The organism is Desulfobotulus sp. (assembly GCF_034006065.1).
Taxonomy (GTDB): Bacteria; Desulfobacterota; Desulfobacteria; order Desulfobacterales; family ASO4-4; genus Desulfobotulus.
Genome location: NZ_JAVETM010000024.1, coordinates 1 through 55,520, shown reverse-complemented (window position 1 = coordinate 55,520; position 55,520 = coordinate 1). Strand labels below are relative to the sequence as shown.

52 protein-coding genes are annotated in these 55,520 nt (G+C 53.7%); 17 read left to right on the top strand and 35 right to left on the bottom strand.

The features are described 5' to 3' along the window. Together RBR60_RS10180 and RBR60_RS10175 are read left to right on the top strand one after the other, a co-directional pair. Positions 1–319, top strand: a 319-nt coding sequence (locus RBR60_RS10180; RefSeq protein ID WP_320356371.1) for a hypothetical protein, incomplete at its 5' end; no start/stop codon positions are given. 9 nt (positions 320–328) lie between these two features. Continuing rightward, positions 329–697 (top strand): S24 family peptidase, encoded by a 369-nt coding sequence (locus RBR60_RS10175; RefSeq protein ID WP_320356369.1) that lies wholly within the window; start codon positions 329–331, stop codon positions 695–697. 36 nt (positions 698–733) lie between these two features. On the opposite strand, the gene mgtE is transcribed toward RBR60_RS10175, so the two are convergent. From mgtE to RBR60_RS10095, 16 genes are all read right to left on the bottom strand, one after another. Continuing rightward, entirely contained in the window at positions 734–2,113 is a 1,380-nt protein-coding gene (gene mgtE, locus RBR60_RS10170) for a magnesium transporter (protein WP_320356368.1), read from the bottom strand. A gap of 321 nt (positions 2,114–2,434) precedes the next feature. After that, a complete protein-coding gene (locus RBR60_RS10165) occupies positions 2,435–2,590 on the bottom strand; it encodes a hypothetical protein (RefSeq protein WP_320356365.1) in 156 nt (51 codons plus the stop codon). Between the two features lie 83 nt (positions 2,591–2,673). Then, positions 2,674–3,015: a DUF190 domain-containing protein gene (locus tag RBR60_RS10160; protein ID WP_320356363.1), complete on the bottom strand. Its 342-nt coding sequence runs from the start codon at positions 3,013–3,015 to the stop codon at positions 2,674–2,676. A 5-nt stretch (positions 3,016–3,020) separates the two neighbouring features. Further along, entirely contained in the window at positions 3,021–3,401 is a 381-nt protein-coding gene (crcB, locus tag RBR60_RS10155; RefSeq protein WP_320356361.1) for a fluoride efflux transporter CrcB, read from the bottom strand. A 284-nt stretch (positions 3,402–3,685) separates the two neighbouring features. Next, positions 3,686–4,402: a cytochrome c biogenesis CcdA family protein gene (locus RBR60_RS10150; protein WP_320356359.1), complete on the bottom strand. Its 717-nt coding sequence runs from the start codon at positions 4,400–4,402 to the stop codon at positions 3,686–3,688. A 29-nt stretch (positions 4,403–4,431) separates the two neighbouring features. Then, the gene (locus RBR60_RS10145; protein WP_320356356.1) at positions 4,432–4,800 is read right to left on the bottom strand and encodes a thioredoxin family protein; all 369 of its coding nucleotides are present in this window, start codon (positions 4,798–4,800) and stop codon (positions 4,432–4,434) included. Next, positions 4,797–5,252, bottom strand: coding sequence for a MauE/DoxX family redox-associated membrane protein (locus RBR60_RS10140; RefSeq protein WP_320356354.1), 456 nt, complete (start codon positions 5,250–5,252; stop codon positions 4,797–4,799). The genes RBR60_RS10145 and RBR60_RS10140 overlap by 4 nt, the downstream gene beginning before the upstream one ends. Next, complete coding sequence (locus RBR60_RS10135; protein ID WP_320356352.1) at positions 5,249–5,734, bottom strand: rhodanese-like domain-containing protein; 486 nt, start codon at positions 5,732–5,734, stop codon at positions 5,249–5,251. Before RBR60_RS10135 ends, RBR60_RS10140 begins: the two co-directional genes overlap by 4 nt. Before the next feature lie 566 nt (positions 5,735–6,300). Continuing rightward, positions 6,301–6,531 carry a thioredoxin family protein gene (locus tag RBR60_RS10130; RefSeq protein ID WP_320356350.1) on the bottom strand — a complete coding sequence of 77 codons (231 nt, stop codon included), beginning with the start codon at positions 6,529–6,531 and terminating at the stop codon, positions 6,301–6,303. Positions 6,532–6,604: 73 nt separating this feature from the next. Beyond that, positions 6,605–7,777: a permease gene (locus RBR60_RS10125; protein WP_320356348.1), complete on the bottom strand. Its 1,173-nt coding sequence runs from the start codon at positions 7,775–7,777 to the stop codon at positions 6,605–6,607. A 68-nt stretch (positions 7,778–7,845) separates the two neighbouring features. Further along, positions 7,846–8,190, bottom strand: a complete 345-nt coding sequence (locus tag RBR60_RS10120) for a metalloregulator ArsR/SmtB family transcription factor (protein WP_320356346.1) — start codon at positions 8,188–8,190, stop codon at positions 7,846–7,848. Between the two features lie 197 nt (positions 8,191–8,387). Continuing rightward, positions 8,388–9,719: a sigma-54 dependent transcriptional regulator gene (locus RBR60_RS10115; RefSeq protein WP_320356344.1), complete on the bottom strand. Its 1,332-nt coding sequence runs from the start codon at positions 9,717–9,719 to the stop codon at positions 8,388–8,390. 5 nt (positions 9,720–9,724) lie between these two features. Beyond that, positions 9,725–10,696, bottom strand: coding sequence for a cation diffusion facilitator family transporter (locus tag RBR60_RS10110; protein WP_320356342.1), 972 nt, complete (start codon positions 10,694–10,696; stop codon positions 9,725–9,727). A gap of 294 nt (positions 10,697–10,990) precedes the next feature. Then, positions 10,991–11,557, bottom strand: a complete 567-nt coding sequence (locus tag RBR60_RS10105) for a hypothetical protein (protein WP_320356341.1) — start codon at positions 11,555–11,557, stop codon at positions 10,991–10,993. A gap of 226 nt (positions 11,558–11,783) precedes the next feature. Next, positions 11,784–13,379: a sensor histidine kinase gene (locus tag RBR60_RS10100; RefSeq protein ID WP_320356339.1), complete on the bottom strand. Its 1,596-nt coding sequence runs from the start codon at positions 13,377–13,379 to the stop codon at positions 11,784–11,786. Then, the gene (locus tag RBR60_RS10095) at positions 13,376–13,789 is read right to left on the bottom strand and encodes a hypothetical protein (RefSeq protein ID WP_320356337.1); all 414 of its coding nucleotides are present in this window, start codon (positions 13,787–13,789) and stop codon (positions 13,376–13,378) included. The genes RBR60_RS10100 and RBR60_RS10095 overlap by 4 nt, the downstream gene beginning before the upstream one ends. Between RBR60_RS10095 and RBR60_RS10090 the strand changes: the two genes are divergently transcribed. The 5 genes from RBR60_RS10090 (at position 13,788) to RBR60_RS10070 (ending at position 17,489) form a co-directional block, all read left to right on the top strand. After that, positions 13,788–14,459: a hypothetical protein gene (locus RBR60_RS10090; protein ID WP_320356336.1), complete on the top strand. Its 672-nt coding sequence runs from the start codon at positions 13,788–13,790 to the stop codon at positions 14,457–14,459. The genes RBR60_RS10095 and RBR60_RS10090 overlap by 2 nt on opposite strands. Positions 14,460–14,698: 239 nt before the next feature. Continuing rightward, positions 14,699–15,061 carry a metalloregulator ArsR/SmtB family transcription factor gene (locus tag RBR60_RS10085; protein WP_320356334.1) on the top strand — a complete coding sequence of 121 codons (363 nt, stop codon included), beginning with the start codon at positions 14,699–14,701 and terminating at the stop codon, positions 15,059–15,061. Between the two features lie 93 nt (positions 15,062–15,154). Next, on the top strand, positions 15,155–15,589 hold the full coding sequence (locus RBR60_RS10080; protein WP_320356332.1) for an arsenate reductase ArsC: 435 nt from the start codon (positions 15,155–15,157) through the stop codon (positions 15,587–15,589). A gap of 60 nt (positions 15,590–15,649) precedes the next feature. Then, positions 15,650–16,840: an ACR3 family arsenite efflux transporter gene (gene arsB, locus RBR60_RS10075; protein ID WP_320356330.1), complete on the top strand. Its 1,191-nt coding sequence runs from the start codon at positions 15,650–15,652 to the stop codon at positions 16,838–16,840. A gap of 223 nt (positions 16,841–17,063) precedes the next feature. Then, positions 17,064–17,489: a thioredoxin family protein gene (locus RBR60_RS10070; protein ID WP_320356328.1), complete on the top strand. Its 426-nt coding sequence runs from the start codon at positions 17,064–17,066 to the stop codon at positions 17,487–17,489. 38 nt (positions 17,490–17,527) lie between these two features. Here RBR60_RS10070 and RBR60_RS10065 read toward each other — a convergent pair whose 3' ends face one another. From RBR60_RS10065 to hemC, 7 genes are all read right to left on the bottom strand, one after another. Then, positions 17,528–20,557, bottom strand: a complete 3,030-nt coding sequence (locus RBR60_RS10065) for a hypothetical protein (RefSeq protein ID WP_320356326.1) — start codon at positions 20,555–20,557, stop codon at positions 17,528–17,530. 369 nt (positions 20,558–20,926) lie between these two features. After that, complete coding sequence (locus RBR60_RS10060) at positions 20,927–21,334, bottom strand: ectoine synthase (protein WP_320356324.1); 408 nt, start codon at positions 21,332–21,334, stop codon at positions 20,927–20,929. 212 nt (positions 21,335–21,546) lie between these two features. After that, the gene (ectB, locus tag RBR60_RS10055; protein WP_320356322.1) at positions 21,547–22,806 is read right to left on the bottom strand and encodes a diaminobutyrate--2-oxoglutarate transaminase; all 1,260 of its coding nucleotides are present in this window, start codon (positions 22,804–22,806) and stop codon (positions 21,547–21,549) included. 142 nt (positions 22,807–22,948) lie between these two features. Continuing rightward, complete coding sequence (ectA, locus tag RBR60_RS10050; protein ID WP_320356321.1) at positions 22,949–23,446, bottom strand: diaminobutyrate acetyltransferase; 498 nt, start codon at positions 23,444–23,446, stop codon at positions 22,949–22,951. A 194-nt stretch (positions 23,447–23,640) separates the two neighbouring features. After that, entirely contained in the window at positions 23,641–24,498 is an 858-nt protein-coding gene (locus tag RBR60_RS10045; protein ID WP_320356319.1) for a YitT family protein, read from the bottom strand. A gap of 11 nt (positions 24,499–24,509) precedes the next feature. Beyond that, positions 24,510–25,967, bottom strand: coding sequence for an aspartate kinase (locus RBR60_RS10040; RefSeq protein WP_320356317.1), 1,458 nt, complete (start codon positions 25,965–25,967; stop codon positions 24,510–24,512). A gap of 329 nt (positions 25,968–26,296) precedes the next feature. Next, positions 26,297–27,262, bottom strand: a complete 966-nt coding sequence (gene hemC / locus RBR60_RS10035) for a hydroxymethylbilane synthase (RefSeq protein WP_320356315.1) — start codon at positions 27,260–27,262, stop codon at positions 26,297–26,299. Between the two features lie 278 nt (positions 27,263–27,540). Between hemC and RBR60_RS10030 the strand changes: the two genes are divergently transcribed. Beyond that, positions 27,541–29,529, top strand: a complete 1,989-nt coding sequence (locus tag RBR60_RS10030) for a cation:proton antiporter (RefSeq protein WP_320356313.1) — start codon at positions 27,541–27,543, stop codon at positions 29,527–29,529. Between the two features lie 38 nt (positions 29,530–29,567). Here RBR60_RS10030 and RBR60_RS10025 read toward each other — a convergent pair whose 3' ends face one another. After that, the gene (locus RBR60_RS10025; protein WP_320356311.1) at positions 29,568–30,419 is read right to left on the bottom strand and encodes an amidohydrolase family protein; all 852 of its coding nucleotides are present in this window, start codon (positions 30,417–30,419) and stop codon (positions 29,568–29,570) included. Between the two features lie 164 nt (positions 30,420–30,583). Here RBR60_RS10025 and RBR60_RS10020 point away from each other — a divergent pair, with 164 nt between their 5' ends. The 7 genes from RBR60_RS10020 (at position 30,584) to RBR60_RS09990 (ending at position 35,973) form a co-directional block, all read left to right on the top strand. Then, positions 30,584–31,069: a tRNA (cytidine(34)-2'-O)-methyltransferase gene (locus RBR60_RS10020; RefSeq protein ID WP_320356309.1), complete on the top strand. Its 486-nt coding sequence runs from the start codon at positions 30,584–30,586 to the stop codon at positions 31,067–31,069. Then, positions 31,066–31,554 carry a Cys-tRNA(Pro) deacylase gene (gene ybaK / locus RBR60_RS10015; protein ID WP_320356307.1) on the top strand — a complete coding sequence of 163 codons (489 nt, stop codon included), beginning with the start codon at positions 31,066–31,068 and terminating at the stop codon, positions 31,552–31,554. Before RBR60_RS10020 ends, ybaK begins: the two co-directional genes overlap by 4 nt. 219 nt (positions 31,555–31,773) lie before the next feature. Continuing rightward, a complete protein-coding gene (locus tag RBR60_RS10010; RefSeq protein ID WP_320356305.1) occupies positions 31,774–32,436 on the top strand; it encodes a transcriptional regulator in 663 nt (220 codons plus the stop codon). Positions 32,437–32,468: 32 nt separating this feature from the next. Continuing rightward, positions 32,469–32,861 carry a RidA family protein gene (locus RBR60_RS10005; protein ID WP_320356303.1) on the top strand — a complete coding sequence of 131 codons (393 nt, stop codon included), beginning with the start codon at positions 32,469–32,471 and terminating at the stop codon, positions 32,859–32,861. Positions 32,862–32,883: 22 nt separating this feature from the next. Continuing rightward, entirely contained in the window at positions 32,884–33,900 is a 1,017-nt protein-coding gene (locus RBR60_RS10000; protein ID WP_320356301.1) for a D-cysteine desulfhydrase, read from the top strand. Positions 33,901–33,971: 71 nt separating this feature from the next. Continuing rightward, on the top strand, positions 33,972–34,673 hold the full coding sequence (locus tag RBR60_RS09995; RefSeq protein ID WP_320356299.1) for an aspartate/glutamate racemase family protein: 702 nt from the start codon (positions 33,972–33,974) through the stop codon (positions 34,671–34,673). A 58-nt stretch (positions 34,674–34,731) separates the two neighbouring features. Then, positions 34,732–35,973, top strand: coding sequence for a dicarboxylate/amino acid:cation symporter (locus tag RBR60_RS09990; protein WP_320356297.1), 1,242 nt, complete (start codon positions 34,732–34,734; stop codon positions 35,971–35,973). Positions 35,974–36,134: 161 nt separating this feature from the next. Here the strand turns inward: RBR60_RS09990 and RBR60_RS09985 are convergent, their stop codons facing one another. After that, the gene (locus RBR60_RS09985; protein ID WP_320356295.1) at positions 36,135–37,421 is read right to left on the bottom strand and encodes a CBS domain-containing protein; all 1,287 of its coding nucleotides are present in this window, start codon (positions 37,419–37,421) and stop codon (positions 36,135–36,137) included. 59 nt (positions 37,422–37,480) lie between these two features. Continuing rightward, positions 37,481–38,710, bottom strand: a complete 1,230-nt coding sequence (locus RBR60_RS09980) for an AAA family ATPase (RefSeq protein ID WP_320356293.1) — start codon at positions 38,708–38,710, stop codon at positions 37,481–37,483. Positions 38,711–39,004: 294 nt separating this feature from the next. Here RBR60_RS09980 and RBR60_RS09975 point away from each other — a divergent pair, with 294 nt between their 5' ends. Next, positions 39,005–40,204: an ATP-binding protein gene (locus RBR60_RS09975; protein WP_320356291.1), complete on the top strand. Its 1,200-nt coding sequence runs from the start codon at positions 39,005–39,007 to the stop codon at positions 40,202–40,204. 37 nt (positions 40,205–40,241) lie between these two features. Here the strand turns inward: RBR60_RS09975 and RBR60_RS09970 are convergent, their stop codons facing one another. Both RBR60_RS09970 and mtnP read right to left on the bottom strand, forming a co-directional pair. After that, positions 40,242–40,817 carry a radical SAM protein gene (locus tag RBR60_RS09970; protein WP_320356290.1) on the bottom strand — a complete coding sequence of 192 codons (576 nt, stop codon included), beginning with the start codon at positions 40,815–40,817 and terminating at the stop codon, positions 40,242–40,244. A gap of 26 nt (positions 40,818–40,843) precedes the next feature. Then, positions 40,844–41,605, bottom strand: coding sequence for an S-methyl-5'-thioadenosine phosphorylase (gene mtnP / locus RBR60_RS09965; RefSeq protein WP_320356288.1), 762 nt, complete (start codon positions 41,603–41,605; stop codon positions 40,844–40,846). 260 nt (positions 41,606–41,865) lie between these two features. Here mtnP and RBR60_RS09960 point away from each other — a divergent pair, with 260 nt between their 5' ends. Further along, positions 41,866–42,267, top strand: coding sequence for a VOC family protein (locus RBR60_RS09960; RefSeq protein ID WP_144683503.1), 402 nt, complete (start codon positions 41,866–41,868; stop codon positions 42,265–42,267). On the opposite strand, the gene RBR60_RS09955 is transcribed toward RBR60_RS09960, so the two are convergent. The 7 genes from RBR60_RS09955 to nifJ form a co-directional block, all read right to left on the bottom strand. After that, positions 42,246–42,959 (bottom strand): helix-turn-helix domain-containing protein, encoded by a 714-nt coding sequence (locus tag RBR60_RS09955; protein WP_320356281.1) that lies wholly within the window; start codon positions 42,957–42,959, stop codon positions 42,246–42,248. The two genes, RBR60_RS09960 and RBR60_RS09955, sit on opposite strands and share 22 nt — an antisense overlap. A 126-nt stretch (positions 42,960–43,085) precedes the next feature. Next, positions 43,086–44,837, bottom strand: coding sequence for an AAA family ATPase (locus RBR60_RS09950; RefSeq protein ID WP_320356279.1), 1,752 nt, complete (start codon positions 44,835–44,837; stop codon positions 43,086–43,088). A 105-nt stretch (positions 44,838–44,942) separates the two neighbouring features. After that, positions 44,943–49,352, bottom strand: coding sequence for a hypothetical protein (locus tag RBR60_RS09945; protein WP_320356277.1), 4,410 nt, complete (start codon positions 49,350–49,352; stop codon positions 44,943–44,945). Next, positions 49,345–50,139, bottom strand: coding sequence for a hypothetical protein (locus tag RBR60_RS09940; RefSeq protein ID WP_320356276.1), 795 nt, complete (start codon positions 50,137–50,139; stop codon positions 49,345–49,347). The genes RBR60_RS09945 and RBR60_RS09940 overlap by 8 nt, the downstream gene beginning before the upstream one ends. Positions 50,140–50,167: 28 nt before the next feature. Beyond that, positions 50,168–51,748, bottom strand: coding sequence for a hypothetical protein (locus RBR60_RS09935; protein ID WP_320356274.1), 1,581 nt, complete (start codon positions 51,746–51,748; stop codon positions 50,168–50,170). 167 nt (positions 51,749–51,915) lie between these two features. Then, complete coding sequence (locus RBR60_RS09930) at positions 51,916–52,842, bottom strand: acyltransferase (protein WP_320356272.1); 927 nt, start codon at positions 52,840–52,842, stop codon at positions 51,916–51,918. Positions 52,843–53,269: 427 nt separating this feature from the next. After that, a partial coding sequence (gene nifJ, locus RBR60_RS09925) for a pyruvate:ferredoxin (flavodoxin) oxidoreductase (RefSeq protein WP_320356270.1) occupies positions 53,270–55,520 on the bottom strand: 2,251 nt, incomplete at its 5' end.

Here is a 55,520-nt window from a genome sequence, read left to right as displayed (position 1 = left end):
TTGGCTGTGGGATGTGTTGCGGCTGAAGCTGAATAATAAAACCCAGATCTTCCCGGTGAGCATCCAGCATGGGCGAGCGCTGGATTTTTTGGGATACAGAATGTGGACCACCCACAGGAGGCTCCGCAGGGATTCCGTCAAGCGTATGCGGTCTCGGTTGAAGATGATGCAAAAACAATATGCACGTGGGGAGGTAGGCATGTCTGGTGTTCGGCAGCGCCTGAACAGTTGGCTGGGACACGCCAGCCATGCAGACAGCTACAGAATCAGGAAGAAGCTCATCGAACAAGCGGTTTTCCGACGGAATCCAAGCGTTTGATTTGGGGTTTTGGCGGCAGGATGGGGTAATGCCGAGGGGGGGGCATATCAAATCTCAAATAATTGGAGCGAGTCTCAAATAATTCGAACCAGAGTCTCAAATAAAGTTTTCCGGCCTACCGGGGATTCCATGGAGCCTGATATTCAGGATGGCGGCATGGTCATGATTGATCTGGGCAGGCGCAGCCCGAAGGACGGTTGTGTTTTTGTGCTTCGTTTTGATGAGAACCTGGTGATCAAGGAGCTGGAGCTTCTACCCGGCGGGATGTGCCGTGTGATCAGTCGGAATCAGAACCGGTATGCACCGTATACCAGTCCTCTCAAAGATCTTTGCATCGTAGGTCAGGTGATCTGGGGAGACCGCACCTTTCCCCGTTAGGCAAGGGAGGGGTGCGGTCTTTTTTGTTCCGTGGGGTCAGGCCGTGCCTGCGGCTGCAATGATGTCCTTCAGATACCAGCTTGCAATGCTGAAATAGATCAGTACCCCGCCGATATCCGCAATGGATGTGATGAGCGGCGCGCTGGCCGTTGCCGGATCCATCCGGAAGCGGGTGAGGAGGAAGGGGAGGCTCATGCCCACAAGGCTTCCGAAGAGAACGGTGAGCACCATGGTCATGGCCACCACCACAGCCACTTCCGGACCTGCGCGGAAAATGCCGATCAGGGATACGGCAAGTCCCATGACAAGACCGATACCAAGGGCGACGAGGATTTCCTTTTTCAGCAGCCCCAGCCAGTCTTTCAGTTTTACATCGCCGATGGCCAGAGCGCGCACCATGAGGGTGGCGGACTGGGAACCGGCGTTGCCGCCGCTGTCGATGAGAAGGGGCAGAAAAAAGACCAGGGCAACAACCGCAGCGATGGTGTCTTCAAAGGCGGCGATCCCCGCACCCGAGAAGATATTCATGAAGACCAGCACGAGAAGCCAGGGAAGGCGCTTGCGGATCATGGTGAAAAAGCGGGCGTCGCGGATGTTGATGTTCAGATCCGGCACCTTATGGCTCATGGCCGCCAAACGGTGAAAGTCTTCCGTGGTTTCTTCTTCCAGAACATCCGCCACATCGTCATGGGTAATGATGCCCACAAGAACCTCGTTGCCGTTGGTAACGGGAATGGCGAGAAGGTCGTATTTCTGGATTTTTCTTGCAACCTCTTCCTGATCTTCCTCCACCTTGGCCCGTACAGGCTCCGGGGTCATGAGGGTCTGGATGGGGGTATCGGGCCTGGCCATGATAAGCTGGCGCAGGGATACGGAACCGATGAGGCTGCGGTTACTGTTGATCACATAGGCATAATAGATGGTTTCCTTGTCGGGTGCTTCCAGGCGCAGTTTTTCCAGGGCATCCCTTACGGTGATATGGGCGGGCAGGACCGCATAATCCGATGTCATGATGGCGCCCGCCGTGCCTTCGGCATAGGATTCCAGTTTAAGGATATCCTGTCTTTCCGCTTTGGCCAGCATGTGCAGCAGTCTGTCTTTGCGGATATCGGGAATATTGCGGATGAGATCCACCCGGTCATCGGCATACATTTCCTGGATGATGGCGCTCAGCTCCTCATCGGACAGCACAATCAGCACTTTGGACTGCAGTCCCGGTGTCAGGTGGGAAAGAATTTCTGATGCTGTTCCCGGATCCAGCCGGGTCATGACAAAGTAAATGTCCTGGGTCAGGGCTTCTTCGAGGGCCCCAGCCAGATCGGCAGGATGCTGTCTCGCGCAGAACTGGACGAGTTCCCTGTCATTGTTGCTGCTGATGAAGGTCTGAAGGGTGGAATAGATGGAATGCGTTTTCATGGTTCACCTCAAAAAGGCACGCCGCGCATGGGAAAGGCGGCGGAGGGAACCGTGAGAGGGCTAGGAGCCTGTCAGGAGAACTGCCGTCTTTTGCGCACGCAGGTGTGCGGATGTGGCCAGGGGCCTGTTGGGAAAGCAAAATGTTGTGGAGCAACTACTGCCTTCGTCCATTTCTGTTGCGGGTCTCCATTTTCAGGTTGATGACTGGCGGGGTGCGGAAAGCCCCCGCTAAAAAACCGGGTGTCCCATAGCACATGGATGTTTTTCAGGTCAATCTTTTTCTTTTGTTGTTGTGATGACCTGGAAGCGGGGAAGCGTTTTTTATGGAATCCATCCGATGAAAAGATTCATGCCCAAGAGTTCCACCAAAGACTGAAATACGATGACAACCACGGCGGGTTCCAGTTCTGGCGGCAGTGCGAGGGCAATGGGGAGTACGACAAAGGCGTTTCGCTTGCCAAAGCTGGAGGCCAGCATGCGGCCCTGACTCGGTGGCAGCTGGAAGAACCTTGCCAATATTTTTGAGATGATATCGGATCCGGCTTTCCCCCGATGATTCTTCAGGGTTGTACGTTGTTTCTGTAAAGATGCACCTGGGTATTTTCAAGAATAACCAGGCCGTTTTTGATCACATCTCCGACATTTGTGAGAAAATTCTGTATTTTATCCGGTGAATCCACAATGTCCACGATAATGGGCAGGTCAAAGGAAAGGCGCAGGATTTTGGAGGTATGGATGCGGCTGTTGGCACCAAAGCCCATGATGCCACGGGAGACGGTTGCACCCGCCAGTCCCTGTTTTTTGGCTTCAATGACAAGCCATTCATAGAGGGGGATTTTTTCATAGGTGTCGCTTTCCCCGATGTATATTCTGAGCAGTTGTCCTTCATCCAGAAGCTTCATGGGTGTCATCTCCAGAGTGTGATGGTTAAGAAGCGGCCAAGCATGAGGGCGGTCATGCCAAGGAAGACATGGGCTGCGATATTGACGGCACCCATGAAAAAGGAGCTGTTCATGAGGTTCATGGTTTCGTTGCTGAAAGTGGAAAAGGTGGTGAAGGAGCCCAGAAATCCGATCATGAGCAGCAGGCGAACCTCTGCCGTCATCCCGGAATGGTATTCCATGAGGTGGGACAGGATCCCCATGAGAAAACAGCCGATGACGTTTACCACAAGGGTTCCGTAAGGAAAGGAAACGCTGTCCGTCAGGAGATGGACAAGGCCTGCCATTGCATACCTTGCAATGGCTCCGAAAAAGCCGCCAATGCCGACAAGGCATATCTGGTACATGGAAAACTCCTCTGTGTATCCAAATGAGGGAAAACAGGATGGGGGGCGGGGGATGGTCAAGGCCATCTTCCGTCGTACTCAGGCTTTTCCGTCCATTCTGCATCAGGGCGGGTACCCGGACAGGTGGCCTGGGGATGGGATGGGCGTTTGGTACCTGTTTTTCATTCTGAATTGGCGGGTTCTCACGGTTTTCATCATGGCTTTCAAATACCTGGCGGGTACAGGTGTCCAGCAGGACTTCGCAAGCCTGCAGTTTTTTTCCGCTTCATTGGCGGAGTGGGCTTTTATAAAGGCGCATCCGTAAGAAAGGGCCGGATGATGAAGTAGAGACCCAGCACTCCGATGCCAAGACCTGCGGATTTTTTGAACCACAGACCGCTTCGCTGGAAAAAACCGCTTTCCAGCACCTTTCGGACAAAGGCCATGCTGGATCCGGCAATGGCAATGGGAAGGCAGTGGCCGATGCCAAAGAGCAGGATAAAGACAAGGCCCGAGGCCAGTGTTTCCTGAAGGGTCATGAGGGCGAGGATGGGGGCGATGAAGCCGAAGGTGCAGGAGCCGGAGAGAATGCCATAGGCCAGTCCCAGGATGAAGGCTCCGGAAAGCCCCCGTACCCGCAGTTTCGAAAGGGCACCGCCGGACATGGAGCAGGCCTGAACCCCCAGCATGTCGAGGGCCACCCAGAGGAGGAGAACTCCCACAAGGAGGGTCCAGTAGGGGCTGATGTCTCCCATCATACGCCCGAGAAGGGTGGCGAGAATCCCCAAAACCGCAATGGTGATGAAAAGTCCCAGGGTAAAGGCCAGGGCATAAAAGACCCCCCGTGAGGCTTTGGGGCTTTCTTCCTGGCCCGCCACATAGCCCACAATGAGGGGGATGGAGGCCATGTGGCAGGGCGAGAGCAGCACACTTACCATACCCCAGAGAAAACTGCCTGCGGCTCCAATCCAGAAGCCGCCCATCATCCATTGATGCAGGGTTATGAAGAAGTCCTGGAACATGATTTTTTCTCCCGGTGGTGTTTTTTTGTTTATTCCACACCCAGTTGTTTCAGTACGTCCACAATGCTTTTTTTGTCCATGAAGCCCACATGGCGCCCCACTTCCTTTCCCTCCTGATCATAGAAAATCTGGGTGGGAATACCCCGGATACCGTATTTTCTGGCTTCTTCTTTATGTTTCCACACGTCAATGAAGACAATGGCCGCCCGGCCTTCGTATTCTTTTTCAAGTTCCTTCAGGATGGGAGCCATCATTTTGCAGGGGATGCAGCTTTCCGCACCAAGATCAATCATGGTGACCATGCCCTTGACGGGCAGTTCGGGAATCTCTGCGTTTGCGGATGCAAGGGGGGCGCAGCAGAGTACCAGGCCGAATACGATGAATCTGAAGAGGTTCATGATTTTTTCCTTAAAAGATCGAGAAAGAGCCAGGAGGAGAGGAGAAGAAAGGAGGCATCTCTCAGAAGATAGAAGAGGGTGTCTCCGGAAGCCTCTTCCGGTCGGGTGGAAAAACAGCCGCAGGCGATGTCAAGCCCGCGATAAAGATTGAAGGCAAGGGCCAGGGTGAATCCGAGAAGAAGGCCGTTTGTCAGAAGTACGGCCCCCGGATAGGCGATGCGGAAAAGAAGGAGAAGGGCGAGAAGCACTTCCAGCCAGGGGAGAATCAGGGCCGCAGGATGGATGAGGGTATCGGGGAGGATCTGGTACAGGGCAATCATCTGAGCAAAGCCCCTGGGGTCGAGGATTTTGGGAAGCCCTGCGGCAAGAAAAATGAGAGCCAGACTGACCCTTGCCACCAGGGAGAGACCTTCCCAGGGAAAATCTCTCCGGTACACTGCCTTCTCCGTCATCCTTTTCCCCCCCTTTCCACGGGAAGACCCGCTTCCTGCCAGAGGCTCCAGCCATTGACGAGCACCTTCACCCTTTCATAGCCGAACTCCCGCAGAAGCCTTGCTACGCCATGGCTTAAATCGCAGTGCCTGCCATCGCAATACACCACAAGAGAGGTTTCCGGCGCCACCTCTTCAAAAAAATCGGCGATATGGTTGTCAAAGTCATCGTAGGCAAGCAGGCGTGCGCCCGCAATGCGGCCCTGATCATAATCCCTTTTGTCCCGGGCATCCACAAAAACAGCCTGATTTTTACGGAAAAGATGTATGGCTTCTTCCATGGAAAGGGTTTCCCCCGAAGCCTCAAGAAGGGCTTCCGGAGTTTTGAAAAGGGGAAGGCCATCCTTTCTGAGGAGGTTTATGCCAAGGGCCAGAAAGGTGGAGATTGCAAGGATGAGGGGAATCTGCCAGAGGCTTTTCTGAAGAATTTCCTGAAGTTTCATATTTGTCCTAAGGGATGGATTAGCCCTTTGTCTCCCTCACACCGCTTACGGTGAGCCTGTCGAACCCTCACACCGTTCGCGGTGAGCCTGTCGAACCGTGACGAAAAAGTAAAAGGGATGACCTTTGTCTTTTTTCGACTCACCCTTCGACAGGCTCAGGGTGAACGGACGGGTGAGCTTGTCGAACCCTCACACCGTTCGCGGTGAGCCTGTCGAACCGTGACGAAAAAGCAAAAGGGATTGACCTTTGTCTTTTTTCGACTCACCCTTCGACAGGCTCAGGGTGAACGGACTGGTGAGCTTGTCGAACCCTCACACCGTTCGCGGTGAGCCTGTCGAACCGTGACGAAAAAGTAAAAGGGATGACCTTTGTCTTTTTTCGACTCACCCTTCGACAGGCTCAGGGTGAACGGACTAAGGGAGTTGAAAAATACGGATATACCGCCCGTGAAGTTCACGGCTCTCGTCTGAAATGAAGAATCAAATTTCAATGAGGTATATTGGAAATTTTCATCTCCCTAAAAAAGGGGGAAGGAAGCCTGAAAAAAATCCCTTCCCCTGTCCGTTCAGCGAAGCCAGCCCATCACCTCTTCTTTTTTGGGAACCTTTCCCACCATTTTCACGTCCCCGTTGATGATGATGGCGGGGGTGCCAAAGACTCCGTACCCTGCGATCTTCAAAATATCCGATACCTTTTCAACGGAAGCCTCAATGCCTGCTTCGGCAACGGCTTCTCTCACCACCTTTTCCGCCTGTGTGCATTTGGCGCATCCTGGACCCAGAACCTTGATTTCCATATTCGCTTCTCCTTTTTCAGGATGGGGGCGGGGCTGGCCGGATCATCTTCCGGCAGCTTCCCGTCAGGTTTTTTCATACGAAGAAACTGCCGTAGAACATCCCGGCAGCTGTGGACATGACAATGACAAGAAGACTGAAGACAGCGGTTTTTTTAATGCCGATGACACCGGAAATCACGATCATGTTGGGCAAAGAGAGGGCCGGGCCAGCGAGAAGCAGGGCCAGTGCCGGGCCCTGGCCCATGCCCGCACCCACGAGCCCCTCAAGGATGGGGATTTCCGTTAAGGTGGCAAAGTACATGAGCGCACCCGCAAGGGAGGCAAAGAAGTTGGCAAAAAAGGAGTTACCGCCCACAAGCCCTGCGATCCAGGATTCGGGAATGAGAGCCGGATGACCGGGACGGCCCAGAAGAAAACCCGCCACCAGCACACCGGCCGCAAGGAGGGGGGCAATCTGTTTCATAAAATCCCAGGTGGAGGCCACCCAGGCCTTTCTTTCCTCCTGAACGAACCAGGCTTTCAGCATGAGGCCCAGCACCCCAAGGAGGAGAATGGTGACATACCATTTGATTCCAAAGAGAAACTGCCAGATGGTGGCGTCCCCTTCGCCGGGCCGGGCAAAGGCGGCAAAGACAAGGATCAGCACCATGACCAGCATGAAGCCCGCGTCCTGCCAGAGGCTTCTTCCCGGATTCTCTTCATCCGGAAGATAAAACTGCCCTGCGGTGCGGGCGGCATCTTCTTTTTTGAAGATGAAGGCCATCAGAAGGCCGATGACAAGGGCAAAGGACACGGCACCGATGGCGCGGGCAAGGCCCATCTGCCAGCCCAGCACCCTGGCCGTCAGCACAATGGCCAGCACGTTGATGGCAGGACCGGAGTAGAGAAAGGCCGTTGCCGGGCCAATGCCCGCCCCCCGCATGTAGATGCCTGCAAAAAGGGGCAGAACCGTACAGGAGCAGACGGCGAGAATGGCGCCGGACACCGAGGCCACAGAGTAGGCCAGCACCTTTTTGGCCTGAGCGCCGAAATATTTCAGGACGGAAGCCTGGGAGACAAAAACCGCAATGGCCCCTGCGATGAAAAAGGCGGGGATGAGGCAGGTGAGCACATGCTCCCTTGCGTAATCCTGGAGCATGAGAAAGGCTTCCAGGCCGGATCTCCGCATGATTTCATGATCCCAGGGAATGAAGTAAGCCCCGGCAAAAAGCCCGATGATCCATAAAAGTTTGCTTCTTTCCTGCATGGTTTTCTCCTTATGTAACGGATGGAAGATGCTGTCCGTCATCAGGGGGGTAGGCAGGTGCGCTTTTTTCAGGCTTTCTTGATGCGGTCTCTGTGGATTTCAGGAAGCCGGGTGCGCATCTCTTCTACGGTTTTATCCCCATTGAGCCAGTGCTGCATGTGGGCAAGGAGGGTTTGGGCATAAACGTTTTCCCCTTCCGGAGAAAGGGCGTAATTTACCCAGGGCCCGTCCTTTTCCCAGGAGACCAGACCGGCTTCTTCCAGTATTTTTAAATGCTTGCTGACCGTGGACTGGGCAAGCCCCGTGGCTTCCTGCAGCTCGCAGACGCAGAGCCTGCGGTCTTCCAGGGCTTTGAGCATTTTAAGCCGTCCCGGATCGGAGAGGGCCTTCATGACTTTGATCAGGGTCTTCATTTTTATCCTCCACCATATCGACATATGGGAATATGCTCTTGCATGAGGATTCCGTCAATGAAAAAGTTGTAAGGGAATAGAGAAAAAAGGGGAATAGATTGGCAGGAGAGGAGGGGGGACAGCTTTTTTTCGGGAAGAAAGACGCAGAGGGGGCATGGGATCCGGAAGGTCTGCGGAGCAAAGAAGGAGAAGGGCGTTCAGCCGGTTTTTTGCAGGCTAAATTTTTTCATCTTGTACCGCAGCACCCGCTCGCTGATGCCAAGGCTTTCCGCAGCACGGGTCTGTACCCAGCCGGAGGCTTCCAAAGCTTCCGTGAGCATTTCCCGTTCCATGGCTTCCAGCCGTTCTTCCAGCGCGCCCTTTTGTTCGGAAGCCTGAAAACGCACCTCATGGGGCAGATCCTGGGGGCGAATGAGGCTGCCGCGCACCAGGGTGACAATTCTCTGGATCATGTGTTCCAGTTCCCGGACATTACCGGGAAAGCTGTATTTGATGAGGGTGGCCATGGCGTCCGGGTGAAAGCTTATGGGCCGGAGACCATAGCGTTCGAGAAAAAAAGTGCAGAGTTCGGGAATATCTTCCCGGCGCTGTCGCAGGGGCGGGATTTTGAGTTCCAGCACATTGAGGCGATAGTAGAGGTCTTCCCGGAACCGGCCCTGGAGTACCATGTCTTTCAGATCGCGGTTGGTGGCGGCCAGTACCCGGACATCAATGGCAAGATCTGTTTCCGACCCCACACGGGTCAGTCTGTTTTCCTGAAGGGTACGCAGAAGCTTGGCCTGAAGTAAGAGAGGAAGCTCTCCGACCTCGTCGAGAAAAAGGGTACCCTTATCCGCCAGCTCAAAGCGGCCCCTGCGTCTGGAAACGGCACCGGTGAAAGCCCCTTTTTCATGGCCGAAAATTTCGGATTCAAAGAGATTTTCCGGAATGGCGGCACAGTTCACCTCGATAAAGGGGGCATCCCGCCTGGGGCTGAGCATGTGTACAAGTCGGGCGATCCGCTCTTTTCCTGTGCCCGTTTCCCCGGAAATGAGGGCGGTCCAGGAGGTGGGGGCAATGCGGCCGACCATGGAAAGGAGGGCCTGCATGGGAGGGCTCTGACCGATGAGGGTCAGGGGAAGGGGGGCTGCTGCGGCCATGTCGCTGACTTCTCCGGACTCCTCCTCAATGAGGAGGTTTTCCTCAAGCTTCTGGATTTTTTCCAGGAGAGCCGTGAGATCCACGGGTTTTTCAAGGAAATCGTCCGCTCCCAGTTTCATGACGCGGACAGCGGTATCCACGGAGGCATGGGCCGTGATCATGATGCTGCGCACCGTGGGGTTCAGGGCCTTGATTTCCCGGAGCAGGGTATCGCCCGTCATGCCCGGCATCCGGTGATCGAGAAGAACCAGCTGAAAGGCTTTTTCCTGAAAAAGCCGCAGGGCGGATGGGCCGTCTTCGGCTCCGGCCACGGTATATCCCTGATTTTTAAGAAATCCCCTGAGCATGTCCCGCTGAAGCGCCTCATCATCCACAAGCAGTATTCGCATGGCGTTTATTCCCCGGAGTGGTTGGAAAAAGGTTGGGTACGGGCGGTTTGGTTTTTCTGGAAAGACAGGGAAACGTTGTTTTTGCTTGTTGGTGTAGCCTGTTCTTTTTGAGGTTCAATATGGATGATGACTTCTTTTAAACCGAAATTTTGATTGATAAGTTTTTTTTGTACTTCTTCAGCAATATCATGTGCTTTTTTTATTGTTAAATATTGATCAACGACAAGGTGCATATCTGCAAGTATTTCTGTTCCTAAAAAGCGGGTTCGAATGTTGTGGACATCCAGAACTTCTGGATGTTCAAGCGTACACATTGATATTTTTTGATGGATTTCAGGCGGGGCTGCTGTGTCCATGATTTCCTTTATCGGGGACCAAAGGATTTTAATGGATGCATGCAGTATAAAAATGGCTACAATAAGTGCACCTATGCTATCAACAAAAAACAGGGAAGGGAAAATGATGGCTGTAGAAACAGCAAAAAAGGCTGGAATAGAACTTAATGCATCAGTACGGTGATGCCATGCATTGGCTATCATTGCGGGGCTTTTGACGGTAAGGCCGACTTTGTATGTCCACCGATAAAGGGCTTCTTTTGTAAAAATAGAAATAACAGCAGCATATGCAGCTATTGGGAGCGGCTCGCACCGGATTCCTGCAATGATTTTCTGGATAGCATCAATGGCTATACCAATGGCTGCGGCAATGAGAAGCCCGCCAATCGTAAGTGTTACAAGTGTTTCAATTCTTTGGTGCCCATAGGGGTGCTCTGAATCAGGAGGTTTTGACCAAAGTCCTGCACCTACAATGAGGATAATATCCGTGATAGCATCGGTTGCGGAATGGAGAGCATCCGCAGTGAGTGCATCGCTGTTTCCCCACCAGCCAGCAGCATATTTGATTGCCACAAGAAAAAAATTTATCAAAAGACCAACGAAAGTTACATACCGTATTGTGTCCGTTTTTTTTGATTCCATTGTTGCCTTTTAGCAAATTTATGGGTTTTGATTTAAAGGATTACTACTCTTCTTCAGCCATCGATTCCACGCTTCTGGCGTGAAATCGATGGATTTCATGCTGTAAAGGTAAATCCTGTGCCTGTTTTCCCCCTCAAGGAAAATGCATGGAGGCATAGGTAGCACCTGAGACGGCATGGCTGAGTCAGGGTAGTAACCAGATTGATTTATGATAAAAAAATATGCTCATATTTGAAATGATGATATTTGGAATTGAGGGTATATCTTTTATTTTAAAGATTTTATAGACATATTTTAATCAATAATTATGTGTCCAGTAACAAGTATGAATAGTATCAGGCTGCAAAATATTTTGCTTGTGTGTATTCTATAAGTAAATTTTTTGTAATTGGATGGTAATAGTTTAAATTTTATTGATATGCCAGTCAATACCATTAGTCCGACAGCCAGGAGACTGATGTCTGGCAGTATGCTGGAATCACAAGATGAGAGCATAAAATGAATGAAAGCTGATAATATTCCGATTGTATTTAAAACATAATGGGCAGGCATCAGATATTTTGAATTTGTTTTATTGAGATATTTTATTGTTTCTTGGTTTGATTTTGATAAAAAATTTTGCTTGCGAATTTTTTTTATAGCTATTTGAAATAGTATTGGAATATTTGCTAAAAAGAACAGCCATGCCGCAATTTCACCACTTAATTCATTGCCATGATCTTTTTTTAGCGTCTGAGAGTATTTTTTTATATTTTTATGTTTGGAATCGCTATCGGCACAAGCAGGTAAAGCAGAAAACACTATAAAAGCTGTCAGAGCAACAATAACAATTACGAGTATTTTTTCTTTGTGATTGTACATTATGATTATGATCTCCCATATGAAAAATAATTATTTTAGGTTGTGGATTTTAAAAGTATAAAAAACAATAAGTTATGTGTGTAAAATTTGATATTTAAAAAGAAGCGTGTATACCATTGGATCTGTACCGATTTGATACTTTTTGAAGTAAGAGCTTTGACTTTATCGTGTAGGAGTATCCTCCTTCGAAGAATCTCATCATCTACAAGCAGTATACGCATGGCGTTCACCTTTCGGGGGAGGAAAAAAAAGATTCGCTGAGGGTGGATTTTTTTTTCTGGGAGGGCAGGGGAAGACAAACCCTGACCCCCAGCCAGCCGGGACGGGACTGATGGAGATCCAGATGCCCTCCATGGGCACGGAGAATCCGTACGGCAATGGAGAGCCCGAGGCCGGAGCCATGGCTTTTGGTGGTCACATAGGGGGCAAGGAGAGTTTCCAGCCCTTCCGGTGACAGGATCAGGCCGGGATTCTCAAACCAGAGTTCGGTCTGCCTTTCATTCGGGCGGGCAGCGATATGTAAAACGCCGCCTTCAGGCTGGGCTTCAATGGCATTTTTAAGCAGATTTTCAAAAACTTCCGTCATGAGATCCGGATCTGTCTCCACTATGCAGGGGGAGGAGAGGGTACTGTGGACGCGGATATGTTTTTCACCGCAAAGCGGTCGGTACAGTACCAAAAGGGTATCGAGAAGGGCGCTAAGATCGGTGAGAACCATTCGGGGGGAGAGGGGGCTTGCGTAGCGTTTCAGCTCCGCCACAATGGTATCCGTTCTGCGTACAGCTTCTCCCATGGCATCGAGAAGGGTGTGATCCTGGGGCTGCAATCCCCTGGATTCCAGCCTGAGGCGCTGAATGCCCATGCTGATGGCATTGAGGGGATTGCGGATTTCATGGGTAATGGCGGCAGATGCCCGCCCCAGAGTGGCATGTTCCTTTTCTGTGGCCAGCTCCTGTTCATAGCGGAGAGCTTCCCGGACATGGGTTTCGTGAAATCGTTTGAGTAGCCATGAAAAAAGTCCTCCCAGTCCCACGATGACGACTGTGAAGGCCCAAAACTCCAGGCCAAGCTGGCGGATGCGTCTGGAAAAGGGGGTAGCTGTCATCCCGACCAGGAGAACATGCTTTTCCATAGGCATACGGGCATGGGCAATGCGCTCTTCCCCTTCACCTTCAAACGTGACGTGAATGGGAAGATCCGCACCGGAGGACTCGGAGGGGGCGGTGTCCCTGGGTTCCATGCGAATATACCGGATATCGCTGAGACGGGAGATTCCTTCCATCAGGTTTTCCAGCCCCATACGGTATCCCAGGACTGCCAGTCGGTGATCTTCCAGTGCCACCTGAATGCAGGGGCTGCCGTTTTCTCCGGGGAGGGTCATCATATACAGATGGTGCTGTTCCAGATGAAGCAGACCGTTTTTCCGGCAGCTGTTTTCAGAAAGGGGATACCAGCCTTCCGGGCCTTCGGACAGACTTCCGTCTCGTTCAATGCGGATTCCCTTCAGTCCGGCTTCCCGCGCAAAGGCGGCCAGCTCCATGTTGGAAAAGGGTTCTACCCCATCCAGAAAATCCACAAAGCGGGCAGTGTTGCCGAGGAAGGTGGTGAGAATCTCTTCCATGACTTTTTGGGACAGGATGGCACGATCCGCATTCATCCGGATGGCCAGGGCCACCATTTCCACATGTTCCTGCACATGGGTGGAAAAGGTTCGGGAGGCCTGACGGAGCTGCCAGTAATAATAGGAAAGGGCGGTGAGAATCAGAATGGCAATTACGAGAAGATTGGCCTTCCAGACTGCGCCCATGGGGGGATGTTTCATCGTCGTCCTCCGCTTCTATGGGAGCCTCTGCCCTCATGGGAACCCCTGCCCATTCCCCGGCCCCTTCCGATTCTGGAGCGGACACCTGTGGGGTCATGACCGGAAGGAGATTCAAGACCTGTCTCCTGCCCCATTCCCTTTCCGATATGTGTGGCTGTGAAAGTGCGGAAGTCCGTTCCGGAAAAAACACCCTGTACCCGGATAAAGTCTCCGGGGGTCATCTGTGAAGGAGAGGTTTCGGGATCATAACGTACCGATATGGAAGTTCTATCTTCCGGAATCAATTCCAATTCCTGGCGCACGGAATCAATGGATACAATTCTGCCTGTGATCCAATCCTCTGCCTGAACCGGGGAGGAAAGACCCGTAAGGAAAAGAAGAAAGATCAGGGAAAACAGGGGATGCCACATGGGCCTGCTTTCTTTTTCAGGGGATTGCCATGGAAACGTCCGGGATGTTCACCGGATGTTTCCGCATAGCGGGTTGTGCAGGGAGGGGGATTCCTCCCTGCAGAATCATGGGACATTAGGAATTGACGCAGGTTCCGGCCTGACCACGGGGGCCGCTGCCGTCTTTGGGGCCGTTACCGCCATTGCCGGTTCCATCTCCTGGGCCGTGTCCTCCCCTGCCTGCACCTTGTCCGGAACCATTGCCTCCTTTTCCTCCTTTTGCCATCAGGGAAAAAGCATCCGACATTTCAGATATCTGCAAGCTGAAAGAAGCACTGCGGTAAGCGGATGTACTGAGTTCGTGAGCAGGGTTCTGGTCTGCCGGGACTGTCTCAGGGGAAGGAAGTGCCCAGGTACTGCTGACCATTGTGCCAAGCAGAAAGCCCAGCATGGAAATGCCTATCATCGTTGGTTTCTTCATGTCGATCTCCTTATATATAATGGTGAAAAATTTTTTGCGGCCCAGTCGCCTGCATATGTTTATAACGCAAAAGGAATGCCATATTTAAAACAATATATTTCAGATATTTGTGCGTATTGTTTTATGGATAAATCGACATGTGGCTTCTTTCCTCGACAATCTTGTCGAGGAAAGAAGCATGGAACAGGCGGTATGTGGCAGGCTATTTGATAGAATGAAGAAATATTTTTGATGCTCTCTCAAAAAGTCAAATACTGCCTTTTTTAGATTGTAAAATATTGATATTGTTAATGTATAAGCTGCTAAAGCAGGGGGTTGTTGGAGTGCATAACTTCTTGCTCTTCACCATATCGACATATGGGAATATGCTCTTGAAGAAATGTCTTGTCAATGCCTTTGTGGGATGCTACGTTTAGTCAGATGGCTAAATATTGAAGAGTGGAGGTACTGTGGAAAATATTCTTACCCTTGCCAAGGCCCTTTCCGACGCCAACCGTCTGCGGGTTCTCATGGCACTTATGGAAAGGCCTGATCTCTGTGCCTGCCACCTGGTGGATATGCTGGGGGTGACCGCTGCAACGGTATCCCGCCACATGGGCCTGCTCCGGCAGGCCGGTCTGGTGGAGGCAAGAAAATGCGGAAAATGGACACACTACACCCTTTGTACCGGCAAGCTCCATACGGATACCCTCCTTGCCTGGGTGCGACAGCATATGCCGGAAAATGAGGTGATTCATGCAGATCGGGAGTTTATCCGCAACCGGGTACCGGAAAGAATGGGAGAAGAAGAAGGATGTGGTGTGTCGTTTTAAATGATTTTTTATCTGCCTTTAATCAAGAGCAAAAAAATGAAGGATAAAAATGAGGTCTCTCCTGAGGGGGGCCAGCCAGAAGGAGGCATCGCCATGACAGAAAAGAAGAAACTGCTTTTTCTTTGTACGGGAAATTCCTGCCGCAGCCAGATGGCCGAGGGATGGGCCAGGCACCTGAAGGGGGATGTACTGGAAGTTTATTCCGCAGGCATTGAAACCCATGGGCTCAATCCCAATGCCGTTCGGGTGATGGCCGAGACAGGCGTGGACATTTCCGGACACAGGTCCAAGCTTCTCGATGATCTTAAGGATGTGGATCTGGATTATGTGGTGACCGTATGCAGCCATGCCAATGAGACCTGCCCGTATTTTCCCGGCAAAGCCAGGGTTGTGCATGTGGGGTTTGATGATCCTCCAAAACTTGCTGCGGGTTTGGAGAATCCCGAGGAAAAACTGAACTGCTACCGCAGGGTGCGGGATGAGATCCGGGCCTTTGTGGAAACCCTGCCCGGAAGTCTTGAAAGCTGATGATAAAGAAAAACGGCCTGGCCTTTGGCGGATTTTGAGGAAAAAAAGGAGATCAGAAAAATGACCCAACAGGCGGCATTGGAAGAAAGGCGGATGAAAAGCCTTTTTGAGCGTTACCTCACCCTATGGGTGGGGCTTTGCATTGTGGGTGGCATTGTTCTGGGGAAGCTTGCCCCGGATTTCGCCAGAACCCTGGATGGCATGGCCCTCACGGTGAACGGGGCCCCTGTGGTGTCCATTCCCATTGCCATCTGTCTTTTCTTCATGATGTACCCCATCATGGTGAAAATTGACTTTGCCAGTGTGGTGAAGGCGGGAAAAAGCGCAAAACCTGTTCTTCTCACCCTTTTCATCAACTGGGGCATTAAGCCCTTTACCATGTATGCCATTGCCCTTTTTTTCCTGGGTTTTCTTTTCAGGGGCTTTATCGGGCCTGAGGCCACGGATCTTGTGAAAATGCCCTTAGGTCTGGATCTTCCCCTGGGGGCTGTACACGGAGCCGGTACGGTGGTGCTTCATGAGGGTGTCCGTATGCTGGAGATTCCCCTGTGGCGCTCCTATCTTGCGGGCTGTATCCTTCTGGGGATTGCGCCCTGCACGGCCATGGTGCTGGTCTGGGGCTATCTTTCCAGGGGCAATGACGGCCTGACGCTCGTCATGGTGGCCATCAACTCCCTGACCATGCTGGTGCTGTATGGGGTTCTTGGCGGTTTTTTGCTCGGTGTGGGCCGTCTGCCCATCCCCTGGCAGGCCCTCCTGCTCTCCATCGCCATTTATGTGGCTCTTCCCCTTGTGGCGGGCTACCTTTCCCGCAGATGGATTCTGGCCATCAAAGGAAAAACCTGGTTTGAGGAACGTTTTCTCCATGTACTCACCCCTGTGACCATCACGGCCCTGCTCTTTACCCTGGTCCTGCTCTTTTCTTTTAAGGGGGAGGTGATTCTGGCCAATCCCATGACCATTGTCTGGATCGCCATCCCTTTGACTCTCCAGACCCTTTTCATTTTTGCCATTGGCTATCTTGCCGCCCGGATGCTGAAGCTTTCCTATGAAGATGCGGCACCCGCGGCCATGATCGGTGCTTCCAACCATTTTGAGGTGGCCATCGCCACGGCGGTCATGCTCTTTGGTCTGTCCTCCGGTGCTGCCCTTGCCACGGTGGTGGGGGTGCTCATTGAGGTGCCACTTATGCTCATGCTGGTGGCCTTCTGCAAGGCGACCTCCGGGTGGTTTTCTCCCAGAACGGCCTGATGGATTGACGCTCCGTATCCTCAAAGGAATTTTAAAAGAAATGGCCCTCGCATCTTTTTTCCTGGAAGGTGCGGGGGCTTTTTTGTGGGAATGAGAAACGGGGGGTTTGCTCCATAGCCTCTCCCTGCCCTTGACAGGTATCTTCCCTTTCTTTAGCGTTTCACGCGGGATCCTTTCTCCCCATCGGGGCCAGACCATATTACGGATATAAGGAGATTTTTTTATGCAGACATTCCGTCAAGGGCTGTTTTTTGTTTTTTTCATGCTGATGGGCGTTTTTACCGTTTCCGCAGAAACCCTGAACTGGACTCCCCTTGAAAAGGCGCTTGAGACAGCAGGGACTTCCGGCAAGAAGATTTATTATTATTTCTATACCCCCACCTGCCCCTGGTGCAAAACCATGGCAGAAGAGACCTTTTCCGCAGAGAAGGTCATCACCAAACTTAATGCGGATTTTATTTCTGTGAAAATCAATGTGGTGGAAACCCGGGATCTGGCCCGGCGTTTTGGATTGGAAACCGTTCCCACCAGTGTTTTTCTTTCTCCGGAGGGGACGGTGCTTCTGAACCGGCCGGGGTATCTTCCGCCTGAAAAATTTCTTGAAATGCTGGAAGGCCTCAAAGAAAAAAACGGGAAACAGGCGTTCTGAAAGCGTGTGTTTTCACGGAGAACGGAGCTCTTTGGTTTTTAAGGGAAATCTCCTGGGCCGTCTGTCTTGTTCTGGGGGACGGAGGCTTCGGGAATCCATCGTCTTAAGGTTTCAAGGTAGCCTTTGTAATGGGCGAGATAAAAGGAAAGACCGGGTCCGAAGTTTTTCCCGAGAAGCCCGTTGATCAAAAGTGTGCTCACATGTTTTTCCTCTTCCAGCACGAGGTGGCAGGCGTAGAAGATACGCCGTTCATCACTGGTCATGCGGTCGATGCGCTGCTTGAGGGCCACCTGGGCCCTGGGCTGGTACATGAAAAAATAGAGAAGATCGAGAGCATTGATGGCCACCATGGTGGAAAGCCCTGACTGGGGATGGGAGTTTTGCAGTATGCGGTTGTCGGAATCGGCCAGCAGGGTAAGGATCTGGGAGTGGGGAAAGGCCAGCTCAAGATTCATGCAGGTATCAAAGATCTGGCGCATTTTTTTCCGGTAATCCTGAGCCCGGAGGCCGAGGTTGTGGAACCGGTCGGCAAGCCCTTCAATGATGCCTGCTACCGTATCCGATGCGGCTTTGGAAATGACCGCAGCCCATTTTTGCAAGATGGCATCCACCTGGGTGTAGCCAGCGCTGGAAAGGATCTGTCCGCAGATGGCGCTGAAGAAAATGGCCACGGGAATGGAAAGAAGGCTGCGGAAGAAGTTTCCGATAACAGCGGCCCTGGGCAGCCCCCGGAAAAAACTGTGGGTGGAAAGGTAGATGCCGTTGGCAAGGGCCATGAAGGCGTAGAGGGCCATGGGATTGGTTGTGGTGGTGATGCCAAAGACCTCATCCAGGATGCGGGTTTTCACCACATAATCGAGGAGGGGAACGGAAAATCCCGTAAAAAGAAGGGAGTCCGCCACCCGGCCCCAGCGTACATGGTCGTGCCACTTGAGAAGGGGAGAGCGCCGGATGCCCCCGCCGCCCAGCACGGATTGCAGGATATTGCGAAGCCCTGTGATGACAAACCAGATTACCGCACCGAAATAGGCGAGAAGCCACCAGTCTTTGGTGAGGGCGAAGGTGAGAAAGGCCGGGATAAAGCCGATGAGTACTTTGGCTCCTTGGCTGAGTTCGGTGTTCAGATAGCTCAGTGCATGAAAACGAAAGGGTTGTTCCTTGAAAACTCCCGCATTCCGGGCCTGTCTTCTGGAGGGGTCCAGAACCCCGCCCAGGGTGATGACATTGCCTCTGGGCTCCAGGCGGACGGCGTCTTTCTGGATGACAAATTCGGATACGGCCCTGTGGGTAAGGGGCCGGAGCAGCCTGGCATACCGCAGGCGGTAGAGAAGGGGAGCCAGTTTCCGTAAGGGCGGCTTTTTCGGGATCCAGGTGGTGCGGGGCTGCACGGGAATGCGGATACCGGGCCTGTGGTGATGTTTTCCCAACTTTTGATCCAGATAACGCCTGGCGCGGAAGGGAAGGGTGTCGCGGAGAACAAGGCCCATACCGTAAGACCAGGGAAAATTTCCGGTGGAGTCTGTGCCGATGCGGGTTTTCAGGGGGCGCTTGCGATAGGGTTCCACAAGACGGCCCATCTGGAAAATGATGTCTTCCAGACTCTGGGCCTGATCCAGGGAGGCCCCATCTCCGGACTGTTCCAGGGCTTTGCAGCAGTTGAGTAGCATGCGTTTGAGGATGATGATGTTGCCCTGATTGAGGGCCAGCTGCAGGGCATTGATTTCTTTATAGGCCCCTGCCCTGCCCAGGGCCTGATCCTTGAGGTTGTAGATTTCAAGGTGGGAGATGCGGCCTTCGGCGCGGAAAAGAAGCTCTGCCACATCCGCCACCTGCAGGTGTTTCAGGTTAAGGGTCAGGGTGAAGGAAGGGTGGAGGGCCGCAAGTTCGGCCATGAGTGCTTCCGCAGGCCGGGTAAGGAGTTCGGGAAGATTTTCTTCCTCAACTTTCGGGCCTGGTTTTTCGTTCAATGCAAGGAGCTGGTTTTCAAGGGTCTGAGGTGTGCATTCCTCAAGGGTTTTGAGACGTTTTTCAAGAATTTCCGCCGTTGGATCCCCGCTCTCCGCCAGGGCTTTGCGGATGCTTTCTGTAATGAGGGTATGCAGATAGGCGGAAAGGTGGAGAAGGGCAGGCTGGCCGGACCCCACCATGGCGAGAAAATCCTCCTCCCTGGCATGGGGAATGGAAATGGCGAGGTTTTTTTCGATGTCTGTTTTCTGCCGGGTATTGAAATCCGAAAGGCGACGCAGCACATCCGCAGCCATGTGGCGGGATACGGCTCTGGCCTTTTCCATGAAGGCCTCCACTCTGGGAAGGCTGAAAAAGCGGATCATGGATTCTGCGGTGTCAAGGCCTGCGGGTGTCCAGATGAAATGCACCATGCGATTTCGAAAAGGGGCGGTGTACTCAATGCCGATACTGGCCTTGATGTCCATGATGGCGGCAGCACTCATGAGCTCGGAAATGGCCTGAGGCGGAATGTGGTTGTAATAAATGACCCGGAGTTCGCGGATGCCCTTGATCCAGGCATCCATGATGAGGTGGGAGGGACTTTTTCGCCCTTTGGTGTTGGCGTCATGCACATGTTCGTCAAAGCTGATCTGATTCCATTCCTCGGGCATCTCCAGTAGATGGTAATGCTGGAGAAGTTTGCGGATGACCCTGGGCTTGCCTGCGGCGGCCCGTCTGAAATCGTGGGCCAGGGCCAGTTGACGCAGGGTGTCGCCCTCATTTCGGATCAGCTCCTTCATAAGCTGGAGCATCACCCGTGCCGTGTTTTTGCGCAGGTTGCTTTCCGTGGAGCTCATGACTTCATCCATCAGGGCCTGGAGAGCGGTGAGGCGATCTTCCACCCGTCCCGCATCCAGGCTGTCCAGAAGATGCACCGTGGCATAGGCCATGCGAAGTTCCCTGGAGGCCGCCATTTCCTTGATGCCCCTTGGGTGCAGGTAGGGACCAATGCGTTGGCGCAGGTGTTTGCGTTCCTTTTTTCGGTTGCGGATATCCTGGACGATTTCCAGAAGATGGTGATCTGCGGCGTCGAATAAAAGGCTGTGCCACGTTTTTTTCATGAGGGACCTCCCGCGCTTTCTTCGGACAGACAGAAAAAACCAATAACACAAAGCAAAAATCGTACCTTTAAAAAAAAGCTCTGCTTTGCGGATTCTGAAGCTCGGATATGGGCGGAATAAGCCCGGAGCTGTTGTCTGTCCTGAACGCATTGTAAAAAAAATGGACAGGAAAGCGAAGGACTTCTTGCTTGTTCCCTTGACCTGGACAGGCCCATGGGGAGGGGAGTTCTGTGAGGCGGGGGTGGAATCGGTTTTTTGCAGGACCGATGAACCGGAAAAGATCCGTCAATCCTGCAGGCTCCATGGAAGGAAAAACCCGCAGGATTTCCGGAATGGATCCGGCTTGCGGGTTTTTGGGCTGGATTTTTTTTAAGATTTGGCGCTTTCCTCTTCGGGCGTGGCATAGACTCCGTCCGAATTATGGTCTTCTGTGCCGATGAGGGGCGGATTGAAGACACACACAAGGCGCAGATCTTCGGAAGCCCGTAAGAGATGGGGTTCATGGCCGTTCAGGGCATACATGGTGCCGTCTGTGATGGGGATGATCTCTTTTGTATCCAGCCTTTCAAGCTCTCCTTTTCCGGCCACGCAGTACACCGCCTCCAGGTGGTTTTTGTACCAGATTCGGGTTTCTGTTCCTGCGAAAATGGTGGTTTCGTGGAAGGAAAAGCCCATGCCATCCTTTGCCAGCAGAAAGCGGCGGCTGACCCAGTTACCGTTTTTTGCCTTCTTGTCCCGTTCCGTTCCAATGATTTCTTTGAGCCTGCGTACGATCATGATACCTCCGCCATAAGATCTTCTTTCCGGATTCCATCCACTTCCGGGTTTGCGTGTAGCCTGAAAGTGATCCCTCACCCCGGCCCTCTCCCAGGGGGAGAAGGGAAAAAAAAGGGCCTGTTCCGAGGCATGAAAATATAGTTCTGGTGGTGTTTGTGAATCTTTTTGCCCTCACCCCGGCCCCCTTTCCAGGTAGGTATAAGACATTCTTATTACAGGATTTCCCGTTTTTTCAAGACCTCTTTGATGCTTTCCGCGATGATGGCGAGGCCTTGCTTGAGGAGATCCTCTTCAATGACAAGGGGCGGGAGAAGCTTGATGACTTGTTTTTCCGCACCTGCCAGCTCAATGACCAGCCCTTTTTCAAAGCAGGTTTCCACCACCGTGCGCGCAAGGTTGCGTTCGGGAAGCTCAAGGCCCCAGATCATGCCCCGCCCCCGGATATTGGCTTCCAGTTCCGGGTGGGTATTGCGGATGGCGTCCAGAGCCTCGTACATACGTGCGCCCTTGTACTGAACGGCCTCACTTAAAGCGGGGTTATCCCAGTAGGAAAGGGCTTCGGTGCAGGCCACAAAGGCGAGGTTGTTGCCCCGGAAGGTACCCGTGTGTTCACCGGGTTTCCATTGGTCGAGATCCGGCCGCATGAGAACAAGGGCCATGGGAAGGCCGCCGCCGATGGCCTTGGAAAGGGTGATGATGTCAGGTTTGATATCCGCGAACTCAAAACTGAAAAAGCTTCCTGTGCGGCCATTGCCCACCTGAATGTCGTCGATGATGAGCAGGATGTCGAATTCCCGGCAGAGATCGGAAAGGCCTTTCAGCCACTCGGCCGAGGCCACGTTGATACCGCCTTCGGCCTGGATGGTTTCCACGATGACGGCTGCGGGCAGATCGAGGCCTGAGCTTGTGTCTTCTATCATTTTACGAAGACAGGCCAGGGAGTCCACGTTATCTCCGAAATAATTCTCAAAGGGCATGAAACTCACGTTGGAGCGGCTGATGTGGGCCTCGTCCCGGTAAAAGGTGTTGCCCGTGACCGCAAGGGCGCCCATGGTGAGGCCATGATAGCCGTTGGTGAAGGCCACCACGTTGGAGCGGCCCTTGATGGTGCGGGCCAGCTTCAGGGCACTTTCTACGGCGTTGGTGCCCGTGGGGCCGGTGAACTGGATTTTGTAATCCATGTTCCTCGGTTCCAGGATGGTGGAAGAAAATTTTTCAAGAAAATTGCGTTTGGCGGTGGTGGCCATGTCAAGACCATGGAGAACGCCGTTGCCTTCGAGGTAGGCAATCATGGCTTTGGTGATGCGCTCGTTGTTGTGGCCGTAGTTGAGGGTACCTGCTCCTGCGAAAAAATCGATGTACTCCCTGCCGTTTTCATCGGTGAGGATGGCACCTTTGGAGGTGGCGAACACTGTGGGAAAGGAGCGGATATATCCGCGCACCTGGGATTCGAGGGATTCAAATATACGCATGTTTTGATCTCCTTGGGGTCGTTGTGTCCTGAAAGGGCTTTGATGAATAAGAAGGCGTAAGCAAGCGCTTCTTTTCAGGAAAAAGTCCTTATAAGGCGACAGAAAAATATTAAAAAATCATAGGCCGCGAAAAAGCGATCTTTCAGTGGATCGCCAGGGGGCCTATGGAAAAAAGAATTTCCGCTTCATGGCTTGCCGCGCCAAAACAGGATGCCGGAAAAATTTCTTCCTGAAAGGTCCATGGGGCCTTGTGGGTTCGGGCAAGGGCGGTGAACAGGGCAATGGAAGCCCGATTGGAAGGGGTGACCGTGGCTTCCACCCACCTGGGCTGTACTTTTCGTGTGAGGGCATCCAGCATGGAAAGCCCCAGACCCTGGCCCTGGCAGGCTGTGGAAACGCAGACCTGCCATATGAAAAGGCAATCTGGCTTTTCCGGAGGGCGGAGCCCGGTGATAAAGCCAGCGATGCTTTCCCCTTTTTCTGCGATGAGGGAGGTTTGGGAAAAGGCGTGGCCAAAGTAGATGTAGTAATAAGCAGAATTGAGATCCAGGGCTGGTGTGTTGCGCACCAGCTCCCAGAGCTTGCCGCCATCAGCGGCGCAGGGATGCCGAAATGTATAGGATGATTTTCGGGATTTCATCACAGGCCTGGTCCTGGATGCAGGGAAGCAGGCGCTTTTTCTCCTTATGGGGGTTGGGCTGTTTGGAGGCTTTCTTTGGGAAAGCAATCCTTTAGAGTTTCAGATCTTATATTTATTTTGAACGCGAACAGGCAAACCATAGCATGCGATGGTTTGCCTGTCAAGTTTTTGACTGATTTGATTTTGTTCAGAATTTAATAAATTTTCCGTTTAGAGAAAGATGCGCCCAGCACGGAGAAGGTGTTTTCCACAATAAAAAGGGCGTTGGCATCCTGGGTGAAAACGATCTCTTCCAGGCGCTTGAGCTGGACATTGTTGATGACGGTCATGAGTACCTGGCGTTCCGTGCGCAGGTAAGCGCCCACCGCAGGGATGAGGGTGGAGCTCATGCCCAGCTCCTCAATGATTCTGCGGGCAATGGCGTCGGAATCGTTGGAAATCACAAAGACCACCTTGCGCTGGTTGAACATGGAAAGGCTGTACTCCAGGGTGGCGGAGGACACAAAGACCATGATGATGGAGGCAATGACCAGATCCACGTCCAGAAAGGCGATGCTGGCAAGGTAGAGGGTGAGATTGAAGATGAAATAGGTTTTTCCAAGGCCCAGGTTGTAGCGCTGTAAAAGGATGAGGGCCACGATGTCAAGGCCGCCGTTGGAGCCTAAGGAGCGCAGCACCATGCCCGCCCCCATGCCGGAGATCACCCCGCAGCTGATGGCCGCATAGAGCTGGTTTTCGATGGGGAAGGTGAAGGTGGAAAGGGCAAAGGCTGCGGTAGTTACAAGGATGGCCCAGACGGTATACAGGACAAAACGCCTGCTGAGCATCACCCCGCCGAGGATCATGAGGGGGATGTTCAGCATGAGATAGATGCTTCCCGGCTCAAGGAATCCTGTGAGGTAGTAGATGAGGGAGGCAAGGCCGAACATGCCGCCGGGAACAAAGGCATGGGGCACGGCAATGCCTTTGATGGCAATGGAATACAGGATACATCCGAAGGTGATGAGCAGAAGGTTCCACCAGACCGTGTAACTGAAATCGCGCTTGAACATGCAGGCTCCGCTTATGAGGCCATGGTCTTGACCTCCGTTGTATCGTTTCCATTCCTTGCCGCATCCTCCACAAGTTTTTTGTGGAGGGCTTGGGCGGCCCTTGCATAGTCTTCTTCGGCTACAATGAACTGCATGTCAACCTGTCTGATGGATTGCTGCATGGCGAGAATGTTGACCTCTGCCTCGCACAGGGCCGTGGTGGCAGCGGCAAGGAAGCCTGGAACCTTCATATTGCTGCCGATGGCGGCAATGAGAGCCACTTTCCGTACGGTGACTTGTGCACCGGGAAAGGCGTCTTCCAGGGCTTCTGTGAGGCGGTTCACCCTTTTGAGGGAACTGTCCACATAATGAATGAGGGTATTGGCATTGAGATTTTTGGCAATGGACTGCATGCGGAATCTGCGGAAGATGTCGCAGACTGCGGCCTCGCGGTCATAGGCGCCCACCCTGTCCTGGTCAAAGATTTCGATGGCAAGGAGGCTTTCTCTGCCAGCGATGATTTCCACGCAGGGGGTCTGGCTTCTGTAAGTTCCATCGATGACGGTACCGGGATGGTCGGGCTCGAAGGTGTTTTTGACGCGGATGGGAATGCCCGCCTGGCGCAGACCTTTGGCCGCCTGGGGATGGATGGCTTCCATGCCGAGATCTGAGAGCTGATCCGCCACATCGTAGTTGGTACGGCCGATGGGGTCCACATTTTCCGCGCCCATGAGTTTGGGATCTCCGGAGCTCAAGTGAAACTCCTTGTGGATGATGGCTTCCCTGGCTGCGGTGATGCAGGCGACCTTGCTGAAGGTGATTTCCGAGTATCCCCGATCAAAGGTGGCCATCAGTCCTTCCTTGCACCGGGTATAGCCGGTGACGATGGGGATTTCTGAAAACACATCAATTTCCGCAAAAACAGACCGGATTTTGTCGTCTATGGGCAGGGCGTGTTCCTCCATCCATCCGGAAAGATCCACAAGTTTTGCGTTGATGCCGTAATTCTGGAGGATCTGAACCGTATTGAAGGCGCTGTGGGCTTCGCCCACGGCGCTGAGGATTTCCCGTACGGTGGTGAGATGCTCTTCTAACTGGAAGTGGCCGAAGGAGCAGAGCCGCGTGAGATCGAGAAGGCAGCTTCTGGCCCCTTCAATGCGTTCCCGCACAAAGCGGTCTGCGGTCATGCGGTCCAGGCCTAAGGGCATAAGTTCCGCATTGATGGCGAACATGCGTTCGGCCACCCGGTTGAGGGCATCTCCCCAGGCCCAGGAAGCCTCGTCATTGGCAAAAAGGCCATAAACGCCCGGTTCCCTTGTTTTTTTATGTTCGAGAAGGAGATCGGTGATGCCCGCATAGGCGGAAACCACAAAAATGCGTCCGTAGAGTTCTTCGGGGCTCCGTTTTCCCAGTACGATGTTCTGGAGTACGTCGGAAAAACGGGACATTGAGGTGCCTCCGATTTTTTCAACGGTGTGGCTGGATTCCATGGATTTTCCTTTTTGTATGGGGATGTTCATGGTCTTGTGATGGGAAAAAATGGCTTGAACGCCTTGAAGCATTGTGTGGAATGCATATCTGGGGTGTCGCATAGCCGTTTAAAATAGTTGTATTTTTATTTTTTGTATGGCCGTTGCATGGGGAAAGCCTAGCGGGTAGGGCTGGGCTTGTCAAGGGATTCGTCAAAAAAATGACGATTATCGGAGGAAAGGGAAGACAGGGGGCCAGCAGAACCAGAGGCCCTGAAGGACGAAGTGGCCCTTGGACTCCGTCCTTTCAGAAGGCCCCGCTTGCAACCTGATTCGGCAGGGTGTCCTGCTCAGGCAGGGGGGAGGGGCTGGCCACTGAATTCCCCCGCACGATCCTTACGGATGGCAGCAAGAATTTCCCGGCCTCCTTTATCAAGGATGCTTCCCGCAAGGTCGTGGCCGAGGTTTTCCGCCTGATTTTTGGGACCGGATACCCTTTCTTTTACAAGGCGAACACCTTCCGTATCAATGATGCCCGCTGAAAGGGTGAGAGTATCGTTTTCAAGTTCTGCAAGGGCGAAGGCGGGAATGCTGCATCCCCCTTCAAGGCGGCGCAGGTAGGCCCGTTCTGCGAGAAGACGATTTTCCGTGTCTTCATGGTTGAGGGCATTCCGGATGCGGGCTTTGCGTTCGGGGTCCAGGTGGGTGAAGGCCTCGATGGCGATACAGCCCTGGCCTACGGGGGGCGTGAAGAGGGAAAGGGGTAGTTTTTCGGTGATCAGGGCATCATAGCCCATGCGGTGTACACCGGCAAAGGCGAGGAGCAGGGCGTCGCACTGGCCTTCGTCCATCTTGCGGATGCGGGTCTGGAGGTTGCCCCGCATGTCTCTGATACGGATATGGGGGTGGGCGTGTTTCAGAAGGGCCACTCGCCGTACCGAGGAGGTGCCCACGGTAAGGGGCTTTTCCGGATCGCAGAGGGTGGCTTCGGGGTTGCGGCTCACCAGCACGTCACCGGGGTATTCTCTCTCCGTGAAGGCAATGAGCTCAAAGCCTTGGGGCAGGACGGACTGCATGTCTTTAGCGCTGTGTACGGCAATGTCCATCTCACCGGAGGCAAGGGCTGCCTCGATCTCTTCGGTGAACACACCTTTGGAGCCGATTTTGGCGATGGATACATCGAGGATCTTGTCCCCTTTGGTTTCCAGAGGCACAAGTTCGGTCTGCATACCGGCTTTCTGCAGCAGGCGGGCCACATGTTCCGCCTGCCAGAGGGCGAGAAGGCTTTTTCGGGTTCCGATGCGGATGGGGCGCATGAATTTCTCCTTATGGATTCGGATATTCCAGGAAGGCTTCCTTTCAAAGGCCGGAAGCCCGAGGAAATCATGAAGAAAGGTTCCTGAAGTGGGGTGCAGGTCCTGATCCGGGGCAAAGGCACCGGATGGGCAAAGGGTATAGCAGAAATGAAGAATGAATAAAAAGCCCCATTGATTTTTACTGTGTTTTTCCCCTGGGCTCAGGCATAAGGTAAGAATTCTGGCCGAGGATCTGGGGCATATCCCGGATCTGCGGCACCTTTTACGGAGACAAGGCAATGGAACTTGGACTTTTACGGGATCTCACCTGGGTGGTGCTTCTGGCCTGCGGGGTTCTGCTGATCTGTTATCGCCTGCATCTGCCCTCTGTGGTGGGGTTTTTTGTGACCGGTATCCTGGTGGGTCCCCATGGTATGGGCCTGGTGTCGGCCAGCCATGAGGTGGAGGTTCTTGCAGAAATCGGGGTGGTGGCCCTGCTCTTTGCCGTGGGTATCGAGTGCTCCCTCGGTACCCTCTGGCGTATCCGTCGTACCGTACTCATGGGCGGCAGCCTTCAGATGGGTGGAACGGCCCTCATCGTGGGAGCAGCCTGCATGCTTTTGGGGCTGCCCCTGGGGCAGAGTTTTTTCTTCGGGCTTCTGGCTGCGGTGAGCAGTACGGTGATTGTCCTGCGTCTTCTTCAGGAACGGGGGCGTATGGATGCGCCTCTCGGCCGGAACAGTCTCGGTATTCTCATTTTTCAGGATCTGGCCGTGGTGCCCGTCATCCTGCTTCTGCCCCTTCTTGCGGGAAAGGATGTTTCCGCAGGCGAGCAGGTCCTCCTGGTGGCAAAGGCCGTGCTGATTGTGGCAGCCACCCTGATCACAGCCCGAAAATTCATTCCATGGCTTTTGTACCGGGTGGTGCGCACCCGCAGCCGGGAGCTTTTTCTGCTCACCATTGTGGCTCTATGCGCGGGCATTACCATGCTCACCGCAGCTTCAGGCCTTTCTCTGGCTCTGGGAGCCTTTCTTGCTGGGCTTGTGGTGTCCGAATCCGAATACAGCCATGAGGCCATGGGCAATATCCAACCCTTACGGGATGTGTTCGCCTTTTTCTTTTTTGTCTTTGTGGGGATGCTGCTGGATCCCTGGATTTTTCTGGAGCGTCCTGCTGCGGTGGTTTTTGCCACCCTGGGGCTTATGGCCATCAAGGTGGGGGCCGCAGCCTTTGCCGTGCGTATGACGGGCTATCCCCTGAGTGTGGCTCTGCCCACAGGCATGATGCTGGCCCAGGTGGGGGAATTCGGTTTTGTGGTGCTCACCGCAGCCACGCCCTTAGGTCTTGTGTCCGAATCCCAGGCTTCGCTTGTGGTGGCGGTGGCGGTTCTCTCCATGGCCCTTTCGCCCTTTCTTGCCCTTGTGGCGGACAGAATGGAGACCCTTCTGCCTGCGGCAGAGGCGGAAGAAGGGGCCGCAGATACGGTGGCAGGTCTGAAGGATCACCTGGTGATTGTGGGTTTTGGCCTCTGCGGCCGCCAGATTGCCGATGCGGCAAGGCAGTCGGGTGTTGCCTTCTGTGTCATTGAGGTGAATCCAGAGACCGTGCGCAGGCTGAGGGAAAAGGGGGAACAGGTGATTTTCGGGGATGCGGGACAGTCCGCCATTCTGGAGCATGCCCATATTGAAAGCGCCAGTGCCCTGGTGGTGGCGGTGAACGATCCTGTGGCCATCCGCAGGGCCACGGTCACGGCAAGGCGGATGCATCCGGGGCTGCACATTGTGGTGCGCACCTCCTATGTGGCGGAGATGGCGGAGCTGTACGAGCTGGGAGCTGACGAGGTGATTCCCGAGGAATTTGAAACTTCCGTGGAGATCGTTTCCCGCCTGCTCAACCATTACCATGTGCCAAGGGAAGACATTGCAGCCTTTGTGGCGGAGATCCGCAAAGACGGGTACGCCATGTTCCGGGGGGAAATTTTTGAAGCCGCATGCAGCCGTATTGCCTGCAAGGTGCCGGATGCGGACATTGCCACCATCCGTCTGCCCCAGAGTTCACCCTTGTGCGGGAAGAACCTTGTGGAAAATGCGATCCGGGAGCGTTATGGGGTCAGTGTTCTGGCCATAGACCGGGACGGAGAGATGCTGCCCAATCCCTCTCCCCTGCGGGTGCTGGCGGCAGGGGACAGGCTGCATATTTTTGGTCGCAGGGGAGATATAGCCGTGTTCACGGCCCTGGTTGCGGATGCAGGGACGGAAACGGCAAAGAAGATCCTGGTGCCTGCCTGAGAAAAAAAGGCAGGAGCCAGGGGGGATGATTTTGGAGTTCAGGCGAAATTTTTTTTTCTGAAGAGGAAGCGGGCGGCGTTTTCACCGCATAGGGCCGCGATGGTATCAGAGGAAAGCCCTGCCTGGGCCATGTCTTGGAAATAGCGGTCCGGTTCCAGGAGGGGCCAGTCTGAACCAAAGAGCAGGCGGCCTTCCCCGAGAAGTCTTATGAGTACAGGATAGATGTCTTTTTTGTAGAGATAGGGAAAGGCTGCGGTGTCAAAGAAAAGGAAATCCGGATGACCCGCAAGGCCCTTTTTCATGAGACTGTACAAGGGATATCCTCCGCCGCCGTGGGCAAGGATCATGGGGTTTTGGGGAAAGCGCAGAATCAGGGATTCAAGAGCCTGAAGGGTGATGGGCGCTTTACCGGGATATCCATGGCCCACGGGATCATTCACATGGATAAGAACCGGGGCGCGGAAGTTTTCACAGAGTGCCATGACGGGACCGAGGTTTTCGAGGATTTTTGTATCAAAATCCCTGTCATAGCAGGCGATCTCCCCAAGGCCGAAGGCTCCGGCTTCAAGGCAGCGTCGGGCTTCCCCTTCCGCCCAGGGGTCTTCGGGATGTACGCAGCAGAGGGCCAGGATACGATCCGGATGCCGGGCCTGGGTTTCAAGGAGAAAGTCGTTGTGGGCTTTCAGCCGATCCCGGTTGCGCCAGGGAAAACCCGCAGCAAGGGAGAGGTCCACCTGATGTTTTTCCATGGACAGGAGAAGGGCCTGGGGGCCTTCCAGCCTTGCCCTTGGATTTTCGTATAAAAGGCGGAAAGCCGGATCGTCAAAAAAGGCGTTCCGGTTTTTTTGTACGCTTTTGGGAAAAAGGTGGGTATGGCAGTCGATGCGCATGGCGTTTCTTTTCTTGAAAATTCGGGCGTATTGGGCTACCCGTAGGCGGCCTCGGTGGAGGCGGACCGGGCTTTGGCCCGATGCCTGATGCTATACCTTACAACGTGGAGCTTGGCTAAAAAAAGATGGAAAACAGGAAAAAAGAAGAAAGGGAGCGGCACATCGTGCTGGTCCATCCGGAAATCCCCTGGAATACGGGCTGTGTGGGCCGGACCTGTCTGGGGACAGGGGCTGTGCTGCACCTTGTGGAGCCCCTGGGCTTTTCTTTGGGGGCAAAGGAGGTGAAACGGGCGGGACTCGATTACTGGCCCAGGGTGGATGTGCGGGTGTGGCCGGATTTCGGAGCCTTTCTGGAAGCCATGAAACCCGAGGCAGAGGAGCTGTTTTTTTTCACCAAAACCGCCAGCCGCTCCTTTCGGGAGATGGGCTGTGCCGGGCGTATGTTTCTGGTTTTCGGTTCCGAGTCCAAAGGTCTGCCGCCGGAGATTCTGCAGCGGTTTTCCGGAGGCCGTTTTCATATTCCCATTTATTCCCATATCCGCTCCTTAAATCTTTCCACAGCCGTGGGCATCGCCCTTTTTGAGACGCTGAGGGAAGGGGATGTTTCCCACGGATGGTCAGAGGAGAGGGCAGCGGGAGGCGCACCATGACCCCGGCTGTGCAGGCGGTACGCAGGGCGAAAATGATCCATACGCTTCATGCCTACACCCACGACCCGAGAGCCGCTTCCTATGGGCTGGAAGCAGCGGAAAAGCTGGGCGTTCCCGAAGCTCAGGTTTTTAAGACCCTGGTGGTGCTTCTGGATGGCCGACAGCTGGCCGTGGGTGTGGTGCCTGTGAGGGATCGGCTGGATATGAAGGCCATGGCAAAGGCGCTTTCCGCGAAAAAGGCGGAGATGGCGGCGGCCGGAGATGTGGAGCGGGCTACGGGCTATGTGCTGGGCGGGGTGAGTCCTCTGGGCCAGAAAAAGCGTCTGCCCACGGTTATTGATCGTTCTGCCCTGGATTATCCGCTCATCTATGTGAGTGCAGGCCGGAGGGGGCTGGATATTTCCCTTTCACCGGAGGATCTGGGCAGGCTGACGGCTGCGGTGTTTACGGATATTGTTCAGGGCACATCCGCAGGGGAGGGTTGAGTTTTCAGCACTTATTGGGTCATCTGGTTTTTTCCATGGGGAAGAAGCGGTGTGCAGGCCAGACTTTCTGAAAGCTTCAGAAAGCCTGGTTTTATTTTGTGTGAAAACAATATTCAACTTTTTTTGTAAGACTTCAACAAAAATTCATTGACATGGAACTTAAAATTTTAGATGCTTTTTTACGGACACAGCCGGGTGCGCGAAAGGAGAGGCAGAACCATGGAAGAAAAGGAACATCTTTTCAGGATACTGATACAGATCGCAGAGGCTTTCACGGCCATGTTTCCCAAGAATTTTGAAGTGGTGCTGCATGATCTGTCAGAACCCCAGCAGTCCATCCGCCATATCAGCGGCAATGTGACAGGCCGCAAGGTGGGCGGGCCTGTAACGGATCTGGTGCTCAAGGCCCTGCATAAGGAAGGGCGGGGTTGCCGGGACCGTCACAATTACAAAACCACCAGCCGGGATGGCCGGACCCTGAAATCAACGACCCTTTTTATCCGGGACAGAGCCGGGGAGGTAATGGCGGCCTTCTGCATCAATTTTGACACAACGGATTACTGCAATGCAGTGCATGCCCTGGAGCTTTTCACCAGTACGGTTTCGGGATTCAACGGTCAGGAAAAGGTGGAGACCTTCTCAGGCTCTATCACAGAAACCATAGAGACCCTGTTCCAGCAGGCGGAAGCCAAAGTGGGCAAACAGTCGGCCACCATGTCCATGGAAGAGCGGATTGAAACGGTGCGGGAACTGGAAGCCAACGGTGTTTTTAAGATCAAAGGCGGCATTGACCAGGTGGCTCTCCTCATGGGGGTGTCCAAGTACACGGTATACAATTATTTAAAAAGGATGCAGGCGGAAAAGGACATGGAACGCTTCTGATACGAAACGTTTGGCATCCGGGAGGAGAAAATATGGATAAACCAAGGGATCTGCAGCCATTTTCAACGGATAAGGCCCCTGCGGCCATCGGCCCCTATTCCCAGGGGATTGCCGTGGGCGATCTTCTTTTTGTTTCGGGTCAGCTGCCCATAGATCCCGCCACAGGTGATTTTGTGGCGGGGGATATCAGTGCCCGGACCCACCAGTGCCTCAAGAATATCGCAGCCATTGGGGCGGCCGCAGGCACGGGCCTGCACCGGGCGGTGAAGCTTACGGTGTTTCTTACGGATATGGCGGATTTTGCCGCCGTGAATGCGGTGTACGCCCAGTATTTTGACAAGGTTTTTCCCGCCCGTTCCGCCGTACAGGTGGCGGCTCTGCCGAAAAACGCGGACATTGAAATTGAAGCCATTCTTGCACGCTAACGCATAATAAGGAGATACGCCCATGAATCTCGCCAGATTCCCCCGTCGCCGGTACACCGAAGGCCAGACCCCCCTTGAATTCCTGCCCCGTTTCACCGAAGCCGTGGGTGGCCCCAATATCTACATCAAAAGGGATGATCTGCTGGGCCTGACTTCCGGAGGCAACAAGACCCGCAAGCTGGAATTCCTTGTGGCTGACGCCCTGGTGCAGGGAGCAGACACCCTGATCACCTGCGGCGCCGTGCAGTCCAATCACTGTCGTCTGACCCTGGCAGCTGCGGTGAAGGAAGGCCTGAAGTGCCGTCTGGTGCTGGAAGAACGGGTACCGGGCTCCTACAAGCCCGAAGCCTCGGGGAACAATTTTCTCTTCAACCTTCTGGGTGTGGAAAAGATCACGGTAGTGCCTGCAGGCACCAACATGATGGAAGCCATGGGCAAAGTGGCTGAGGAGCTGGCCGCAGCAGGACGCAAGGGTTACGTGATTCCCGGAGGCGGCTCCAATGCCATTGGTGCCACCGGATATGTGGCCTGCGCCCAGGAGATTCAGGACCAGCTTTTTCAGAAAGGCCTGGATATTCACCATCTCTGTGTGGCTTCGGGATCCGCAGGCACCCATGCCGGTCTGCTCACCGGCTTTCTCGGGTGCAACATGAACATCCCCGTGACGGGCGTGGGCGTAAGTCGGGATCCGGAAGATCAGGATCCTCTGGTGCATAAGGTGGCCCTGGAAACCGCCGAACGTCTGGGCATGAAGCAGGATATTCCAAGGGAAGCGGTGGTGACCTTTGGCGATTACTGGCGGCCCAAGTATTCCGTACCCAACGCAGGCATGGTGGAGGCGGTGAATCTCATGGCCAAGACCGAAGGCATCCTTCTGGATCCTGTGTATACGGGTAAGGCCGTGGCCGGTCTCATTGGGCTCTGCCGTAAAGGCTACTTCAAAAAAGGGGAGAACGTGCTGTACGTGCACACGGGTGGTTCTCCGGCCCTGTATGCCTATATCAAGCCCATTCTGGGGCTGGAAGCGGTTGCTGAATAGATCTCGGAAACCGGAAAACGCCTGAACGGGGGGTTTTCCGGTTTTTTTGTACAAAGGGAAAGGGGAGGGTCATGGGAGAAAAGGTTGTGGGTATCATCGGAGGAATGGGACCGGAAGCGACGGTGGACCTCATGGGTCGGGTCATCCGGGCCACTCCGGCCAAAGATGACAGGGATCATATCCGTATGCTGGTGGATAACAACCCTAAGGTGCCGTCCCGCATCCGGGCTCTGATCGAAGGCACGGGAGAAAGCCCTGCCCCTTGTCTGCGGGAAATGGCCCGCAAGCTTGAAGGCTGGGGGGCTGACTTTCTCGCCATGCCCTGCAACACAGCACATTACTATTACAAAGAGGTTCGGGAGGCTGTGGCGATTCCCGTGCTGGACATGATCGCCCTTTCCGTGGATGCGGCCCTTGCCTGCAAAAGGGACCTGAAACAGGTGGGACTGCTTGCCTCCACAGCGGTGCTGAATCTTGGGCTGTACGAAAAGGCCTTTGCGGAAAAAGGGGTCAATCTTCTCGCGCCGCCCTCCGGAGTGCAGGACCCTCTGATGGCAGCCATTCGTACCATCAAGACCAGTGTATACGGGGATGAGGTGCGGGCCGCCCTGCAGGCAGCAGGAGACAGCCTGGTGCATAAGGGGGCGGAACTTCTTCTTGTGGCCTGCACGGAGCTTTCCATTATTTCAGAAGGTCTGGAGGCCCGGGTTCCCATGCTGGACGCCTCCCAGATTCTTGCGGAAGCCATTGTAAAAAAAGCAGGCGGGGCCTGAGCTTTTTTTTAAAGGAGAAAAATCCAGACAAGCGGGAACACATTCAAAGGAGGTTATCATGACAGCAGGAACAAAAAAGAAAATGAGTCTTCCGGCCAAAATGGGCATTGGCTTTGCCCTGGGTATTGTGCTGGGCTTTGTCTTTCAGATGGGCGGTTGGGATATTGCCTGGATCAAACCCTTCGGGGATCTCTTCATCCGCCTCATCCGCATGATTGTCGTACCCCTGGTCTTTATCTCTCTTGTGGCTGGTGCTGCGAGCATGGGAGATCTGAGCAAGCTGGGACGGGTATCCATCAAGACCATCACCTATTATGTGGGCACAACAGCCGTGGCAGTTTTCATCGGGCTTGTCATTGCAAACCTTTTTCAGCCCGGTGTGGGGCTGAATCTGGCCACCGAAGGCCTGAAAGCCAGGGAAGTAAGCCCGCCTGGTGCCGTGCAGACCTTTTTAAATATCGTCCCCCTGAATCCGGCCCAGGCCCTGGCCGAAGGGAATCTGCTTCAGATTATCTTCTTTGCCATTTTCTTTGGATTCGCCTTGTCCAGTCTCGGAGAAAAGGGAAAGCCTCTGCTGAAAATCTTTGAGGTTGGAAATGAGGTTATGATCCGCATCACCGGCGCGGTTATGCAGTACGCACCCTATGGTGTGTGCGCTCTGATTGCCTATACGGTGGGCAACAGCGGCATGCATGTGCTTTTACCCCTGATGAAGCTCATCGTACTCATGTACCTTGCTGCTGTGATTCATGTGTGCGTGGTGTATCTGCCTTTCCTGAAAGGTGTGGGCGGGCTTTCTCTGAAAAATTTCTTCAAGATTATGAGCCAGCCCCTGCTCATCGCCTTTTCCACCTGCTCCAGTGCTGCGGCCCTGCCCGCCAACCTGACCGCCACGGAAAAACTCGGTGTTCCGAGAACCATTTCCACCTTCACCATTCCCCTGGGTACGACCATCAACATGGATGGAGCAGCCATTTATCTGGGACTTGCCGCTGTCTTTGTGGCCCAGGTTTATGGCATTGAACTGGCTTTTTCCTCCCAGCTGAGCATTCTGCTCATTGCCATTCTGGCTTCCATCGGTTCCGTGGGCGTTCCTTCCGCAGCCCTGGTGGTCATGACCATGGTTTTCACCCAGGTGCATCTGCCCATGGAAGGTATTGCCCTGGTGGCAGGGGTTGATCGGATCCTGGATATGGCAAGAACCACCCTCAATGTCATGGGCGACGCCACGGGCGCTGTGGTGGTGTCACGGCTGGAAGGGGAGCTGGATCCCGATGCTTCCGGGGAATCTTTGGCCTGAAAGGGAAAGTGGTGTGATGGCTTGTCCCATTGACGGCGAAAAGAGCTGTTGAAATGGGAGATACGCAGAGAGAGATAATCTCAAAAGCCTGTAGAACAAGAAAAAATTCCGGTGCTTCCTTGGGAGCCTCGGAATTTTTTTATCCCAAAAGGGTGCGAAGCTCAGAAGTCATACATATGGAGGATGATGGAAGTCCTTGTGATTTCAGCCACAAGCTTTTTGTCCTTTACCACGGGCAGAAATCCGGTTTCCGAGCGCGACATGAGAAGAAGGGCCTGGCGCAGGCTGTCTTCTGGTGCCACCGAGGGTACATCCCGGTTCAGCATGGCAGTGACGGGCTGCTCCCACTGCCGGTCCTGGCGGATGGCGGCCAGGGTTTTTTCGGTGAGGATGCCGAGGAAATGATTTTCCTCACTCACCACCGGGAGGGCATTTTTCCCCGTTTTCCGGAGAAGATCCGCCGCCTGCCGGACGGAATTTCCGGCAAGGAGCAGGGCGGGGACGGGACTCATGAGGTGGCCTACGGAGGCTTCCTCAATCTTTGTGCCGTGGATGCAGTTCATGAGCTGCTTCCGGGCGCTTTCCATGTCACCTTTCAGCATGGCCGAGGCAGCTCCGGGGTGTCCGCCCCCGCCCAGTCTGCGCATCATGGCTCCGAGATCCAGCTCCCTTGCACTGCTGCGTGCGATGACCGTCATTTTATCCGGCCCCATGGGAAAGATCCCGAAGGCGGCATCCAACCCTTGGATTTCCTTGAAGCGATGCACCACCGTGGGCAGCATGGTGAGCCCCTTTTCCGCTTCAAGGGAAGCGATTCCGATTGTAAGGCTGCCCAGGGAAAAGATCCGGGCTTCCCGGAGCATACGCTGGAACAGTTCCATGTGGCGCGGGTCGAGAGCGCTGTCCTGATAGGCGGCCACCACATGGAGGTCAGCCCCGTTTTCCAGCATGAAGCCCGCCATGTGCACATCCCGTGCTGTGGTGGAGGGAAAGGAGAGGGAGCCTGTGTCATCATAGATGCCCAGAAGAAAAAGGGTGGCGTGGACAGGCGAAAAGGCGCAGTCCCTGGCTTTCATTTCTTCGAGAAGCAGGGTGACTGCAGCGCCCGTTTCTTCCTGATGCAGCTCGGAAGCGGCGATGCTGCCCCGGCCGGGGTGGTGATCCCATACAATGGTGCGGAGATTTTTCTGTCCGGCAAGGGCCTTCATGTTGTCAAGGCGTTCCCAACTGGCCGTGTCCGTGACCGTGAGCTGACGGACAGGAGAAAGATCAAAACCTTTGCGGGAGTGCAGCCGGAGCATGTCCCAGTGCACGGAAACAAATTCCTGCACCGCAGGATGAAGCTGGGTGGGCAGAATCCGCAGGGCTTCGGGATAGAGGAAGGAGGCCGCCACCATGGAGGCCAGGGCATCAAAATCCGTATTGTTGTGGCAGCTTATGATGTGCATGGGGCTCCGGATCTATGAAGAAGGGGTTTTGGTAACACTCCTGGTGTCTTAATGCAGCATTACCTGCCCCCCTTCTTTTTCCTGGGGGCACCGAAGTTGATAAGGGGATCACCAAAGCCAAAATGACCTTCCATCCAGAGGTGTCCAAGGCTTGCACCGGCTTGAAGCATTTCAGGAATTCCCTGTATGTCAGATGCTTTAACAGCCTGGGTGAATCCTTGCTCATCCCGGTAAAGCCCCCGCACCTCTTCAGCTCGCATTGCATTAAGGAAGAAGGGAGAGTGGCTGGTTACGAGAAGCTGTGTTTTTTCAGAGGCGGCTCTGCACTCCTCCGCCAGTTCAGGCAGCAGGCGGGGATGAAGGAAATTCTCCGGTTCTTCGATACCTACAAATTGAGGGGGGGCAGGGTCATAGAGCACCGTTAAATAGGCCAGCATTTTCATGGTGCCGTCTGATGCAAACTTTGAAAGCACCGGCTGCTCGAACGGGGCATCCTTGATCTGAAGGAGCAATCGTCCATCCGGCATCAGATCGGCATCCACCCGTTCCAGACGAGGAATTCGCTTCCTGAGTATGGCAAATATCTGCTCCAGCCTTTCCGCATGATCTTCCTTCAGATACTGGATGACGTTGGGCAGGTTGTCACCATTCTTATTCAAACGATCCTGGGGCCCGGCTTCCGGCTGATTTCGGGTTTGATCAATGGATAAATAGGAGACATACCAGTCCGTAATAAACTCACGCAATGCAGCCACACGGGGATGGTCTGAAAGTTGTCCCAGTGTATTCACTGCAATGAGATCCGGTGAACGTAAATTACTTTCCGCTCTTACATCATCGGCATCGGGTACTTCACCACTGACGGCACGTCCAATGCCTTTTTTAAACTCCAGAAAGCGAAATGGCTGGCCTTTGCTCCCCCGTCGCCATTGAAGCCATTCCTCCACCACCTCCGGCCCTTTGGTTCCTTCGTCTATAGCCAGGTGATACGTAATAACAGGAGTCTTTGGAGCTTCACGATATTTCAGTTCAAAAACGATGGGCCCGCTTGCGCCACGGCTTTTCAGTTCCTTGCTCCTGCCCCTGCGATCCCATGCATGGCGAAGTCCATACTGGAAGCATTCAGACAAAAAATTAAACACATCAAATATTGTGGATTTACCACTTCCATTTGGCCCAAGAAGAACGGTCACGGGTGTCAGTCTGTCCAGAGTGATTTCTTTTAAAGTCCTGTAATTCAGAACCTTTAAAGATTCTATTCTGGGAATGCCTTTTTTTTGATCCGTCATATCACTCCGGCTTTTCATGGTTTTGTAAGCAGCAATTTCTGTATCCCTTTAGATTCTGAGCCATCCTATCGTATTCCATACCCGGCAGGCCATAGAAAAAACCTTAAGGCGCTTACAGGTGAGGGCTATCCCGAAACACTGAACTTCCCCATGGCTAAAGCGAGGGGCTTTGCGGCGACTTTTGGCAAGAGCCCATAACATTGAAATGCCGTCCTGTAAGGTTTTTCGATTATAGTCGAAAAACCTGTTTGTTTGCATATTATTTTCAGGTATTCTCTAAAAAAAGGAGGGTTCATGAAAAATCGAGATCTTTACCTGACAAAGCTCATACAGTTCAAAGACAAACCCCTGATCAAGGTGATTACGGGTATCCGCCGATGTGGGAAATCCACCCTTCTTTCACTTTTTGAGGCCCACCTGAAAAAAAGCGGAGTGGAAGCGCGCCGGATCATCCGCATGAATTTTGAATCCTTTGAATTCGATGGCATCACGGATTATAAAGCACTGCACAGCCATATCCGGAGCAGAATGCCAACTACTGAAAAATATTATATTCTCCTGGATGAGGTGCAGCAGGTCAGTGCCTGGGAAAAAGCAATCAATGCTTTCTCTGTGGATGCAGACACAGACATTTACATCACAGGTTCCAATGCCTTTCTTCTTTCCTCTGAACTTTCTACTCTTCTTTCGGGCCGTTATGTGGAAATCCCCATGCTTCCCCTTTCCTTCAGGGAATATCTGGATTTTACGGGTCAGAATCAGAAAGGAGATCTTCTTTCATTCTTTAATGCGTATCTGGAGCTGGGTGGGCTCCCCACGGTTGTGGCTCTGATGGATGTTCCTGAAACCCTACCGGCATTTTTCAGCGGCATATGCAATACGGTTCTGATGAAGGATGTGATGGAACGCAACAGGGTCAGGGATGCTGCCCTGCTTGAAAGTGTGCTGAAGTTTATCGCCGCCAACATCGGAAGCATTGTCTCTACAAAAAAAATCAGTGATTATCTCACAAGCAGCGGCAGAAAAACATCCAGCGAGACCATAGACAGCTACCTTAAAATGCTTGAAAGTGCTTTCATCATCTACAGGGCCAGACGGTATGATCTGAAGGGAAAGGCTTTTTTAAAGACACTGGAAAAATTTTACATTGTTGACATGGGGATTCGCAACCATCTGACCGGGCTGCGGAATACCGATTATGGTCATATTCTTGAAAATATAGTGTATCTTGAACTGCTGAGGCGGGGCTATGATGTGGCTGTGGGCAAGGTGGGGGCACTGGAGGTGGATTTCATTGCAACCAGGCTGAAGGAAAAATTATATGTTCAGGTTTCCGCAAGCATCATGGATGAACACACCCGGAAGCGGGAGTTGCAGTCCCTTCAGGCCATCCCTGACAATTACCCGAAAATGATCCTCACCATGGATAAGGTTATACCCAATGATTATGAAGGCATAAAGATTATCCATGTCATTGATTTTCTTTCGGAATGATTCTGAAAATAGGCATTATCCCTGAAAGACATTCTCTCTATGATAGGAAAGAAAATTTTGGTCCGGTAACCCCGTCTTCCCTGCGGCAGGCCACGGAAACCCCGAACCCTGCATCGAGAAGCCTGCGGATGCCGGTCAGGGCAAGTTCAAACATGCCCGCTCCCCGGCCCGCATCGTGGCGGATGGCATCCGGGTGATCCAGACTGATGCGGAAGGTGAGGCGGTGGGGCTTTTCCTTCAGGGGAAGAAGGTCTTCAAGGCGGGCCTGCATGGGCCTTGTGCCGTTGCTCAGCACAAGGCAGGGTGCGAGGGTTAAGGCATGTGCCAGAATGGGGATGATTTCCCTGTTAAGAAAGGGTTCCCCGCCGGTAAAGGAAAACTGTCTGGCTCCGGCCCTGAGGCCTTCTGCCATGAAAGGTTTTACCTCTTCAAGGGTTGTGGGGGAAAGGCGGTGCACCCCCGGCCCTGAATGCTCAAAGCAGTCCGGACAGCGGAGGTTACAGTCTGTTCCCGTATGAAACCAGAGCTCCCGAAGTCCCTGAAACTCGATGAAGCCCCGTGCTTCCCCGGAAGCCGCAGGGGTGTGGAGGGGGGAGATGCGTTCTTGAAACATGGGGATACCTCGCTTGGGTGTTTTTTTCAGGCCCCGTAAAAGCGGGGAAGGCTTCGGGTGAGAAGGCGCACCAGTTTTGTCACATTGCCTTTAAAGATCTTGATGATTTCCTCCACAATGAGGGGCGGGGCATCGTCCTTCCAGGAATCGTAGTCCGTTACCATGGCCACCACGGCATAGGGAATTTCCAGCTCCGTGGCGAGGATGGCCTCCGGCGCAACGGTCATGTTTACAAGATCCGCCCCCCAGATGCGGAACATACGGGACTCGGCCCGTGTGGAAAAGCGGGGGCCTTCGATGGTGAGGAGGGTCGCGCCGTCATGGAGGCGGATGTCTTCCTCTTCAGCCGTTGTTTTCAGAATCTCCCGGATATGGGGAGAAAAGGGCTCGGCCATGTGGGCGTGGCGGGCGTTTTCGATGCCCGGCTCAAAGGTCTTGTGAAAGGTGACGATGCGGTGGCGGGTGAAGTCAATGAGCTGATCCGGCAGCACAAGGCTTCCCGGTTCAAGGTTTTCTTGTAAGGAGCCGCAGGCCGCTGTGGCGATGATCCTGGTGCAGCCTGCGGCTTTCAGGGCGTAAAGGTTGGCCCTGTTGTTGATGCCGCCGGGCGGGATGGTGTGTTCCCGGCCATGGCGGGCAAGGAGAATCACCTCCTGCCCCTGAATGCGGCCCCGGCGCAGGGGGGAAGAGGGCGGGCCGTAGGGGGTGTCGAAATGAAGATCTTCGGGAGATTCCAGAATTTCCGGGTTGTCCAGGCCGGAGCCTCCGATGATGCCGGTTATGGTCATGGGATACCTTTCCTTTGTACCTTTCAGGGTAATGGCATGCAGGGTCGTCAGGTCTTGCGCCTGACCGCATGAGAATACCCGTTTGCACCATGGTCTTACAACAAGCGGACCAGCAAACGGGGGCTGAGTCAGGGGAGGCATCTGATTTGATTTCAATCCGCATTTTTTTGGCCGAAAAATTCAAGATTCTGCCAGATATATTGCGCTATGCTGCCCGCCAGAGTTTCATTTTATGAAAACAGGAAACCCTGGAGGAAGATATGGAAATTCAATCCGTCAGCACAACCCTTGTCACGCAGAAGCTTAAAGAAACAAAGGCATTTTATCTCTCGCACTTTGATGCCCGCCCGGCCTTTGATTGTGGCTGGTACGTGGTACTTCGCCTTGGAGCTTCCCCATCGGGGCCGGAAATCTGCCTTATGGAGCCCCAGGAAGGCATGGTGCCTTTTACCGGAGGAATCTTTCTCAATATTCTTGTGAGGGATGCGGATGCCATGTACGAGCGTCTTCATGATCAGGCGGGGCTGCCTGTCATCATGCCTCTGGAAGATCATCCATGGGGAGACAGGGGCTTTGGGCTTCTGGATCCCTCCGGTGCCCTTGTTTACTGCTACCACCCCATTCCCCCGGCAGCGGAGTTTCAGCAGTATATTCTTGACTGAGGATGGGGGAATGCATCGGGAGCTGTCAGCCGGGCTGCGGACAGTTCCCGGTTCACACGAAGCATGTTGGGGGTGCAGCCGAACCAGCGTCTGATTTCCCTGTTCAGATGGGCCTGATCTGAAAAACCGTGGTCAGCGGCAATATGGGCCAGGGGGATATCGGAGGAAGCGATGGCATATCCCGCCTTCCGGGCCCGGGCCAGACCCTTCCAGTAGCTGGGCGATGCCCCCGTGAACTGAACCATCTGCCTCCTGATGCTCCGCGGACTGAATGCCGTGGCCCTTTTCTTTCCCCCTCCCCTCACTTCAGCCAGGTAGTCTGCAATCCAGCGGGGGGCAGGGTTTGCCAGCGACACCATCTGCAGAAGCACACGCCCTATGGCATCGGGATTGGCTTCAAAACCGCAGCTGTGCGGATCTGGCAGGTATGGGGAGATGGACTGGTCCCTGCACTTTGAGCCGGGGGTATCCTTTTCCCATGGAAAGGTGAGGCCCGGTGCAAGGCGGATGCCCACAAAAAGGGTCTCTTTCGGGCAGGCCACAAGTCTTGGAGAAGCATCAAGGCCGCTGCACAGGAACTCCGGAGGCTGATTTTTGGGAATAATGGCAATCAGATCCCGGCAGCCATCGGGCCAGACAAGGGACCTGCCTCGGGGAAGGCACACCTTCCACGAACAGAGAACATCATCCATGGCTCACCTGTCTTTTCGTTTTTTCCACATGCAGCTCCGTGATTTCAAGGCAGTTTCAGGAAGAGTCGTTGATCTTAAGGTTTTTTGTCTCCCGTACGCCGTTTAAAAGCCATGCCTGATGAAGGCTCAGCTTTTAGGTTCATTGGATGCCGGAAGGGGGGCCGTATCAAACACCCTGAATCCCCCATTGCCGAAACAGTAAATCACATGCTGGCTGACCCTTGCCTCCGGGTATTCCTTTTGAAGCCCTTCCACATAGCCTGCCATCTGCTCCGTATCTTCAGGAATCAGGGTGAAGTTTTCAATGCTGGTATTGAATTTTTTAAAGGCGGCATTGGAAAAGTATTTGAACTCGATGACCATGCGGATGCCCGCAAAGCATTCATTGAATTTGCCCACAAACTCAAGATCCGTCCTGCCTTTGGGGTAGGATCGTTCCACATTCCAGGTGAACCAGCGGGAAAGATAGCGGGAACACAGCTCATAAAAGGTGGTGCGGTAGAAGTTCTCGTTTACCTGGGTGAAAACGGCTTCGGGAAGCTGGGAGACATATTCCTGCCAGTAGCCCGCAAACAGGGCTTTCAGGTCAAGGGTTTTAACAAAATGCTGCATCATGTCCCCGTAGCCGGTGGAAACGTCAATGCGGTGCAGCTCATTGAAGTATTCCACAAAGATTCTTTTCATATTGAGGTTGGGGAGAGTGAGGGAAAAATCGTTTTTCCGGGTGAGCATGCCCAGATAAAAAAAGGAGATGGGGAAAAAACCCTTTTCAAAAAATTGGGACATGTTGAATTTCTGGGTGAGCAGGGTGTCGTCATAGTCAATGCTGTTCTGGGTCGTGAGCCGGGTGACAAAATCTTCTGTAAGCTCAGGGTTGGAGCCGGTGATTCTTTTGATCCACAGGATATCGGTTTTGAGGTTCATGTCCGTCAAGTGTTTGGGCATGGTTTTATATTCACAGAGCCATCTCAGAAAATACTGGAGAATGGTGGAGTTATAAACGGCCTCACCTTCCGGGTCGATAAAATGATAGCCATTGTACTGATTTTTAATGACATCCTGGATCTCATTGCGGGTATCCGGGTGGATGTCATAGTCTCTGTAAATGTCATCGAGAAGTAAATTCACTTCAGACTGGGTAAAGCCGATCATGTTTTCAAACTCAGGCTCAAGGGTGATGAAGGTGGCAATGTTGAAGCCCGAAGCCAGTTCATCCATGGTGACAGGCAGAACGCCAGTGATGAAAACATTGTGGATGGCTCCGGTTTTTCTGCCCTCTTTTAAAAGCTTGAAAAAGGTTTTTAAAAAACCGTCATCGGCCATGAGCTGCTTATAAAGAAGGTCTTTATGACCTGTGATGAGCTGGTTGGCAAAATTGTCGTACTCATCAATGATGACATAGAGGGGATGGGGCCGGTCGGGTGAAAAATGATCCAACAGGCTTTGAAGATTGGCTGTGGCACTTGCCTCTGGGTCAAATGGCGGGCTGTTTTTAAGCCATGCATGGCAGTTTCGTATGAGGCCTTTAAGTTTTAAGTTAACAGTATGGTTGAAACTTTTTTCCATCACTTCCAGCTCACCCGTCTCAATGGTGGAAAAGTCCAGATGCAGTACAAGCAAAGTATTGTGCAGGGGCGTTGGGTTTTTGCCTATCCATGTGTGGCCGAAAAGCTCTTCAAAGTTATCTTTGTATAAAACCGAATAGTAGGACTCCAGCATGGTGCAGAGCAGGGATTTTCCAAAACGCCTTGGACGCAGAAATACGGTATTTTTGACGGATTCCAGTTTTTCGATGTAGGCGGTTTTATCCACAAAGTATCCGTTTTCACGAACAATGGCCGCATAATTGGCTTCGCCGTAGAGGATTCTTTTTTTCATGTTTTGCACCTTTTGGGGTGAGGGAAAAATCAGTTTTTCCAGTATATCTTTATGGATCAGCAGATCCAGCCCCTTGTCTTCTGCAGCCAGTACGATTTTTATTTTTCAGGGGGCTGGATGGTGGTTCACCGGTCTCTTTGTTTTTTCCACATTCAGCTCCGTGATTTCAAGGCAGTTGTAGGAAATGCCGTCGATCTCAAGTTTTTTATCCCCTTTGCGGATGGCGGTACGCAGTTCAAAAAGCTCTAAGGATTCCCGGTCATGGATGCCGGTGAAATAGACGCACTGAAGCCCCATGTTTCCCGCCACCTTGAGCTGGGCATCCACAAAGTCCGAGCGGTTGCAGACCCCTAAGGGATTGTCCAGAACGAGAAAGGCGGGAATTCTGCCCTCGGAAGCGCTGCTGCGTTTTTTTCGCATGGAGATGAGAAGTGTATAGAGCATGACGGCGATGGTGAGGGCCTCGCCGCCGGAACCGAGATCCTTTCCCACGGGCTCGTAGGTGCTGCCGGAGTCATCGCATTTCAGCATGCGGATGCCGAAATTCTCTTTGCCGGATGCGGCCCCCAGAAGCTGGTAGAGCAGTTCAGCGCCAAGGCCGTTGCCTGCTTTTGCATTGACTTCCGGCAGACGGTTCTGCTGCATGAGCTGGTGGAGCCAGTTTTCCACAGACTGGCGGAAGGCATCCTGATAACGGGCAAAATCCAGGCGGACACCGGCACGCAGAATGGGTTTTCCGCCGTAAATAAAAACGGTTTCCGGCAGAAGCTCTCTGGTTGCGGCCTGCAGTTTCTGGTGATAATCCCGGCTGTACTGAAGCAGCATATCCACAAGGTTGTTCATGAAGCGCTGGGTAATTTCCAGATCCGTTTCAATGTTACGGCCGATATCTTCGCAGCGCCGGATCAGGTCGTCGGCCTGATGGCCTAAGGATTCGGCATCGTGGCTTCTCAGGGCATCCACCACAGCGGGCAGTTCATGGCGACAGGCGTCATCCTGAAGGTGGGTCTGGAGACGGTCAAAGGCGCTCCGCATCCGCCTGCGGGCGCTTTCTCCGGCCTCACGATCCTTTCTTTCGGCTGCGGCCATTTCCCTTATCTCTTCCAGCAGCTTTCCGATGGAAGCCATCCTGTCATTGGCCGGTTCCAAAAGGTCCGGCCATGGATGGCGGGGAGAATTTCCATCCCAGAGGGGTTCAAAGGACTGGTTTTCCGCCATGCCAATGCGAAGTTCCTGATGCCATTTTTCAAGATAGCGGAGTTTCTCTTTGAGGCGATGACTGCGGGAAGAAAGGGCTTCGCAGTCCGACTGCCGCTTTCTTTTTTCACTTTCCAGCTGGTACAAAAGGGCATCTGTATCCTGATCCTTGAGCTCTTCTTCCCCAAGATCCGGAGAAAAGCCTTTGGCTTTGCGTTCTAAAAGAAGGGCCTCGCTGCGGGCCTGATCCTTTTTTTTGTGTTCCAGTTCCGTTTCCATGCGGATGCGACGCTCTTTCAGTGCTTCCAGCTTTCCGGAAAGAATTTCAAGGTCTTCCTTCCGTTCCCTGAAGCTGCGCGCTGCCCAGTCTTTTGCTGTTTTTTCATCATAGGTATGGCTGCGGCCAAAAGCTCCGAATTCGGACTGAAGCCTTGCTATGCGTGCCTGAAGATCCTCAATTTCTTTCGTCAGAAGATCAATGCCAAGGCTATGGCCCATCTGCCTCAGGGTTTCCCTTGCTGCATGATGAAGATGATGCAGGGTCTGAAGGTCCATGGACAGGGCTTCTTCCTGCTCGGCAGCCGTAAGTTTTCTGTCCTCGGGCTGACTTATTTCTGAGGCCTTTTCGTCCAGCCTTTTGAGATCACTTTTGCATATGTGGATATCCTTAAAAATCCGGAGTTCTTTTTCCTTCAGCTCATCGAGAAGAAGGCCTGCTGCCCGGAAAGCCTTTTCCACAGCTCTTTTTTCAAGGGCCTTTTTTTCCCTTTCCTCCTGCCATGCTGCGAGATCCGCAAAGGATGTGAGCCAGGTGTTTACCTGCTGGTGTATCCGGGAAAGGTCTGCAAGCTGGTCTTTCAGATGGCGGTATCGGGATGCCAGATCGGCCTTTGAGTTGTTGAGGGCTTCCATGCCCGCCTCAGTTTCAGCGATGGCATTTCTGATGCCGGAAAGATTTTTTTCTTCCGTACCTACCCGTTCATGCAGGGCCGCCACAGCTCCGGCATCGGGAAAACGTTCCTGATAGGCATGGAGATTTCGGCTTACGCCTTCCATGGCTTTCAGGGTGCTCCGGGTTTCTTCCCTTTCCCCTACTACCTTTTCCAGCGTTGTTTGGTAGTCATCCCTCACCTTTTCCATGTGCTGCTTAGAATAGACCTCGGGTGTCAGGGGGCGGATCAGGGTCTGTTCCACGGCATGGACCGCCTCGGGAGGGCAGGGGGTGGAGATCACCACGGGCCGGTGCAGCCAGAAAGGCACCGGCATCTCAAGGATGCGTTCAATGATATCCGGACTGGACGCCATCATGCCCGTGAACCGGGCCGGATCGCCTTCGATGAAGCGGGCAAGGGTTTCCGGCGAAGGGTAGAGATCCGCAAGGTATTCGGGATAGGATTTAAGCTCTCCCGGTGAAATGCCCTTTTCATGGTAATGGGAAAGGAGACGACAGGTAAGGTCATCGGCGGCAAGGCCCCCTCCCTGCCCTAAGGCTTCCAGTTTTTCTTCCAGCTGAAGGGTTTGCCTTTCTTTTGTTCTGAGACGCTCCTCGCTGCGTGTCAGGGCAGCGTCCAGCCTTGAAAGAAGCTCTGCGGAGCTGACTTCCATATCAAGGGTTCCGGCAATGCGCACAAGATGGGGATCTTCCAGAAGATGCCGCCGCAGATCCGCTTCTTCCTCCATGGCCCTGAGGGCTTCGCTTAGCTGGCTTTCTGCTTTGGAAGAGGCTTCCAGCAGGCTGCGCCATTTTCCGTCCATGGCCTTGAAGGCTTCTTCCCCGCCCCTCATTTCCTTTTCAACCATGGAGATGCGGTCTTCAAGGGTTGCTTTTTCCCCATGAAGACGGCTCAGGGCATCGGAAGGTCCTTCTCCGGGCTGAAGGGGCAGCAGGATAAGACCTGCTTCGGCTCCCCGGATTCTGTGGTTCAGATCCTCAAGCGCCCTTTCAAGGGCTTTCTGAAGGCTTTCTTCTGTCTGCAGCTTATTTTCCAGAGACTTCTGATGCTGCTTTCTTTCTTCCTCTTCCCTGCACAGATTTTCCATGATTGTTTTCAGCCCGTGGCGGTCTGCACCGAGACGCAGATGGTACTGGGCCGCAAGGGTTTTCACCTTTTCCTGCAAGGGGGTGATTTCTTCGCCTGCTTCGGCGAGGGCTTTTTCCTTTGTGGCTGCTTCGGCCTGATTCTTTCGGATATCGGCCATGAAATCCGCAGCAAGAAGGGCGTTTTTTTCAGCCTTAAGCTCCTCGCTTTCCTTCATGGTATGCTGAAGGCTTTTTTCTCCCTCTTCCATTTCACAGGAGAGGTTGAAATGTTCCAGATAAAGGATATTGCTTCGGGTGGTTTCCAGATCGGCCTGAAGGGTTTTCCAAGAGCCTTCGGTTTCCCCCTGCTCCCTTTCAAGGGCTTCCATCTCTGTCCGGGAAGAAGCCTCTGCGCCATGGAGAAGGTGGCTGGCTTCTCCCAGCTGCATCCGCCATGCTTCAATGGCTTTTCCTGCGCTGCGCCAGAGGGCGGCGAAGGTGTCAAAATCGGCGATGCGTTCCTTTAAGCTCCGTACGGCCTGAAGCTGGGCCCGTTTTCTCGGCCGGTCCTTCATCTTGCTTAAGTCCTGATCCATGCGCCCACGCAGGTCTTTGGCCGCATCCATATCCGTCACGCAGCCAAGGAAGAAGCTTAAAAAATCCCCTTCGGATTTAAAGCGGAAGGCATCCTTGATGCCCCCTTCCGTACGGGCAAAATCCACCTGACGGTCAATGAGCCAGGGATCAAGCCCAAGCCCTTCCAGGGTTTCCTCCCATTCCTTCTGGCTTGTGGTCTGCTGGACAAGGGGGGCCATGAAATCCTTTAGGGCCTGATAGGGCTTTTCATGATCTAAAAGTCCGTCCCACTGGCTGCGGAGGGTGTCAAAAAAATCAGCGGACTGGGCCAGAAAAAAGCTGCGGTCCATGCGGTCCGGCGTGCTGCGGTGCCGGTAGAGAAGCTGGCCCAGAACCAGATGATCCACGGGTTTTGCCTCAAAGAGGGTGGGTTGCAGCACCATGGCCAGATCCAGCATGACAATGGCAGGACGGCCGGGAATCAGATACTGATCAAGGCTCTTGTCTCCGCCGGATTGCAGATGCTGCACAAATCGTTGCCTTGAGGGGCTGAATACGCTGAGGATGAAGGATAAGAGGGTGGTTTTGCAGGTGCCGTTGGCGGCAAAAAGCACCCCATGATCCGCATCGCCATCCTCCCGGAACACGGGCACAAAGCCATTGCGCAGAATGTTATCCCCTGCCTTGATATCGCTTACAAAAAACCTTTTGAGTCTAAACATGGGATTCTCCTTCCCCGGCCGCACTTCCGGCGGTGTTTTTTTCCTCCAGGGAAGCGGCCTTCACAATATCCCGGAAGGCATGGAAGGCATAGACAATACCTTCCCGAAGGGCGGTCTGATAGGCAGGGGTTGGTCTGTATTCCACCTCCCCCGGTGTTTCTTCAAAGGCCAGCAGATAGCCCGTTTCCACCATGTGATCCAGTACGATGGTGATCAGTTCCACCCAGCTCGTACCGCTGCCCGCCCTTTGTCTGTCCGGATTGTCTTCGGGCAGAAGCCGGAGGCGTTCGGCAACGCTTTTCACCTGGGGATGCAGCCTTGTTTCTCCATCGGGCAGGGCGGATTCCGCAAGGGCAAAACGCTTGAGGATATCCATGACATCCACAATGACAATGGCACCCAGATCCTCCACAGGAGCATCCAGATCCGCCTCCGTCGGAAAAAAGGCCGTGGCAATGGCGCAGTGAACGGGAAGGATTTCTGCGGCTTTGAGGTCACTTCTGGCAAGGAGCTTTCCGTAGTCCGTGAGGGTGGCGGCAAAAAAACTGTCCGAACGCCGGGCGGAAAGGCGAAGGCCTTTGTCTTCCAGGGCAAGGAGCCGCAGTTCCATGGCCTTCAGGCCCGTTTCCACCATCTGGCGGAAGCTTTCCTGGGACTGAAAACGCTGGAGGAGTTCGGCCATTTCGCTGGCAAAGGGGGCCATGGCCCTGCGGCTGCCGTTGCTGTGGATGAGGCTTAAATAAATCAGGCGGCTGGCCGCATGGAGGGATTCCGTATGGTTTTCCATAAAAAAGGTGCATCCTTTTTATGATTTTTTATTCGTTTTGGGTACCGGAAAGAATCCGTTGCCTCAGCCGCAGTTCATGGCCCCGGTAGCGCCTTTTGTTCCCGAGATCCATGGTGATGCGGCTTTGCGGGTCGGGCATGTCCACATGGATGCCGTACCTGTCTGCAATGCGTTTTTCCACAAGGCACTGAAATACGGCCATGGCCGCAGCCACGGGGAAAAGACCTTCTTTGGATTCTGTCAGGGCCTGTTCCAGAATCTGACTCAGTTTCATTTCTTTTTTGCGACAAACCTGATCGTGGATCAGATGAAAGGCCTCCAACATCAGCTTTTCATTCAGTTCCGGCTGGAAACGCAGCATGGGTTCGCCGTCCACCTCGAAAATGACCTGATTCTGATCGCCCGGCGGGCTTTTCCGTTCCAGAGCGCGGTCGCAGGCCTCAATCACCGAGGCCGGATCAAAAAGGGGCCTTCTTGCCGGAGGGTTCATGCGGGCGATGAACTCGCTTCCCATGCGGGCGGCATTTTCCTCATCTAAAGAGAAAATCCTCTCCATGACCTCATCCATGCCGGGAAATACCCCTGTGGCCTCTTTTCTGAAAAGTTTGTGGCTGTGCTTCTGGTAGTCTTCGGGCAGGCTCTGCAACTGGCCGGAAAGCTTCATCAGCTGGTGGCTTAAGGCCTCAAGCTTATCGGCCAGCCTGTAAAGGGTGCTGCTGTGGCCCCTGTATCCGCTGCCATGCAGGTTTTCGATGACAAGGTTGTGCAGCCGGTTGCCTTCCTTCTGGATATCCATGACCTGGTTGACCCCCTCTTCGGCCAGAGCCTGAATTCGGTCAAAGGCAAGGGCCTTGATGTTCCGGCTGATCTGACGGCGTACCGTTCTCACTTCTCCGGCTTTTCTGGCGCATTGCCTGCGGTTGCTTTCAGCCACGGCTATGGCGTCATCCAGATTGCCCCTTTCAATGAGCAGCTTGATGCGCAGGTTGCCGATGGCCGCAGCATCCAGGGCACTGGTTTCGTGCAGGCCGAAATAGGCGGTGTAGCCTTCTTCCGTGAGGGCAAAGAGGGCTTCGCTGCCTTCGCCCGTATAGACATTTTTGATGAGCCAGAAACGGCGGGTGCGGTAGCGTCCGGCATCTGCGTCAAAAAAGGGGCAGGAAAAGGGCAGGTAGCGGTTGGTCCGGTTGGTGAGATGATCAAATATTTTTGCGGTGACTTCCCCAAGGGCCTCATCGGAAAAAGATTTTTTTCCAAGGGTCATCTGCTGGCGGAGAAGGGGAAGGATTTTCTGCACCACCTCGCTGCGGGTGGCGCCGATCTGGTATTCGGTAAGCTCAGAGATGACATCCAGAATGGCGAATGCCGTCCACAGCAGATCCACCTGCCCCCAGATCTCCCCGCTGAAGGCCTCCTCCCCCTGGGCAAAACGCCGGGTTTCCAGCTCAAAGATGGGCCTGAGGATCAGGGCGGAATGCACAGCCCGGCTGACATCCGGCCCGAAACCCGGAGAGGAGGGGCCTTTCGATGCCTCAAGAGCCTCCGGGTCATCGGGTGTATCCGGAAGATTTTTTTTAACAAAGTCGATGAGTTCAAGCTGCATGGGCATGGACGTCTCCTGGCTTCCTCTCTCGTCAATCCGGCGATCAGGCTGCAAACCAGGCCTCTTGCCATGGTCAGGGACTCAGGCCCACCGGATGCGGGAGAAAGGAGTAGGCCTCTCTTTCTCATGTGCGGGCGCACTGTACCCGTGCAGTCGTTGGGAAAACAGAATTATCAGGCGGCTTTTTCCACTTTCTCTTCAGTTTCCGGCCAGACCGGCGCCATCATCTCTCCAAGGAGAAGATCCTTTTCCGCCCACATGGCGTTGAGTTCCTGCTGAAAGGATTCTCTGAAGTCCCTGTCATTGAAATAATCTCCACGCAGCCCTTCATGGATGTCAAGGGTGCGGATGTGCATGCGGATCAGAGAAACATTCCCACAGATGAACTGCCAGAAGGAGGGAACGCCATGGGGATAGGCAAGGGTCACATCCACAAGGGTGTTCATCTCTCTGCCCATGGCGGAGAGCACAAAGGCGGTGCCTGCGGATTTGGGCCTGAGCAGGCCCTGGAAGGGACTTTTCTGGCGAAGATGTTTGCTTTTTGTCATGCGGGTGCCTTCCACAAAGTTCATGACAGACACGGGCGTTGTGCGGAATTTTTCACAGGCTTTTCGGGTGGCTTCGAGATCCTTTCCCTTTTTGTGGGGGTTTTTCAGAATATATTCCTTGGAGTAGCGTTTCATGAAGGGATAATCCTGGGCCCACCACACAAGGCCCATGACAGGCACCCAGATCAGTTCCTGTTTTAAAAAGAATTTAAGAAAGGGAATTTTGCCGTTCAAATTTCTCTGGAGCGCAAAAATATCCACCCAGCTTTGGTGGTTGCAGAGAACCAGATACCAGCCTTCCGGAGAAAGATTCTCTCCGCCCCGGACTTCCCAGCGGGTTCTGTGAAAAAGGGAAAAGACAAGGTTGTTCACCTGAATCCAGGAGGTGCTGATGCCGATGATCATGCGGGTGCAGACAAGGCGACAGAGTTTAAGGGGGATCAGCACCTTCACAAGGGTGACAGCAATCAGGGGAACAAAATGGATAAGGGTTGAAAGAACAATGGCCGTGATAACGAGGCCGCCTTTCAGGTGGGAAAAGAGGGTATGCATGGAATATCCTTATAAATAAACAGTTCTGTGGATTCCCGAAAAGTGCAGATTCCAAGGGAGGCTATTGATACCAGCAAAGTGTGTGACACTCAAGGACTTTTAAGGATTTTTCTTTTGTTACGATGGTTTATGCGGTTAAGGTTGGCATGGTTTTGGCTGTTCTGTCCAGAGAGAGTAGACGACAGGGGTATGGATAGAGCCACTGAGCCGCCTGATTGATGGACTGCCCGCCACTACAGCTGGCTGCATTGTGGTAAAGGCGATGGGCATGAGGGCGTTCTGGTATGACACAAATACTGAAAACAGAACAATGAAGGGGGGATACGGAATCCCGCATCCCCCCTCATGTTCCTGATTCCGTTGGTTTGAAAAGAGTTTTTTTCCGGACGGCATCCGGGGTGTCTCCGGGCCGTCCGGGAATGAAGCCTTACTCTTTGCTGCCCTTGGCATCGGCCATGTATTTCAGGGCCGCATAGCGTTTTGTGTACTGATCTTCAATGGCTGCCCGGAGCTTGACGGACTCTTCGGGGAAGGTTTTTTCCAGCACGGCGAAGCGGTCTTCACCGGAGAGGAATTCCTGAAGGGTTCCGTCCGGAGCCTTGCATTCCAGAACAAAGGGATTTTTGCCCTCTTCTTCCAGCAGGGGGTTATAGCGGTAGAGGGGCCAGTAACCGGACTGAACGGCCAGCTTCTGCTCTTCCTGGGTTTTGCCCATGCCCTTTTTGATGCCCTGGTTGATGCAGGGGGCGTAGCAGATGATGATGGAAGGTCCGGGGTAGTTTTCCGCTTCCACAAAGGCTTTCAGTACCTGCTGCTTGTTGGCACCCATGGCCACGGAAGCCACATACACATACCCGTAGCTCATCATCATGCGGCCAAGGTCCTTTTTGGCCGTTTTCTTGCCGGATGCGGCAAACTTGGCGATGGCGCCTGTGGGTGTGGCCTTGGAGGACTGACCGCCGGTGTTGGAGTACACTTCCGTATCCATAACCAGGATATTGATGTCTTCCCCGGAAGCCAACACATGGTCGAGACCGCCAAAGCCGATGTCATAGGCCCAGCCGTCCCCGCCAAAGATCCAGTGGGATTTTTTCACAAAGATATCGGCCTGGTCGAGGATGCGGTCAATGAGATCATGGCCGGGAGCCGATGCCAGGACCGCTTCCATGCGACGGGAGGTCTCAACGGACTTCTTGCCGTCCCACATGGTGTCGAGCCATTCCTGCATGGCTTCCTTTACCTCTGCATCCAGATCCAGAGACAGGGCTTCTGTCACCAGCTGGGCAAGACCTTCGCGTCTGTGCTTGATGGCCAGCATCTTGCCGTAGCCGAATTCCGCGGCATCCTCAAAAAGGGAGTTGCCCCAGGTGGGGCCGTGGCCGTTTTCGTTGGTGCAGTAGGGCGCGCTGGGCGCACTGCCGCCCCAGATGGAGGAGCAGCCTGTGGCGTTGGAGATGAACATACGCTCCCCGAAGAGCTGGGTGAGGAGCTTCACATAGGGGGTTTCCCCGCAGCCTGCGCAGGCGCCGGAGAACTCCATGAGGGGCTGAACAAACTGGGAGCCTTTCACGGATTCCCGGTTCATGATGCCCGCCTTGAAGGGTACGGTAAGGGAGAACTCGTGGTTGGGGACTTCCACTTCTGTCTGGCTTTCGATGGGCTTCATGACGAGAGCCTGCGTCTTGGCCGGGCAGATGTCCGCACAGTTGCCGCAGCCGTAGCAGTCCAGGGTGTTGACCTGGATGCGGAACTTCATGCCTTCCACTTCCTTGCCCTTGGCTTCCAGGGTCTTGAAGCCTGCGGGAGCGTCTTCCAGCTCCTCATCCGTTGCAAGGATGGGGATGATGGCCGCATGGGGGCAGACATAGGAGCACTGGTTGCACTGGATGCAGTTTTCCGCAATCCACTCGGGTACGGTGATGGCCACCCCGCGCTTCTCATAGAGGGTGGTGCCCACGGGGAAGGTGCCGTCCGGAGAGAAGGCGGATACGGGCAGGCTGTCGCCCTTCTGGGCCAGCATGGGCCGCATCACGTCCCGGATGAATTCGGGTTCGTCTTTATGGGATGCCGAACCCGCTGCGGCGTTTTTCCAGGCTTCGGGCACAGGAATGGGAACGAGGGCATTGAGGGCTTTTTCCACGGCCTGGATGTTCATGGAGACAATGGCATCCCCTTTTTTGCCGTAGGTTTTTTCAATGTCCTTTTTAAGGAGATCAATGGCTTCCTCAAAGGGCAGTACGCCGGAAAGCTTGAAGAAGGCGGTCTGCATCACCATGTTGATGCGGTTGCCAAGGCCCACGTCGGTTGCAATTTTCACAGCGTCGATGGCGTAGAATTTGATGCCCTTGGTGGCGAGCGTGCGCCGCATGTCTGCAGGCAGTTCCTTTTCCATCTCTTGTGCTGTCCAGTGGGTATTGAGAAGGAAGGTGCCGCCCTTCACAATGCCTTCCAGCACGTCATAGAGCTGGACGTAGTTGGCCTTATGCACGGCCACAAAGTCCGGGGTGTTGACAAGGTAGGTGGACTTGATGGGGGTTTTGCCAAAACGCAGGTGGCTGACCGTGATCCCGCCGGATTTTTTGGAGTCGTAGGAGAAATAGGCCTGGGCGTAGAGATCCGTATGATCGCCGATGATCTTGATGGCGGTTTTGTTGGCGCCCACGGTGCCGTCGGAACCG

Coding starts and splice junctions, on each gene's coding strand:
- RBR60_RS10080 (WP_320356332.1), top strand. CDS start 15,155: ATGACAGAAAAGAAGAAACTGCTTTTTCTTTGTACGGGAAATTCCTGC.
- RBR60_RS10150 (WP_320356359.1), bottom strand. CDS start 4,402: ATGTTCCAGGACTTCTTCATAACCCTGCATCAATGGATGATGGGCGGC.
- mtnP (WP_320356288.1), bottom strand. CDS start 41,605: ATGACCATAACCGGCATCATCGGAGGCTCCGGCCTGGACAACCCGGAA.
- RBR60_RS10165 (WP_320356365.1), bottom strand. CDS start 2,590: ATGCTGGCCTCCAGCTTTGGCAAGCGAAACGCCTTTGTCGTACTCCCC.
- RBR60_RS10120 (WP_320356346.1), bottom strand. CDS start 8,190: ATGAAGACCCTGATCAAAGTCATGAAGGCCCTCTCCGATCCGGGACGG.
- RBR60_RS09985 (WP_320356295.1), bottom strand. CDS start 37,421: ATGCACATCATAAGCTGCCACAACAATACGGATTTTGATGCCCTGGCC.
- arsB (WP_320356330.1), top strand. CDS start 15,650: ATGACCCAACAGGCGGCATTGGAAGAAAGGCGGATGAAAAGCCTTTTT.
- RBR60_RS10065 (WP_320356326.1), bottom strand. CDS start 20,557: ATGAAAAAAACGTGGCACAGCCTTTTATTCGACGCCGCAGATCACCAT.
- RBR60_RS10145 (WP_320356356.1), bottom strand. CDS start 4,800: ATGAACCTCTTCAGATTCATCGTATTCGGCCTGGTACTCTGCTGCGCC.
- RBR60_RS10105 (WP_320356341.1), bottom strand. CDS start 11,557: ATGTACAATCACAAAGAAAAAATACTCGTAATTGTTATTGTTGCTCTG.
- hemC (WP_320356315.1), bottom strand. CDS start 27,262: ATGCGCCCCATCCGCATCGGAACCCGAAAAAGCCTTCTCGCCCTCTGG.
- RBR60_RS10010 (WP_320356305.1), top strand. CDS start 31,774: ATGGAAGAAAAGGAACATCTTTTCAGGATACTGATACAGATCGCAGAG.
- RBR60_RS10040 (WP_320356317.1), bottom strand. CDS start 25,967: ATGGAATCCAGCCACACCGTTGAAAAAATCGGAGGCACCTCAATGTCC.
- RBR60_RS09930 (WP_320356272.1), bottom strand. CDS start 52,842: ATGCATACCCTCTTTTCCCACCTGAAAGGCGGCCTCGTTATCACGGCC.
- RBR60_RS10025 (WP_320356311.1), bottom strand. CDS start 30,419: ATGCGCATCGACTGCCATACCCACCTTTTTCCCAAAAGCGTACAAAAA.
- crcB (WP_320356361.1), bottom strand. CDS start 3,401: ATGTACCAGATATGCCTTGTCGGCATTGGCGGCTTTTTCGGAGCCATT.
- RBR60_RS10090 (WP_320356336.1), top strand. CDS start 13,788: ATGGGCCTGCTTTCTTTTTCAGGGGATTGCCATGGAAACGTCCGGGAT.
- RBR60_RS10130 (WP_320356350.1), bottom strand. CDS start 6,531: ATGGAAATCAAGGTTCTGGGTCCAGGATGCGCCAAATGCACACAGGCG.
- RBR60_RS10030 (WP_320356313.1), top strand. CDS start 27,541: ATGGAACTTGGACTTTTACGGGATCTCACCTGGGTGGTGCTTCTGGCC.
- RBR60_RS09955 (WP_320356281.1), bottom strand. CDS start 42,959: ATGGATGATGTTCTCTGTTCGTGGAAGGTGTGCCTTCCCCGAGGCAGG.
- RBR60_RS10125 (WP_320356348.1), bottom strand. CDS start 7,777: ATGCAGGAAAGAAGCAAACTTTTATGGATCATCGGGCTTTTTGCCGGG.
- RBR60_RS09960 (WP_144683503.1), top strand. CDS start 41,866: ATGGAAATTCAATCCGTCAGCACAACCCTTGTCACGCAGAAGCTTAAA.
- ectB (WP_320356322.1), bottom strand. CDS start 22,806: ATGCGTATATTTGAATCCCTCGAATCCCAGGTGCGCGGATATATCCGC.
- RBR60_RS10045 (WP_320356319.1), bottom strand. CDS start 24,498: ATGTTCAAGCGCGATTTCAGTTACACGGTCTGGTGGAACCTTCTGCTC.
- RBR60_RS10100 (WP_320356339.1), bottom strand. CDS start 13,379: ATGAAACATCCCCCCATGGGCGCAGTCTGGAAGGCCAATCTTCTCGTA.
- RBR60_RS10110 (WP_320356342.1), bottom strand. CDS start 10,696: ATGGAATCAAAAAAAACGGACACAATACGGTATGTAACTTTCGTTGGT.
- RBR60_RS09935 (WP_320356274.1), bottom strand. CDS start 51,748: ATGCCCATGCAGCTTGAACTCATCGACTTTGTTAAAAAAAATCTTCCG.
- RBR60_RS09995 (WP_320356299.1), top strand. CDS start 33,972: ATGGGAGAAAAGGTTGTGGGTATCATCGGAGGAATGGGACCGGAAGCG.
- RBR60_RS09990 (WP_320356297.1), top strand. CDS start 34,732: ATGACAGCAGGAACAAAAAAGAAAATGAGTCTTCCGGCCAAAATGGGC.
- RBR60_RS09945 (WP_320356277.1), bottom strand. CDS start 49,352: ATGTTTAGACTCAAAAGGTTTTTTGTAAGCGATATCAAGGCAGGGGAT.
- RBR60_RS09950 (WP_320356279.1), bottom strand. CDS start 44,837: ATGAAAAAAAGAATCCTCTACGGCGAAGCCAATTATGCGGCCATTGTT.
- RBR60_RS09970 (WP_320356290.1), bottom strand. CDS start 40,817: ATGTTTCAAGAACGCATCTCCCCCCTCCACACCCCTGCGGCTTCCGGG.
- RBR60_RS10060 (WP_320356324.1), bottom strand. CDS start 21,334: ATGATCGTACGCAGGCTCAAAGAAATCATTGGAACGGAACGGGACAAG.
- RBR60_RS09975 (WP_320356291.1), top strand. CDS start 39,005: ATGAAAAATCGAGATCTTTACCTGACAAAGCTCATACAGTTCAAAGAC.
- ectA (WP_320356321.1), bottom strand. CDS start 23,446: ATGAAATCCCGAAAATCATCCTATACATTTCGGCATCCCTGCGCCGCT.
- RBR60_RS10140 (WP_320356354.1), bottom strand. CDS start 5,252: ATGACGGAGAAGGCAGTGTACCGGAGAGATTTTCCCTGGGAAGGTCTC.
- RBR60_RS10115 (WP_320356344.1), bottom strand. CDS start 9,719: ATGCGAATACTGCTTGTGGATGATGAGGCGCTTCAGCGGGACATGCTC.
- RBR60_RS09980 (WP_320356293.1), bottom strand. CDS start 38,710: ATGACGGATCAAAAAAAAGGCATTCCCAGAATAGAATCTTTAAAGGTT.
- mgtE (WP_320356368.1), bottom strand. CDS start 2,113: ATGAAAACGCATTCCATCTATTCCACCCTTCAGACCTTCATCAGCAGC.
- RBR60_RS10005 (WP_320356303.1), top strand. CDS start 32,469: ATGGATAAACCAAGGGATCTGCAGCCATTTTCAACGGATAAGGCCCCT.
- RBR60_RS10000 (WP_320356301.1), top strand. CDS start 32,884: ATGAATCTCGCCAGATTCCCCCGTCGCCGGTACACCGAAGGCCAGACC.
- RBR60_RS10070 (WP_320356328.1), top strand. CDS start 17,064: ATGCAGACATTCCGTCAAGGGCTGTTTTTTGTTTTTTTCATGCTGATG.
- RBR60_RS10160 (WP_320356363.1), bottom strand. CDS start 3,015: ATGAAGCTTCTGGATGAAGGACAACTGCTCAGAATATACATCGGGGAA.
- ybaK (WP_320356307.1), top strand. CDS start 31,066: ATGACCCCGGCTGTGCAGGCGGTACGCAGGGCGAAAATGATCCATACG.
- RBR60_RS10135 (WP_320356352.1), bottom strand. CDS start 5,734: ATGAAACTTCAGGAAATTCTTCAGAAAAGCCTCTGGCAGATTCCCCTC.
- RBR60_RS09940 (WP_320356276.1), bottom strand. CDS start 50,139: ATGGAAAACCATACGGAATCCCTCCATGCGGCCAGCCGCCTGATTTAT.
- RBR60_RS10095 (WP_320356337.1), bottom strand. CDS start 13,789: ATGTGGCATCCCCTGTTTTCCCTGATCTTTCTTCTTTTCCTTACGGGT.